The sequence below is a fragment of the Bradyrhizobium sp. LHD-71 genome (assembly GCF_031157255.1).
Classification (GTDB): Bacteria; Pseudomonadota; Alphaproteobacteria; order Rhizobiales; family Xanthobacteraceae; genus P52-10.
This window is the reverse complement of the sequence record NZ_JAVIFX010000010.1, coordinates 1-57671: the sequence shown is the minus strand read 5'-3', so window position 1 is coordinate 57671 and position 57671 is coordinate 1. Positions and strand designations below refer to the sequence as shown.

Annotated in this window: 52 protein-coding genes (1 of these 52 running past the window's edge); 24 read left to right on the top strand and 28 right to left on the bottom strand. The window is 63.1% G+C overall.

The window, feature by feature from the left end; translation table 11 throughout:
• A protein-coding gene (locus RCO31_RS12755) for an ATP-binding protein (RefSeq protein WP_308968757.1) crosses the window boundary here: on the top strand, positions 1-341 show its 3' portion. It extends 1972 nt beyond the left edge of the window; the window shows 341 of its 2313 coding nt (coding positions 1973-2313); its start codon lies off the left edge, out of view; it ends in the stop codon at positions 339-341.
• 42 nt (positions 342-383) lie between these two features.
• Here the strand turns inward: RCO31_RS12755 and RCO31_RS12750 are convergent, their stop codons facing one another.
• From RCO31_RS12750 to RCO31_RS12690, 13 genes are all read right to left on the bottom strand, one after another.
• Positions 384-704: a hypothetical protein gene (locus tag RCO31_RS12750; RefSeq protein ID WP_308968756.1), complete on the bottom strand. Its 321-nt coding sequence runs from the start codon at positions 702-704 to the stop codon at positions 384-386.
• A gap of 160 nt (positions 705-864) precedes the next feature.
• Complete coding sequence (locus RCO31_RS12745; RefSeq protein WP_308968755.1) at positions 865-3825, bottom strand: bifunctional [glutamine synthetase] adenylyltransferase/[glutamine synthetase]-adenylyl-L-tyrosine phosphorylase; 2961 nt, start codon at positions 3823-3825, stop codon at positions 865-867.
• Positions 3822-5240 carry an ATP-binding protein gene (locus RCO31_RS12740; RefSeq protein WP_308968754.1) on the bottom strand — a complete coding sequence of 473 codons (1419 nt, stop codon included), beginning with the start codon at positions 5238-5240 and terminating at the stop codon, positions 3822-3824. The genes RCO31_RS12745 and RCO31_RS12740 overlap by 4 nt, the downstream gene beginning before the upstream one ends.
• On the bottom strand, positions 5224-5904 hold the full coding sequence (locus RCO31_RS12735; RefSeq protein WP_308968753.1) for a response regulator transcription factor: 681 nt from the start codon (positions 5902-5904) through the stop codon (positions 5224-5226). Before RCO31_RS12735 ends, RCO31_RS12740 begins: the two co-directional genes overlap by 17 nt.
• A gap of 301 nt (positions 5905-6205) precedes the next feature.
• The gene (locus tag RCO31_RS12730) at positions 6206-7771 is read right to left on the bottom strand and encodes a Do family serine endopeptidase (RefSeq protein WP_308968752.1); all 1566 of its coding nucleotides are present in this window, start codon (positions 7769-7771) and stop codon (positions 6206-6208) included.
• A gap of 90 nt (positions 7772-7861) precedes the next feature.
• Positions 7862-8410 (bottom strand): cytochrome c-type biogenesis protein CcmH, encoded by a 549-nt coding sequence (locus RCO31_RS12725; RefSeq protein WP_308968751.1) that lies wholly within the window; start codon positions 8408-8410, stop codon positions 7862-7864.
• 2 nt (positions 8411-8412) lie between these two features.
• Complete coding sequence (locus tag RCO31_RS12720) at positions 8413-10395, bottom strand: heme lyase CcmF/NrfE family subunit (RefSeq protein WP_308968750.1); 1983 nt, start codon at positions 10393-10395, stop codon at positions 8413-8415.
• Entirely contained in the window at positions 10392-10877 is a 486-nt protein-coding gene (gene ccmE / locus RCO31_RS12715; RefSeq protein WP_308968749.1) for a cytochrome c maturation protein CcmE, read from the bottom strand. The genes RCO31_RS12720 and ccmE overlap by 4 nt, the downstream gene beginning before the upstream one ends.
• Positions 10878-10883: 6 nt before the next feature.
• Positions 10884-11981, bottom strand: a complete 1098-nt coding sequence (gene ccmI / locus RCO31_RS12710) for a c-type cytochrome biogenesis protein CcmI (protein ID WP_308968748.1) — start codon at positions 11979-11981, stop codon at positions 10884-10886.
• Between the two features lie 126 nt (positions 11982-12107).
• Positions 12108-13520 (bottom strand): hypothetical protein, encoded by a 1413-nt coding sequence (locus RCO31_RS12705; RefSeq protein ID WP_308968747.1) that lies wholly within the window; start codon positions 13518-13520, stop codon positions 12108-12110.
• A 76-nt stretch (positions 13521-13596) separates the two neighbouring features.
• Positions 13597-14082 carry an RT0821/Lpp0805 family surface protein gene (locus RCO31_RS12700; protein ID WP_308968746.1) on the bottom strand — a complete coding sequence of 162 codons (486 nt, stop codon included), beginning with the start codon at positions 14080-14082 and terminating at the stop codon, positions 13597-13599.
• Between the two features lie 98 nt (positions 14083-14180).
• Positions 14181-15581, bottom strand: coding sequence for a sensor histidine kinase (locus RCO31_RS12695; protein WP_308968745.1), 1401 nt, complete (start codon positions 15579-15581; stop codon positions 14181-14183).
• Between the two features lie 137 nt (positions 15582-15718).
• Positions 15719-16390, bottom strand: a complete 672-nt coding sequence (locus tag RCO31_RS12690) for a response regulator transcription factor (protein WP_308968743.1) — start codon at positions 16388-16390, stop codon at positions 15719-15721.
• Positions 16391-16571: 181 nt separating this feature from the next.
• Between RCO31_RS12690 and RCO31_RS12685 the strand changes: the two genes are divergently transcribed.
• Positions 16572-17348 carry a trypsin-like serine protease gene (locus tag RCO31_RS12685; RefSeq protein WP_308968742.1) on the top strand — a complete coding sequence of 259 codons (777 nt, stop codon included), beginning with the start codon at positions 16572-16574 and terminating at the stop codon, positions 17346-17348.
• Positions 17349-17466: 118 nt separating this feature from the next.
• The gene (locus tag RCO31_RS12680; RefSeq protein WP_308968741.1) at positions 17467-17631 is read left to right on the top strand and encodes a hypothetical protein; all 165 of its coding nucleotides are present in this window, start codon (positions 17467-17469) and stop codon (positions 17629-17631) included.
• Between the two features lie 123 nt (positions 17632-17754).
• On the opposite strand, the gene RCO31_RS12675 is transcribed toward RCO31_RS12680, so the two are convergent.
• The 3 genes from RCO31_RS12675 to RCO31_RS12665 form a co-directional block, all read right to left on the bottom strand.
• Positions 17755-17910, bottom strand: coding sequence for a hypothetical protein (locus RCO31_RS12675; RefSeq protein WP_308968740.1), 156 nt, complete (start codon positions 17908-17910; stop codon positions 17755-17757).
• Positions 17911-18192: 282 nt separating this feature from the next.
• Positions 18193-19722 (bottom strand): MDR family MFS transporter, encoded by a 1530-nt coding sequence (locus tag RCO31_RS12670; RefSeq protein WP_308968739.1) that lies wholly within the window; start codon positions 19720-19722, stop codon positions 18193-18195.
• Between the two features lie 97 nt (positions 19723-19819).
• Positions 19820-20299: a YcgN family cysteine cluster protein gene (locus RCO31_RS12665; RefSeq protein WP_308968738.1), complete on the bottom strand. Its 480-nt coding sequence runs from the start codon at positions 20297-20299 to the stop codon at positions 19820-19822.
• Positions 20300-20647: 348 nt separating this feature from the next.
• On the opposite strand from RCO31_RS12665, the gene RCO31_RS12660 reads away from it, so the two are divergent.
• Genes RCO31_RS12660 through RCO31_RS12650 form a run of 3 tightly spaced genes read left to right on the top strand, consistent with a single transcriptional unit; the run spans position 20648 to position 24031 of the window.
• Positions 20648-22888, top strand: a complete 2241-nt coding sequence (locus RCO31_RS12660) for a PBP1A family penicillin-binding protein (RefSeq protein ID WP_308968737.1) — start codon at positions 20648-20650, stop codon at positions 22886-22888.
• A 7-nt stretch (positions 22889-22895) separates the two neighbouring features.
• Positions 22896-23474 (top strand): DUF1214 domain-containing protein, encoded by a 579-nt coding sequence (locus RCO31_RS12655; RefSeq protein ID WP_308968736.1) that lies wholly within the window; start codon positions 22896-22898, stop codon positions 23472-23474.
• Complete coding sequence (locus RCO31_RS12650) at positions 23471-24031, top strand: DUF1254 domain-containing protein (protein WP_308968735.1); 561 nt, start codon at positions 23471-23473, stop codon at positions 24029-24031. The genes RCO31_RS12655 and RCO31_RS12650 overlap by 4 nt, the downstream gene beginning before the upstream one ends.
• A gap of 11 nt (positions 24032-24042) precedes the next feature.
• On the opposite strand, the gene RCO31_RS12645 is transcribed toward RCO31_RS12650, so the two are convergent.
• A complete protein-coding gene (locus RCO31_RS12645) occupies positions 24043-24813 on the bottom strand; it encodes a hypothetical protein (RefSeq protein ID WP_308968734.1) in 771 nt (256 codons plus the stop codon).
• A gap of 360 nt (positions 24814-25173) precedes the next feature.
• Here RCO31_RS12645 and RCO31_RS12640 point away from each other — a divergent pair, with 360 nt between their 5' ends.
• The gene (locus RCO31_RS12640) at positions 25174-26133 is read left to right on the top strand and encodes a DUF2336 domain-containing protein (protein WP_374991472.1); all 960 of its coding nucleotides are present in this window, start codon (positions 25174-25176) and stop codon (positions 26131-26133) included.
• A 10-nt stretch (positions 26134-26143) separates the two neighbouring features.
• Here RCO31_RS12640 and RCO31_RS12635 read toward each other — a convergent pair whose 3' ends face one another.
• From RCO31_RS12635 to RCO31_RS12625, 3 genes are read right to left on the bottom strand one after another with little or no spacing between them, the layout of a single operon-like run.
• Positions 26144-26488 carry a DUF1491 family protein gene (locus tag RCO31_RS12635; RefSeq protein WP_308968732.1) on the bottom strand — a complete coding sequence of 115 codons (345 nt, stop codon included), beginning with the start codon at positions 26486-26488 and terminating at the stop codon, positions 26144-26146.
• A 32-nt stretch (positions 26489-26520) separates the two neighbouring features.
• Positions 26521-27213 (bottom strand): peptidoglycan-binding domain-containing protein, encoded by a 693-nt coding sequence (locus RCO31_RS12630; RefSeq protein WP_308968731.1) that lies wholly within the window; start codon positions 27211-27213, stop codon positions 26521-26523.
• Complete coding sequence (locus RCO31_RS12625; protein ID WP_374991469.1) at positions 27206-29050, bottom strand: PAS domain-containing sensor histidine kinase; 1845 nt, start codon at positions 29048-29050, stop codon at positions 27206-27208. Before RCO31_RS12625 ends, RCO31_RS12630 begins: the two co-directional genes overlap by 8 nt.
• A gap of 83 nt (positions 29051-29133) precedes the next feature.
• On the opposite strand from RCO31_RS12625, the gene RCO31_RS12620 reads away from it, so the two are divergent.
• The 3 genes from RCO31_RS12620 to RCO31_RS12610 all read left to right on the top strand — a co-directional run bounded on the left by RCO31_RS12620 (position 29134) and on the right by RCO31_RS12610 (position 30417).
• Entirely contained in the window at positions 29134-29364 is a 231-nt protein-coding gene (locus RCO31_RS12620) for a hypothetical protein (RefSeq protein ID WP_308968730.1), read from the top strand.
• 90 nt (positions 29365-29454) lie between these two features.
• On the top strand, positions 29455-29862 hold the full coding sequence (locus tag RCO31_RS12615; RefSeq protein ID WP_308968729.1) for a DUF5330 domain-containing protein: 408 nt from the start codon (positions 29455-29457) through the stop codon (positions 29860-29862).
• 123 nt (positions 29863-29985) lie between these two features.
• Positions 29986-30417 (top strand): SufE family protein, encoded by a 432-nt coding sequence (locus RCO31_RS12610; RefSeq protein ID WP_308968728.1) that lies wholly within the window; start codon positions 29986-29988, stop codon positions 30415-30417.
• A 23-nt stretch (positions 30418-30440) separates the two neighbouring features.
• Here RCO31_RS12610 and RCO31_RS12605 read toward each other — a convergent pair whose 3' ends face one another.
• Complete coding sequence (locus RCO31_RS12605) at positions 30441-30854, bottom strand: MucR family transcriptional regulator (protein ID WP_308968727.1); 414 nt, start codon at positions 30852-30854, stop codon at positions 30441-30443.
• A gap of 117 nt (positions 30855-30971) precedes the next feature.
• Entirely contained in the window at positions 30972-31976 is a 1005-nt protein-coding gene (locus tag RCO31_RS12600) for a hypothetical protein (RefSeq protein ID WP_308968726.1), read from the bottom strand.
• A gap of 432 nt (positions 31977-32408) precedes the next feature.
• On the opposite strand from RCO31_RS12600, the gene RCO31_RS12595 reads away from it, so the two are divergent.
• Positions 32409-34058 carry a glycosyltransferase family 39 protein gene (locus tag RCO31_RS12595; protein WP_308968725.1) on the top strand — a complete coding sequence of 550 codons (1650 nt, stop codon included), beginning with the start codon at positions 32409-32411 and terminating at the stop codon, positions 34056-34058.
• Positions 34059-34127: 69 nt separating this feature from the next.
• On the opposite strand, the gene RCO31_RS12590 is transcribed toward RCO31_RS12595, so the two are convergent.
• Positions 34128-35525 (bottom strand): M20/M25/M40 family metallo-hydrolase, encoded by a 1398-nt coding sequence (locus RCO31_RS12590; protein ID WP_308968724.1) that lies wholly within the window; start codon positions 35523-35525, stop codon positions 34128-34130.
• A gap of 115 nt (positions 35526-35640) precedes the next feature.
• Positions 35641-37203, bottom strand: a complete 1563-nt coding sequence (locus tag RCO31_RS12585; RefSeq protein WP_308968723.1) for a helicase HerA-like domain-containing protein — start codon at positions 37201-37203, stop codon at positions 35641-35643.
• A gap of 518 nt (positions 37204-37721) precedes the next feature.
• Between RCO31_RS12585 and RCO31_RS12580 the strand changes: the two genes are divergently transcribed.
• The 8 genes from RCO31_RS12580 to RCO31_RS12545 all read left to right on the top strand — a co-directional run bounded on the left by RCO31_RS12580 (position 37722) and on the right by RCO31_RS12545 (position 45684).
• Positions 37722-38129 carry a DUF4332 domain-containing protein gene (locus tag RCO31_RS12580; protein ID WP_308968722.1) on the top strand — a complete coding sequence of 136 codons (408 nt, stop codon included), beginning with the start codon at positions 37722-37724 and terminating at the stop codon, positions 38127-38129.
• A gap of 192 nt (positions 38130-38321) precedes the next feature.
• Positions 38322-39089 carry a dihydropteroate synthase gene (gene folP, locus RCO31_RS12575; RefSeq protein ID WP_308968916.1) on the top strand — a complete coding sequence of 256 codons (768 nt, stop codon included), beginning with the start codon at positions 38322-38324 and terminating at the stop codon, positions 39087-39089.
• Positions 39086-39454: a dihydroneopterin aldolase gene (folB, locus tag RCO31_RS12570; protein ID WP_308968721.1), complete on the top strand. Its 369-nt coding sequence runs from the start codon at positions 39086-39088 to the stop codon at positions 39452-39454. The genes folP and folB overlap by 4 nt, the downstream gene beginning before the upstream one ends.
• A gap of 130 nt (positions 39455-39584) precedes the next feature.
• On the top strand, positions 39585-40118 hold the full coding sequence (gene folK / locus RCO31_RS12565; protein ID WP_308968720.1) for a 2-amino-4-hydroxy-6-hydroxymethyldihydropteridine diphosphokinase: 534 nt from the start codon (positions 39585-39587) through the stop codon (positions 40116-40118).
• A gap of 268 nt (positions 40119-40386) precedes the next feature.
• Positions 40387-42255, top strand: a complete 1869-nt coding sequence (locus RCO31_RS12560) for a methylmalonyl-CoA mutase subunit beta (RefSeq protein ID WP_308968719.1) — start codon at positions 40387-40389, stop codon at positions 42253-42255.
• Positions 42252-42716, top strand: a complete 465-nt coding sequence (locus tag RCO31_RS12555) for a GFA family protein (RefSeq protein WP_308968718.1) — start codon at positions 42252-42254, stop codon at positions 42714-42716. The genes RCO31_RS12560 and RCO31_RS12555 overlap by 4 nt, the downstream gene beginning before the upstream one ends.
• 27 nt (positions 42717-42743) lie before the next feature.
• On the top strand, positions 42744-44903 hold the full coding sequence (gene scpA, locus RCO31_RS12550) for a methylmalonyl-CoA mutase (protein WP_308968717.1): 2160 nt from the start codon (positions 42744-42746) through the stop codon (positions 44901-44903).
• Between the two features lie 4 nt (positions 44904-44907).
• Positions 44908-45684 (top strand): DUF3298 domain-containing protein, encoded by a 777-nt coding sequence (locus RCO31_RS12545; RefSeq protein WP_308968716.1) that lies wholly within the window; start codon positions 44908-44910, stop codon positions 45682-45684.
• A 134-nt stretch (positions 45685-45818) separates the two neighbouring features.
• Here RCO31_RS12545 and RCO31_RS12540 read toward each other — a convergent pair whose 3' ends face one another.
• From RCO31_RS12540 to RCO31_RS12525, 4 genes are all read right to left on the bottom strand, one after another.
• Entirely contained in the window at positions 45819-48935 is a 3117-nt protein-coding gene (locus RCO31_RS12540) for an efflux RND transporter permease subunit (RefSeq protein ID WP_308968715.1), read from the bottom strand.
• Positions 48932-50062 carry an efflux RND transporter periplasmic adaptor subunit gene (locus tag RCO31_RS12535; protein ID WP_308968714.1) on the bottom strand — a complete coding sequence of 377 codons (1131 nt, stop codon included), beginning with the start codon at positions 50060-50062 and terminating at the stop codon, positions 48932-48934. The genes RCO31_RS12540 and RCO31_RS12535 overlap by 4 nt, the downstream gene beginning before the upstream one ends.
• 63 nt (positions 50063-50125) lie before the next feature.
• Positions 50126-50383: a hypothetical protein gene (locus tag RCO31_RS12530; RefSeq protein WP_308968713.1), complete on the bottom strand. Its 258-nt coding sequence runs from the start codon at positions 50381-50383 to the stop codon at positions 50126-50128.
• Positions 50384-50577: 194 nt separating this feature from the next.
• Complete coding sequence (locus RCO31_RS12525) at positions 50578-51186, bottom strand: response regulator transcription factor (RefSeq protein WP_308968712.1); 609 nt, start codon at positions 51184-51186, stop codon at positions 50578-50580.
• Between the two features lie 234 nt (positions 51187-51420).
• Between RCO31_RS12525 and RCO31_RS12520 the strand changes: the two genes are divergently transcribed.
• The 5 genes from RCO31_RS12520 to RCO31_RS12500 all read left to right on the top strand — a co-directional run bounded on the left by RCO31_RS12520 (position 51421) and on the right by RCO31_RS12500 (position 57576).
• Positions 51421-51786 carry a response regulator gene (locus tag RCO31_RS12520; RefSeq protein WP_308968711.1) on the top strand — a complete coding sequence of 122 codons (366 nt, stop codon included), beginning with the start codon at positions 51421-51423 and terminating at the stop codon, positions 51784-51786.
• Between the two features lie 348 nt (positions 51787-52134).
• Positions 52135-53733, top strand: a complete 1599-nt coding sequence (locus tag RCO31_RS12515) for an ATP-binding protein (RefSeq protein WP_308968710.1) — start codon at positions 52135-52137, stop codon at positions 53731-53733.
• Positions 53734-53848: 115 nt separating this feature from the next.
• Positions 53849-54688 (top strand): alpha/beta hydrolase, encoded by an 840-nt coding sequence (locus tag RCO31_RS12510; RefSeq protein ID WP_308968709.1) that lies wholly within the window; start codon positions 53849-53851, stop codon positions 54686-54688.
• A gap of 46 nt (positions 54689-54734) precedes the next feature.
• Complete coding sequence (locus tag RCO31_RS12505; protein ID WP_374991468.1) at positions 54735-55937, top strand: HlyD family secretion protein; 1203 nt, start codon at positions 54735-54737, stop codon at positions 55935-55937.
• A gap of 31 nt (positions 55938-55968) precedes the next feature.
• Positions 55969-57576, top strand: coding sequence for a DHA2 family efflux MFS transporter permease subunit (locus RCO31_RS12500; protein ID WP_308968706.1), 1608 nt, complete (start codon positions 55969-55971; stop codon positions 57574-57576).
• Positions 57577-57671: the final 95 nt, after the last annotated feature.

Below are 57671 nucleotides of genomic sequence, written 5' to 3'. Positions count from 1 at the left end.
AGATCGCACTCAATCTTCTGTCCAACGCCGTAAAGTTCACGCCCGACGGCGGCACCGTCACGGTGCGGACACGTCGGCTGGAACATTCGGTGATGCTGATGATCGCCGACACCGGTATCGGCATCGCGCCGCAGTCGCTGGTACGGCTCGGCCGCCCCTTCGAGCAGGTCGAAAGCCAGCTTTCAAAGACCTATCACGGCTCCGGCCTTGGCCTTGCCATCGCAAAGTCGCTGACCAAGCTGCATGGCGGGTCGATGCGGCTCAGATCCAAGCTCGGCACCGGCACCGTCGTGATGGTGACGCTTCCCCGCGAAGCCAACATGCTGAAAGCGGCCGCCTAAATCACCCGATCACAAATCAGGACCAGGCGGCACATGCGCTTCCTAAGCGCGACCGGCCGCAGCCATAAACTTGAGATCCCGTCGGTGAGCAGAGGTTGTACCAGCAACGAGGGCCTTCTGCATCAGGTGAAGATCGTGTGGCGCGTCCGGGTGCCAGCCGCACGGGCAGTCGCCGCGATGGTGCGCCGCAGATACCTCGCGATAGACGCCGCCCAGCGACCTCGCCATCATCTCCAGCACCTGCATCGGCGGCAGCCTCGACGACTCCAGCGCACGGCAGAAGCTCGCCATCAGCGAGTCCGCAATCCCGAGCTCGAGTTCGAAGTCGTCGCAGGTGCTTGTGTCATCGTTGGCCTTCGTCATGTCGCCGGCCTCCGCTTGTCGTGCGAACGATGTCTCTTTTGACGCACCCGATGCGCAACCGCAACGCAAGAGATGCGCTCACGCTTAGAATGTCTCGATGTCTGTCGGCGGCCGGCATCATCGCGCGAAGCTGACGCTGCCGCTTTTAGATCGATTCCAGCTACGCGCCCTCAAGGATCTTCAGGAACACGCGCCGGACTTCGGCCTCAGTCTCCTTCAGCCGCGCCTCGAGCGCCGAAAAATCCGGCACGTCGGCCGCGCGCGCCAGCAGTCGGAGGAGATCGGCACCGGCACTGTCGGGCTTGAAGCGCTCGTTCAGGCACAGCCGCAAAATCTGGCTGAGATCCTGATAGAGTCGCATCGCCGGCCGCAGCACATCGGCGTCTTCCTGTTGCAACACGCCAAGTCGCGCCGCGGCGTCCAGAACGTTCATCGTCGAGGTGTCCAGGATCGACGGCTGCTCGGAAGCATGTACGAGTTGCAGGTACTGAGCGGCGAATTCAATATCGATCAAGCCACCCGCCGCGTGCTTGATGTCCCATATGTCGGCGTCGCCCTTCTCCTGCGCGATTGCCTGCCTCATCTCGAGGACGTCATTGGCAATGATGCGCTTCTCACGCGGACGCGTCAGCACGCCCCGGATTACCGTCTCGATCTTCTCGCGGAATGCAGGCGAAGCGGAAACGACACGGGCGCGGGTCAGCGCCATGTGCTCCCACGTCCAGGCCTCGAAATCCTGGTACTGCGCGAACGCGTCGATCCGCGTCGCGACCGGACCTGATCTGCCCGAAGGCCTCAGCCGCATATCGACGTCGTAGAGCACTCCATGATTGGTGCGGGTGGTGAACGCACTGATCAGGCGCTGGGTGAGGCGCGCGAAGTATTGTCCGCCCTGCAACGGCCGCGCGCCGTCGGAGTCCGGGTTGTCGTGGTCGAAGTCGTAGATGAAAATCAGGTCGAGATCGGACGAGGCCGTCATCTCGCGGCTGCCGAGTCGCCCCATGCCGATAACAGCGGTCTCCTGGTCCTTGATCTTGCCGTGCTGCTGGGCGAACTGGTCGGTCACCAGCGCATGGATTGTGCTGACGATACCTTCGGCCACGTCGGCGAAGGCGATGCCAGCGAGTTGCGCCGACACGGTTCCGGAAAGAATGCGTGAGCCGATCAGAAACAGGCTTTCCTGTCCGAACAGCCGCAGCCGGTCCAGAAACTCCTCGTAGGAATCGGCGTCTGCGAGCGCCACCTTGAGTCGCTGTGAGATTTCCTCGCGGCGAGGCATTGCGCCAAAAAAACGCGGATCGACCAGGCCGTCCATCAGCCGCGGCTGCTGCGCCAGCATGTCGCCGAGGCGCGGCGCCGCGCCCATGATCGAGGCGATGAGCGAGACGAGGTCCGGATTCTGATGCAGCAGCGTGAGTAGCGTCGCCCCTCGCTGCACGTCTTGCAGGAAATCGTCGAACTGCACCAGGGCCCCGTCCGGATTCTCGGCGCGAGCAAGATTGCCAAGCAACAGCGGCAGCAAGCTTTGCAGCGCCTCGCGGGTCGGCTCGCTTCGCAGACCGCGATAGTCGCCCTCAAGCCAGCGCTTGAGCGTCTCTGCGACCGCAGCAGGCTGTTTGAAGCCGAGCGACGCAATGTGCTCGAGCACCCGCGGATCGTCGGCGCCGCGGCGGAAGTCCAGCGTGGACGCGGCAGACGCTGCTCGCTCGTCCTCAAACAGCTTGCTGTAGTGCGCCTGCACGCAGCGCAGGTGTGCGAGCAGCACTTCGGCGAATGCGTCGCGGTCGGCAAATCCCAAAAAGCGCGCAAATCGCTCGACGGCTTCCTTCTCTTCAGGAAGCGTATGCGTTTGTTCATCGGCCACCATTTGCAGCCGATGCTCGACCGTGCGAAGGAATTCGTAGGCCTGCGTGAGCTCGTCCCGCGCGTCCGCGGTGATCCAGTTGCCCTCTGCCAGCCGGTCAAGTGCTTCGAGCGTGCGGCGGGTCCGCAGTTCGGGATGCCGTCCACCGGCAATCAACTGCTGGGTCTGCGCGAAGAATTCGATCTCGCGGATGCCACCGCGGCCTTGCTTGAGATTATGGCCCTCGACTGCGATTTCGGCATGGCCCTTATAAGCATGCATCTGCCGCTTCATGTCGTGCACATCGGCCAGTGCCGCGAAATCGAGATATCTTCGCCAGACGAAGGGCGCGATCTCGCCGAGCAGTAGCTCACCTGCCTTCTGGTCGCCGGCGCAAGGATACGCCTTGATCATGGCCGCGCGCTCCCACGTCCGCCCCTCGCGCTCGTAATAGCCGAGCGCCGACGCGGTCGAGACAGCGGCCGGCGTCGACGCCGGATCGGGCCGCAAGCGCAAATCGACACGGAAAACATAACCGTCGGCGGTGCGCTGCTGCATCAACCGACTCATCCCTTGCGCGATGCGCACAAAGAACGGCTGTGGCTCGATGTCAGCTTTGAGCGAATTAGCCTCGATGTCGTAGAAGACGATCAGATCGATATCGCTCGAGTAGTTCAGCTCGCCCGCGCCCATCTTGCCCATCGCAAGCACGATAAGGCCGCTTCCGACCTCCGGCGCTTTCCGGTCGGTCGGCACGATGCGGCTCCTCGCCGCCTCCTGCGCGAGCAGATAGCGCACCGAGCACTGCGTTGCCGTGACGGCTACGTCGGTGAGTGCAGCGGTGACGCGCATGACCGGCCAAACGCCGCCGATATCGCAGAGCGCGATCAGAAGTGCCGCTTCCGCCTTCATCCTGCGCAGAAGCTGCATCGCCGCCGCATCGTCTGCGGCTTTCGCCATGTCGGCGCGGATGCCTTCGATCAACTCGGCAATCCGCCGATCAGGATCGGAGCCCAGCACACGCAGCGTGCGTTCCGCATCGTTGCGGATCAGGTCGAACAGGTACGGAGAGGCCTCGGCGATGCTCTGAAGGATCACCAGCGCTCGCGGCGATTTCCCGCAAGCGTCCTCGATCGCCGCCCGCTGCACGGCCGGCAGGTCCTCCAACCATCCGGCGAACCGCTGCCTTGCCTCCTCAGGTGCAAAGAGCCGCGGGCCGGTAACGAAACGGGCCGCCAACGATTGATCATCCGCGCGGCCGACCGCGGAAAGAGTCATGCGATCTTTTGTTCCGCACCCCGTCGAGGAAGAACAAGTGTTGCGCGCAGCCCGGGGTGATTGTCGCTGAGTCGCAGGCCGCCACCATGCAACGTGGCGACAGCCGACGCCAGACTCAAGCCCAGCCCTGAACCGGGCAGCGTCCGGCTGGCCTCGAGCCGCACGAAACGCTCTACGGCGCGGGCGCGGTCCTCCGCGGGAATCCCGGGTCCGTGGTCGGCCACGCCCAGCAGGACCGTGTCGCCCTCGAGCTCGGACCGGATGACGATGTCCGTCCCCTGCGCCTCACTGGCAGCCCGGTCGGCCGGCGGCTTGCCGTACTTGATGGCATTCTCCACGAGATTGGCGAGCGCCTGGCTGATGAGCTCACGGTTGCCATGCAGCGGCGCCGATATGGCCTCCACCGACAGCGTCAGGCCGTCATCTTCAGCCAGGGGCTCATAGAGCTCGTGGATCCCGTGCGCCACGTCGGCGGCGTCGAAGTCGCTCATATCACCCCGCGCCTGGCCCGATTCGGCCCGCGCGATCATCAGCAGCGCATTGAACGTCCGTATCAGCGCGTCGGACTCGTCTATGGTCCGCTCGAGCGCCGCGCGGTAGTCCGCCTCGTTGCCGGACTTGGCCAGTGCCTCCTCTGCACGATTGCGCATGCGCGTCAGCGGCGTCTTCAGGTCGTGGGCGATGTTGTCGGACACCTCCTGCAATCCGCGCATGAGCGCTTCGATACGCTCCAGCATGGCATTCAGATTTCCCGCAAGCCGATCGAGTTCGTCGCCGCTGCGCCCGATCGGAAGCCGTTCGCTCAAATCACCGGCCATGATGCGCTGGGTGGTGCCGGTCATTGCGTCGATACGCGTCAGCACGCGCCGCGCGACCAGCACGCCGCCGCCAAGTCCCAGCACGATCACAACCAGGAAAGACCATTGCGCCGCAGCGGCGACCACGCCGAACACGCGTCGGCGCTCCTCAAGATCGCGGCCGACAAGCAGGCGAAAGCCGCCGGACAACTGCGTCACCCGCACCAGGGCGCGATGCTCGGCAACGTCCGTCTCTTCGAGTCGACGGTAGCTCGTCTCCGCCCAGCCGGACCGGTCGAGCACGCCGGGTTCGAGCGAGCCGACATTGCCGGCGACGCCCTGGCCGGCCGGGGTCGCGACCAGATAGAGGTTTGAGCCGGGACGCAGCGCGCGGTTCTCCACCGCCGTCACCAGGCCGCGCAGACCGTTGCTTTCAAAGCGCTCGATCAGCTCGTTGGTCTCGGACACCACCGTCTCGCTGATCTGCTCGGTGACGAGACGGCGCGTATTCCAGGCGAAATAGCCGACCAGCGTGAGCGCAAACAGAACGAAAAGCAGCAGATAAACCAGCGTCAGACGAAACGCTGTTGTCCGTATCAGTTTACCGAAGGCCGTCACGGATCATATAACCGGCGCCGCGAATGGTGTGCAGCAAGGGCTTGTCGTGGCCTTTGTCGATCTTCGAGCGCAGGCGCGAGATGTGCACGTCGATGACGTTGGTCTGGGGATCGAAATGATAATCCCAGACGTTCTCGAGCAACATGGTTCGGGTCACGACCTGGCCCGCGTGCTTCATGAGATATTCGAGCAGTCGGAATTCGCGCGGTTGCAGGTCGATCTTTTCTGCACCACGCACGACGCGGCGCGACAGGCGATCCAGTTCGAGATCGCCGACGCGATAGCTGGATTCTTCAGCCGGCCCCGAACCGCGGCGTGACAACACCTCGACGCGAGCGAGCAGTTCGGTGAACGAATACGGCTTCGGCAGATAGTCGTCGCCGCCGGCCCGCAATCCCTTGACACGGTCGTCGACCTGACCGAGCGCGGAGAGGATCAGCGCCGGCGTCCGATTGCCTTTCTCGCGCAACGTGCCGATCACCGACAGGCCGTCGCGCTTCGGCAGCATCCGGTCGACGATCATCACGTCGTAGTCACCGGTTTCGGCAAGCGCCAACCCGATCTCTCCGTCGGCAGCATGATCGGCAACATGGCCTGCCTCGCGAAATGCTTTCACGAGATAGTCCGCCGACTCGCGATCGTCTTCGATGATCAAAAGGCGCATATCGGACGCAGCTTGAATCGATGTTGATTTCATTTTTCGACAACATGGCGGAGGGCGCGGATATGATCAAGCCGCCGATTGGTAGCAGCCTCCGCGCAGGTTGGAACAGATTGGAAAAGGAAAAGGAAACGGGCGGCGAATTGGGGGCTTCGCCGCCCGTCACGCAACTTCCGACAGAGGGGGGCTCTATTCCGCCGGAAGCACAGCGTGGGGACGAGCGATGAGCCCGCCCCCGAGAATGAACCGTCAGCGGGGGGCGACTTATGCCGACGATCCATTCCCAAACTCATATAGGTAGGCCTCAGCCCCGGCCCAATGGGACTGCGACAAACCGCGACTGCTCGCCGGACCGGATCCGGATGAGGACCGTGTTTTTCTTGTCGCCGCGCGCCGCCACAATCGCCTCGCGCACGTCACCGGCGCTGCTTACGGACTTGCCGCCGACCTCAAGGATGACATCGCCTTCCTTGAAACCGCGCTCGGCCGCGGGGCTGCCGCGTTCGACCTCGGTCACGACGACGCCTTCCTTGCCGGCGCCCGCAACGCTGTTCGCAGGCGCAACAGTCATGCCAAGCCGTCCGAGCTCGGCACCGCGCTGCGGGCGGCCGCGGTCGCTTTCAACCGCCGCGCGCGCTTCGCGCTGGTTCGGCAACTCGCCGAGCGTAAGCTCCACCGTCTTCTTCTCCTGCCCCTTCTGCAGGAGGTCGAGCTTGACGTTGGTGCCGGGCGCCATACCGCCGATCGTGCGGGAGAGCTCCCGCGCATCATGAACCGGCTGGCCGTTCACCCCGGTGATGATGTCACCCGAGACGATACCCGCCTTGGTGGCCGGGCTGTTCGCCTGAGGCTCGGCGACCAGAGCGCCTTCGGCCTTCTTCAAGCCAAGGCTGTCGGCGATGTCGGCCGTCACCGGCTGAATCTGAATGCCGATCCAGCCACGGCTGACCGTGCCCTTGTCCTTGAGCTGGGCCACCACCGACTTCACAGTGGACGACGGGATCGAGAACGCAATGCCGACGCTGCCGCCGGACGGCGAGAAGATCGCCGTGTTGACGCCAACGACCTCGCCCTGCGTGTCGAATGCCGGACCGCCGGAGTTACCCTTGTTCACCGGCGCATCGATCTGGATGAAGTCGTCATACGGGCCGTTGCCGATGTCGCGGCCACGCGCCGAGACGATGCCGGCCGTCACCGTTCCGCCAAGGCCGAACGGATTGCCGACCGCCAGCACCCAGTCGCCGATCCGCGGCTGCGTCTCGGACAACTTGGCAAACGGAAAGTCCGTGCGGCCTTCCACCTTGATCAGCGCCAGGTCGGTGCGCGGATCGGTGCCGATCACCTTGGCCGGATAAGTCTTGCCGTCGTCGGTCGCGACTTCGACGCTCTCGGCGCCGTCGACCACGTGATTGTTGGTCACCGCATATCCGTCAGCGGAAATGAAAAAGCCGGACCCCTGCCCGCTGATCGGCCCACGGCCGCGCGGACCGCGCGATCCGGGGAACCCGTCAGGCCCGCCAAAGCGGCGGAAGAAGCGCTCCATCGGCGAGTTCGGCGGGAACGGCGAGTCGTCGCTGTTTTCCGCCACCGGCTTTTCGGCTGCCTTGACTCGCACCGAGATCACCGACGGCTTCACGCGCTCGACGATGTCAGCAAAGCCGACCGGCTGCTGAACATGACGAACGGCTTGATCCACCTGCGCCTGCGCAGGTGTCGAGAAAAGGTCACCGGGCTGGAATGCCGGCATAAGGCCATACGTGGCGGCGCCAAGGCCGCCGACGACGGATGCCATCAGCGCGAATTTGCGCAGGGCAAGCAGCGGGCGGGTCTTGTGTGCCTGGGGGGAAGAGCGGTCAACTTCACCAGTCATCGCAAGCGTCTCCAATTCGAATCTCGTCGGCGCCATTCGCCGTGGCGCTCAACATGGGGGCTTGCGGCTTACCGTGCAGTTTCGGGCAGATTAAACTTTTGTAATGGCGCCGCTCTCGGCGCGCCCGTCTGGTGCGGCACCGGACGATGCCGAAAGGTCCTTGTTCCCGAGGAGTTCCTCGAGCTGTTTCTGCTCTTCGGAACTGAGCGGCGCGGCCTCACCGGTCCGATCGCCTTTCGCGTGCCGGCGGCGGGCCCCAACCAGCAGCAGGATCGCGCCGATACCGAGGACCAGTGGCGGCAGCAGCCACAACACGAGGGTCTGCGCTTCAAACCGAGGTTTCAGCAGAACGAACGCGCCATAACGTGCGACCAGAAAATCGATCACCTGCGCGTCGGTGTCGCCCGCACCGATCCGTTCGCGCACCAACAGACGCAGATCGCGGGCAAGCGGCGCATCGGAGTCGTCGATCGACTGGTTCTGGCAAACCATGCAGCGCAGTTCGCGCGACAGGGCGCGCGCCCTCGCCTCCTGCGCCGGATCGCGCATGACCTCGTCCGGCTGGACCGCAAGCGCATGCGAGCCGCAGACAACGAGCGCAGCGACGAGCAGATGCTGAACAGCGCGTCGAAAGCTCATGCTTACTCCGCCGGCTGTAGTGATCGCGCAGGACGCGCTGGCTTCGGCGCACCAACGCGCAACCTGCGATCGGACAGGGACAGAAGACCACCGAACGCCATCATGACAGCGCCGAACCAGATCAGCACCACCAGCGGCTTGTAATAGAGCCGAACGGAAATCGAGCCGTCTGCACTCTGGTCGCCGAGCGAGATGTAGAGCTGGCTGAGCCCACGTGTCAGCAGCGCCGCTTCAGTGGTGGACGAACCGCGCGCGGAGAATGCCCGCTTTGATGGCGACAACGTCGCGATCGGCTGGCCATCGCGCAGAATCGAAAAACGCGCGACCTGTTCGCGGTAGTTCGGACCCTGGCGCTGGACAACGTTTTCGAGCTTGACCTGGTAGCCGGCGACGGCGACCACGTCGCCGGGCTTGATGGCAGCGATGCGCTCGCTGTTCCACGTGGTCTCGCAGACGATCCCGAGCAACGCCACGCCGAGACCGGCATGAGCGAACGCCGTACCCCAGGTCGAGCGCGGCAGGCCCGCAGCCCGCCGCAGCGAAATCTGCGGCGCAAGCCGCAATGCGCCGGTCTTCTCGATGAGATCGGACATTGCGCCGACGATCACGAACACGGCGAGAGCGATCGCCAAGGGTGCCAGCACCGCACCCGCTCCGGTCCATGCCATCAGGAGCGCCAATGCCAGCAGGGCACAGAGACCCGCAAACATCAGCCGCTGCGCCGCCGCCAACAGGTCGCCGCGCTTCCAGGCCAGCAGCGGACCGAACGGAACCGCGAGCAGCAGCGGCACGAACAACGGGCCGAAAGTGAGATTGAAGAACGGCGCGCCGACCGAAATCTTTTCCGAGGTCAGCGTTTCCAGCACGAGCGGATACAGCGTTCCGACGAAAACGGTGGCGCAGGCGGTGGTCAGCAGCAGGTTGTTGAGCACGAGCGCGCCTTCGCGCGAGATCGGCGCGAATAATCCGCCCTGCGTGAGCGACGGCGCACGCCACGCATAGAGGGCCAGGCTGCCGCCAATGAAAACGCAAAGGATTGCGAGGATGAACACGCCACGTGTCGGGTCGCTGGCAAAGGTGTGCACCGATGTGAGCACGCCGGAGCGCACAAGGAACGTGCCGAGCAGCGATAGTGAGAACGTCAGGATGGCCAGCAAAATGGTCCAGACCTTCAGCGCGTTCCGCTTCTCCATGACCACAGCCGAATGCAGCAGCGCTGTGCCGGCGAGCCAGGGCATCAGCGACGCGTTCTCGACGGGGTCCCAGAACCACCATCCGCCCCAGCCGAGCTCGTAGTAGGCCCAGTACGAGCCCATGGCGATGCCAAGCGTCAGAAAGACCCAGGCGAGCAATGTCCAGGGCCGCACCCAGCGCGCCCACGCCGCGCCGATCCGGCCTTCGATCAGCGCCGCGATCGCGAAGGAAAACGAGACCGAAAATCCGACGTAACCGAGATAGAGCAGCGGCGGATGCACTGCGAGACCAATATCCTGCAGCACCGGATTGAGGTCCCGGCCCTCGATCGGCGGATCGGCGATGCGCAGAAACGGATTCGATGTAAACAGAATGAACAGATAGAACGCACTGGCGATCCATCCCTGCACGGCGAGCACCAGCGAGCGCAGCACGAGCGGCAGGTTCGTGCCGAAGATCGCGACCAGCGCGCTGAACAGCGCCAGGATCAAGACCCACAGCAGCATCGAGCCTTCGTGGTTGCCCCAGACACCCGTGATCTTGTAGATCAGCGGCTTCGCCGAATGCGAATTCTCGTACACGTTGACGACGGAAAAGTCCGAGACGACATAGGCGGTCGTCAGCACGCCGAAGGCGAACAGAACGAAGGCGAATTGGCCGATGGAAGTCGATGCGGCGACGCCCATCAGTCTTGGATCGCCGAGCCGCGCCCCGATCACAGGCACGATCGATTGCACCAGCGCGAGCGCCAGTGCGAGAGCGAGCGCGTAATGTCCTGCTTCGGCAATCATCGGACGGAGGTGGCGGCCTTGGCGCCTGCGGCGTTCTGCTGCTGTGCGCTCTCGTCCTTCCAGTGCCCCTGCTTCTTCAGCGCGTCGGCGACATCCTTCGGCATGTAGGTCTCGTCATGCTTGGCAAGCACGGTATCGGCCTTGAACACGCCTGCCGCGTCCAGCGCGCCTTCCGAGATCACGCCCTGCCCCTCGCGAAACAGGTCAGGCAGGATTCCCGTGAACATAACGGGCAGCGATGCATTGCCGTCGGTGACGACGAACTTCACCTGCAATTGCTTACCCCGTTCGAGCGACCCGGCCTGCACCAGCCCGCCGAGCCTGAAGCGCTGGCCTGGAGGTATGCTTTTCTCCGCCGCCATGCTCGGCGTCGAGAAGAATACGATCGAGTCGCGCAAAGCGTTGAGAACGAGCGCTGCCGCAATAGCCAGCACCGTCAGCGCACTGCCGATGAGAACGAGCCGTCGTTGCTTTCTCGTCATGCCGGCCTAACCTTCAAGTCCCAGATCCTTCAAGGCATCATTCAGGGCGCGCAAACGATCCGGACTGTTTCCGGTCGCCTGCCGCGCGTCGGCGATCGCCTGTTTCGCCTTGTCGGTCTGTCCAAGCACAAGATACGCGCGAACCAGCCGCAGCCACCCCTCGACATCATCGCCATTCTGCTTCAAGCGCGTGGCGAGCCGCTCGACCATACCGCCGATCATTTCCGCGCGCTGTGTCGGCGTCATGTCCTTCGACGCGGCGGCGACGTCGCCGGGAAGCTCGGGTGCGACCCCGCCGAGTTGCGCCAGCGCGCGCACGACCAGCGGCCGCCACGGCGCATTTTCAGGCGCCTTCGTCAACATATCGCGCCAGATCGCGCGCGCCTGCTCGGACCTGCCGTCCTGTTGGGCCGCGACCGCCGTGAAGTGTCGCGCCTTCACCTCATTCGGATCCAGCGCCAGTGCGTGCTCGAATTCCGTGTTGGCCTCAGCAGTGATGACGCCACCGGCGGCCGCTGCGATGGCTTCGCCAAGGTCGGCACGTCGCGCAGCCGTCTCGCCATTGTACTGAAGGGAATTGCGCCATGCCCGGACCGCATCGTCGGCGCGTCCAAGCTTGAGCAGCACCGGCGCCAGCACCTCCCACCCGCGGCCGTCCTTCGGATTTTTCTCCAGATGCGTCTCGACCTGGGCCACCAGCGTTTCGAGCGATGCTGATGCAGGGGGAACCGTCGCACGGGCAGCGAGCGGAACATCCTCAAGCGTGGGCGAGCCCTGCCGCAGGTACAGGGCGCCCGCCAGCAGCGGCAAACCCACGAGCGCCAGCACGGCCACCGTGCGACGGACATAAAGATGAGACGCCGCAGGCACGTCGCTGTCGGCCTTTGCGGACGACAAAAGGCGCCGCGAGATCTCGAGTTCGGCCGCCGCCGCATCCTCGGCAGAAATCAGCCCGGCTGACTGGTCTCGCGCGATCTCGGCGAGCTGATCCTTATAGATTGCCGCCTCATCGCCGCCGCGCAGCCGCGGCGACCGGCCGAGCGGCCACAGCACCGCAAAAACTGCGGCGGCGGTCATCAGCGCAAGAACGAACCACAGCGACATGTCAGATTCCGGCAAAGCTGCCTCAGGTAGCCCTTTCGGCTGCAGCGAACGGCAGGTTTACACCACGGCCGCCCGGCCCATGCAATTGACGATTTTGGGAGATTTCCTGGCCCTAAAGGCTTGGAATCAACCAGTTTTCTGGGTCTTGCGCTCTCCGTTGAGCGCGACTTCCGCGGCCTTCGTCATCAGCGACGCATACTCGTGGCCAAAGATCGACTCGCAAAACCGGATCGCAGTCTCGGTCTGGACCTGGCGAAAGGCGCGGATACGACCGTCGCCTGTGCGCAGCGACTCGACCAGCGCCTCGGTGGCCGTCTCCACGTAATGCTGCACGTCGGAATGCGCCCTCAGCGTCACTTCGTTGATCGCGAGCTCACTCGCGTAGTTGCGGCAGGCCGCAACGAAGTCGACCAGCGCGGAGGTTTCATCGATCTCCGACGGATCGAGCTTCGCACCGGCGATGATGTCCTTGTCCGGACGCTGGCGCAGCAGCCGGCGCACGCGGCCGGGGACGCTTTCGATCTCTGACGTCAGCGCATCCGACACATCTGTACGAATCGCCGAAAGCTGGCGCCCCCATTGAGAATCCGGGCGCGTGTCGAGCTCGGTTCGCAGATCGCGCAGTCCATCATGCAATGTCTTCAGGTGATGTGCGCTTCGACCGAACTGGCCGCGCCTGATATCAATGCGAAGTTCGTCGACAAGGCGGCCGAGCCCTTCCAGGGCCATCGAAACGGCGATGCCGAACGGCGAACTGGCGATGCGGCCCTCTTCGTCTGACCCGACAATGCTGATCGCAAGGCGGATGATCCGCCAGGGAGATATCAGCCGCTGCATCAGCAGCGACAGCGCCATTGGCAGAACATCCGGTCTCTGCAGGGAAGGAAACTGAGTCAGATGTCCCGTCACCGACGCGATCTGGGTCTCGGCGAAGGTGCGAATGATCTTCGGCAGGCGCGCATGGAAGGTGTCGAGCGCTTCGCGATTGGCAAAGATGACGCCGATGACGGGGAGATCCTCCACCGCCGAAGGCGACCCGACACGCGCCAGACCGCGGATGCGGTCGTGGTCCCGGGTTACATGCGATGCTGCCACAGCGATCGCCTCGGCTGCAGCGATCTGAAATTTGCGGATCGCCTGGTCCGTGTCGACGCTGGCCGACAGGCTGTTTTCAAGCGCTGCTGCCGCGTCGACAATGACGGTCTTGCTCAGCCACAGCCACGCCGGCTCCAGCGATGCGCGGCGGACCTGACCAGGACGCGGCCCATCATCGTCGGTCAGAAAGGGATCGAGACAGGCAAATACCTGTCGCGCGACGCTTTCAGCGCGTGAACGGTCGTTGACGTCGTCAACGCGGTTCATCCTGCGCAGCTCGCCGAGAACGAAGCTCGCAACTGCTACGTCGTCGCCGCGCTCCAGCGCCCGCTCGTACTCACGCATCAGAAGCGTTCGTGCGGCCGGTGCGAGCTGCCGCAAATAGTCGCGCAACCGGTCAACCGGTAGCGACCTGGCAGGCTGCGGCTGTGCCTGTTGCTCCATGACGGCCAAGTTCATCCGATGGCGAGAAGATGCCACCGGCCGTCATAACGGGCCCGTCTTAAGATGCCGTTGAGGATTAGCTGACTGCCGTCCAGCTGCCGTCGCCGTTGCGGCAGGCGGTGCCACGGACGACCTCAGGCCGGCCGCCGATATAGACGGTATGGGTGTAGGAGCGACAGCGCGCACCCCGCTCGACGTAGACCGGCCCAGGAACGATGTTGCCGTAGCGGCCGGAGCCCGGGTTGCGCCAGCCGACCGGAGCGCCGACCTGCCCCTGCTCCAGCGCGGACATCTCGGCTTCGTAGGCGTAGCGTCGATCTTCTTCGTCGAGCGACGCGCCGATTCGGTTGCCGATCAGCCCGCCGATCGCGGCACCGGCCACGGCCGCGCCAACGCGCTCGCCCGTGCCGCCGCCGAATGCCGACCCGACCAAAGCGCCCGTCAGCGCGCCGAGCGCCGTCCCGGCGCCCTCGCGCGGCCCGGTTTGCCCATACGGGTCGTTCGCGCATCCGCCGAGCGCCAACGCACCAACCGCAAAAAGCCCAGCCTTGAACTTCAACATCAACGTAGTCCCTCCGGTGCGATTTCAGCCCAGAGAAACCGCGCGCGTCACCAAGGCGGGAGAATTCGGGCGAAGCTTGGGCGGGCCGCCCTCAAATCTTATGCGGCTACCGCCGGCAACAACAACTCCGCCCGCAGACCTCCGATCGGCGCTGTACCCAAACTCAGATTGCCGCGGTACAGCCGCGCCAGATCCGTGACGATCGACAGGCCGAGGCCCGAGCCCGGTTTGGTCTCGTCAAGGCGCTGCCCCCGCTGAGCGACCTTCGCGCGCTCGTCAGGCGTCAAGCCACGTCCGTCATCGTCGACGATGATGCGCACCATCGGCATCGGATCACCAGGTGCGGCGCGTTGAGCCATCACCTCGATCTGCACGTGCGATCGCGCCCACTTGCAGGCGTTATCCACCAGATTGCCGACCATCTCTTCGAGATCCTGCCGCTCGCCGCGGAACTTCAGCGGCTCAGCAATTCTGACCTCGATCTCCACGTCGCGATCGCGGTGGATCTTCTCCATGGTGCGATGCAGGCCGTCGATCACCGGAGTAATGTCGGTGAGCGTCGTGACCGCCGTCAGACGCGCGGCGATGCGGGCACGTTCGAGATGGTGGGCCACCTGATCGCGCATAATATTTGCCTGTTCGAGCACCTTTGCGGCGAACGGCTCGCCGCCGTAGGTCGCCGCCTCGTTGACGATGACCGACAGCGGAGTCTTCACCGCATGCGCCAGGTTACCGACATGCGTGCGCGCACGCTCGACGATTTCGCGATTGGCATCGAGCAGCGCGTTGGTTTCGCGCGCCAGCGGCGCGATCTCGTCCGGAAACTCGCCTTCCAGCCGTTCGGCCTTGCCGGAGCGGATGGCGGACAGGCCCGTGGTGATGCGCTTTAAAGGAGCAAGGCCGAAGCGAACCTGAAACAGCGTCGACAGCAGCAGTCCAAAGGTCAGCGCCACGAAAGTGCCCGAGAGATAGAAATCGAATGTGCGCGTCTCTTCGAAGATTTCGCTCGCATCGCCGGCGACAGTGACGATGAACCGGCCGTCGGAGCCGAAGTCCACGGGCCGCTCGACCACCCGCAGCTGCTGGTCTTCCGGTCCGGCCACATAGCCGATCCGGACGCCGGATGAATTAAGCGGAACGCCCCGGTCCTCGAGCCTGGGCAGCTTCTGGTCCCACAGCGATCGCGACGCCCGCTCGTCGGGCTTCGAACGATCGCCGCGCCTGCCTTCATCCACACGCACCACCTGCCAGTACCAGCCCGACAGCGGCAGCTCGAACAGCGGTTCGCCGAGCGCGGGTTGCGCCTTGTCGTCCTCGGGCGGGGCCACTTCGGCAATCAGGGTCCGCAGGTAGAGGTTCAGCCGCCGGTCGAACGAACGCTCGACCGCCTGCTGATACAGCGACGAGAGCGCGATGCCGGTGACGAACAGGATCACCACGACCAGGACCGTCGCGGAGACGAACAGGCGCGCGGAAAGTGAACTGATGCGTGAGGACATGAGATTGGATTGTATCTCCGGCGTCATGCTCGCGAAAGCGGCATCCAACGCGCCGGGAGACCTCAGCCTCCGGTCGGGCTGATTGCGGCCTTCCAGGCATAACGCTGGAGCATTTGCGGCGTCTTAAGCCACACGTCTTAGCGGGCATCGACCGGCGGCGTCAGAAGGTAGCCGAGCCCACGCACGGTCTGAATGATGTCGACATCGAGCTTCTTGCGGATGCGGCCGACGAAAACCTCAATCGTGTTGGAATCTCGATCAAAGTCCTGATCGTAAAGGTGCTCGACCAGTTCGGTGCGAGAGACCACGCGGCCGGCATGGTGCATCAGGTAGGCGAGCAACCGATATTCATGCGACGTCAGCTTGACCGGATTGCCATCGACACTGACGCGGCCGGTCCGGGTGTCCAGCCGGACCGAACCACAGGTGAGTTCGCTCTTGGCGTGGCCGGCGGCGCGGCGCACCAGCGCGCGAATCCGCGCAAGCACCTCTTCAACATGGAACGGCTTCGCCACATAGTCGTCGGCGCCGGCATCGAACCCCTGCACCTTGTCGCTCCAGCGGTCGCGTGCCGTGAGGATCAGCACCGGCATCGTCCTGCCGGCGCGCCGCCAGGCTTCGAGCACCGATAGCCCGTCCATCTTCGGAAGGCCGATATCGAGGATCACCGCATCGTACGGCTCGCCTTCGCCGAGGTAGTGTCCTTCCTCGCCGTCAAACGCGCGATCCACCACGTACCCCGCATCTGACAATGCTGTTGTCAGTTGCCGGTTCAGATCCGGATCGTCCTCGACCACAAGAAGCCGCAAGCAAACCTCCCTGCTCGACGCGCCCAAACGACGTCAATTGAGCCGGACGCAGGTGAATGGCAGGTGAACGTCCATTGCTCCGTCCTGCACGGACAAACTACCGAGGTTTTGCCATGTTCGCCAGCGACATGGCGTCTCGATCGGTTGACAAGCGGCGCCCGGCGAGGTTTGTCGGCCGCCGATGATCACGCGCATTTTCCGCAATATCGTCCTGACGGCTGGACTTGGCCTTGCGCCGGCAACGACGGCGCACGCAATCGTCGGCGGCGGCGTGCCCAGCGCCGACGGCATTGGGCGCAACGTGGTCACGATCGTCGGCTCGCGCGGCAATTTCTGCTCCGGCACCATGATCGCGCCGAGCATCGTGCTGACGGCAGCCCATTGCGTGCAGAGCGGTGCAACTTACAAGATCGTCGAATACGATGCGCAGCGCACGCCGCAGCTGCGCGACATCGCGCAAATTGCAGCCCACCCGCAGTTTAATCTGCAAACGATGCTGGCGCATCGTGCGACTGCCGATGTCGCGCTATTGCGGCTGGCCAGTCCCCTCGCCGCCGCGCGGCAGCCGCCGCCGATCGGCACACCGCGAGTGCCGATCACGGTTGGCGGGCGCTTCACCGTTGCGGGCATCGGCGTCACACTCCGGGGCGACGGCAAAAGCGGCGGCGTCGTGCGCGCGGCCAGTCTTGCCGCCACCGGCAAACCCGGCAATCTGCAGATCCGGCTGGTCGATCCGCTCGCTGACGGCAAGCGCGAGGGCCTCGGCGCGTGCACTGGCGATTCAGGTGGCCCGGTGTTTGAGGATCAGCAGGGCCGCGCCATCCTGATCGGCGTCATGAGCTGGTCGACGGGACCGAACGGCACGGCTGGCTGCGGCGGCATGACCGGCGTCACACCGCTGTCGCTCTATCGCGATTGGATTTTGCAGACGGCTCGCGGCTGGGGCGCTGCGCTATAGCAGCGAAAGCAGCTTCTTCATTCGACGTTCAGATTACGGGATGGAAAGTCCGCGCCCGCTCGTCGACGCATTATGTTTGCACGGGCGGGAAAACGACACGTCAAGAAGGGGCACGGATATGCGAAATCTCGTCCTCGGCGCGGCCATCGCGCTGCCGCTCTCGTTCGTCATCGTTCCGGCATCGGCGTTTCCCGTCGCAAAGCACGGCGCGGTGATTGGTCAGTCCGTGTCCGGCGACATCATCGAAGTCAAGCGCGGGGGCCGCGGCGGCGGCAGAGGCTAGGGCCGCGGTCACGGTTTCAAGCCGTTCGGCTGGAGCCGCGGTCGCAAGATCGGCTGGCGCGGGATGGGCTGCCCTCCGGGACACTGGAAGAAGGGCTGGTGCTAGTGCCTTCTTCTGACGCGGCTACCAATTCCGGAAGAACAGCAACCAGATCAGCGCGAACGCGATGATCACTGCAATCGTGCTCACGACGAGTACATTGCGCACGGATGGTCCGCGTTCCGCCTGACGCGCTTCCTGCGCGGTTTCGACAATCTGCTCGCCACGCTTCTCGACCATAGAGTCCTCGATCCGTTCAGCCGCGCGAACTCTCACCTTCGCGCGAACTTGCGTTCGTCAGAGCAACGCGGGATGTGCAGCTGAGGTTCCTGGTCCAGCCTAGTGTCGTGGATCAGAAATTCGCGCCATCGTTGCCGCGAGTCCATCGTGCGAATTTCTGATCCATAAACGACACTAGAATCATAAACTTGCTAGTGTCCTGATCGAATCCGAAGTTCGCTCTGAGCTCGCTGCAAAGTACGGCGAACTTCGGATTCGGGACACTAGATAGTTCGAGACCTATCAGCCCGGCTCCGCCTGATCGCGTTCAGGGCCGGCCAGCGGCCGCTCTTCCATCAGCGCCATCGACAACGCTGCGCCTGCCATCATCAACCCGGCCGTGGCGAAGATGTAGCGAAATGCCGACATGGCGTCGGCGCCCGACAGTTCGCGCGCGAGATCGAGATTTTCACGCCCTGCCCCACCTGCGCTGAGCGCGGCCATCAGAATCGCGGTGAACCCTGCGACGGCAAACGACGACATCAGCGCCCTCGCATAATTCATCGCGCCGGTCGCCGTGCCGATCTGGCTGCGCGCCACAGCATTCTGCATCGTCGCCATCGTCGTTGAGAACATCGGACCGACACCGAGCGAGCCGACCGACAGGACGACCAGGAAGAGCCAGAGCGACATCTGGTCCGCAAGCGCAAGCGCGCCGAAGCAGACCGCGGCCAGCGAAGCGCCGGCAATGCTGATCCAGAGATAGCGATGCCGCCGCAGCATGACGCGACCCGCGACCCACGATCCCGGTACGGACAGCGCCACCAGCGGCAGCAATGCGAGCCCTGCTTCGCTTGCCGAGAGCTTGTAGACGACCTCGTAGAACATCGGCAGGTAAACCGTCAGGCCAAGCAGGCACCCGACCGTCAACCCGCCGGCCAGAATGGCGAATGGAACGACGCTGCCGCCCAGCAGACGAAGCGGCAGGAACGGTTCTGCCGTGCGCTCCGCATACCAGACGAACGCGCCCAGCAGCATGAGGGCGCCGACTCCCATTGCGACGATCACCGGTGACGACCACGCGTAGCGCACGCCTCCCCAGGTCAGAATCAGCAGGATGACAATGGCCGAAGTCATCAGCAGCGCCCCGCCGAGCCAATCGACTTTGCGGCGGCGGTGGTTCACCGGCAGGCGGTGCATGTGCGGCAGCAGGGCCGCGAGCGCGAGCGCGGTCAGCGGCAGGTTGATCCAGAATATCGCCGACCAGTGCAGATATTCTGTGATGATACCTCCGAGAAGCGGACCGCTGAGACCCGCCGCAAGCCAGACGCCACTGAAATAGGCCTGATATTCACCGCGCTCCTTAGGGCTGATCGCATCCGCGATGATGGTTTGCACGACGGGAATGATGCCGCCGCCGCCGATGCCTTGCAGAAAACGGGCGAGAATGAGCGTCAGCATGTTGGGCGCGAGCGCGCACAGTACCGACGCAGCCACGAATATGCTGAGCGCAATCACGATCATGATGCGGCGACCGAAAATGTCGCTGAGCGTGCCGAACACGGGGGCAACCGCCGTACCCGAAAGCAGGTAGGCTGTGACGATCCACGAAAGATTACCCATGTCGTTGAACTGCCGACCGATGGTCGGCAGCGCGATCGCGACGATCGTCTGGTCGAGCGCGGCCAGAAACATCGCGACCATCAGGCCTGCGAGCAGCGGACGCAAGTCGGCGGGCGTCAGCGCGGAGCGCTCACCTTCGCGCGCTGCGCCATCGGCTCCGCCGCGGTCCGCGTCGCGGCCTTGTCGCGCAAGATTGTCCATGGGCTTCATTGGGGGTCCGAGGCGAGTGCCGCTTAGCTTAGTCGACCGCCAAGCGGGCAGCAGCGGCGGCGGTGCATGTCAGGCCCCCGCATGCTGTGGCCCATAGCTATTTGGGCGGTCGTCCCCTTGCCTTTTTTGGAAATTGCCCCGGCCATTTGACAATGTAATCTTCCCAATCCGCTTGATCGATATCGCTTTCGCTGCCGACAACCCGCCCACGTACCGAAACACCGGCCTGGTGCACGGTTTCCGGATCGCCGGAGATCAGCGGATGCCACCAGTAAAGGTCCTTGCCCTCCGCGACGAGGCGATAGCCGCAACTCGGCGGCAGCCAGTTCAGAGATCGGACGTTTCCTGGCGTCAGGCGAACGCAATCTGGCACCTTCTGGTGGCGATTTGAGTAATCCTTGCAGGCGCAGCGATTCGCATCGAGCAGGCGGCAGGAGATCGGGGTGAAATAGATCTTGCCGGTGTCCTCATCCTCCAGCTTTTCCAGACAGCAGCGGCCACAGCCGTCGCAGAGGCTCTCCCACTCGGCCGCCGTCATCTCCTCCAAAGCCTTGGTTTTCCAAAACAAATCAGCCATCAGTGTCGCCGTCGAACCTGGCCTGCCGCGTGCGGCGCTCTCCGCCGATGCATCCGCAAACCGTCAATTGCCATCCCTGCTAGATCGGAGAGACGGCGCCCACAAGCAAGCGGGAACTCGTCATTTGTCCTATTGTTAGCCTTTCCCGGCTTAATCCGTTGCACCCCATTGGCCTGTTCGCGCCGCTCGGCTAAAAGTTGCGGAATGCTTTGAGGTTACTTGCGGAATCGCGCCGTCAAAGCGCCACGGGTCGCCGCCATAAGGGATGGCGGTGGAGCAGTGGCGCACCGGACGTCTGCGGCGCGACGCTTCGCAGGATGGATCAGGTTTTTCGTGGGCATATTCGACATGAAGGATCCGAAGACGTGGCTCCGGCATTTCCTGCTGGATCTCGACGCGCGGATCGATTCGACGCTGTTCTCGTCGGCCGCTGGTGCACGGGAGCTCTACGAACGCTTTTCAACCTTCATGGACCGTTTCCACGTCGTCCGCTGGAAGCGTTGGGTCTTTATCGAACCGGCTTCGGAGGCTGCAACGCTCGGTTTACTCGGGCTGATCGCGATGCTTGCGCTCGCAATTCCCGCGTTCCACGAAACTGCCGACGAGGACTGGCTGAAGAAGTCCGAACTGGCGGTGCAATTTCTCGATCGTTACGGCAATCCAATCGGCAGTCGCGGCATCAAGCACAATGACACGATTCCGCTCGAAGAATTTCCCGATCACCTGATCAAAGCGACGCTGTCGACGGAAGACCGGCGCTTCTACGAGCATTTCGGCATCGATGTCGGCGGTACTTTTCGAGCGCTGTTGACCAATGCCCGCGCTGGCGGCGTGGTCCAGGGGGGCTCGTCGATCAGCCAGCAACTGGCGAAAAATCTGTTCCTGTCGAACGAGCGCACCATCGAACGCAAGGTCAAGGAGGCGTTTCTCGCCATCTGGTTGGAATCGCGCCTGACCAAGAATGAAATTCTGAAGCTTTATCTCGATCGCGCTTATCTTGGCGGCGGCACCTTTGGCGTCGACGGCGCTTCGCACTTCTATTTCAACAAATCGGCGCGTGACTTGAACCTCGCCGAGGCGGCGATGCTCGCCGGTCTGTTCAAGGCACCGACGCGCTATGCCCCGCACATCAACCTCCCCGCAGCGCGCGCCCGTGCCAACACCGTGCTCGACAACCTGGTCGAGGCCGGATTCATGACCGAGGGTCAGGTGTTCGGCGCCCGGCGCAACCCGGCCGTCGCCGTCGATCGCCGCGACGAGAATTCGCCGAACTACTATCTCGACTGGGCTTTCGACGAGATGCGCCGGCTTGTCAGCACATTGCCGAGGTCATATGCGGAGCGCGTATTCGTCGTTCGTACGGCGATCGACATGAATGTCCAGCGCACCGCCGAAGCCGTTGTCGAGAATACGCTGCGCCAGTTCGGGCGAGACTATCACGCCACTCAGGCCTCAGTCGTGCTCGCCGATCTCGACGGCGGTGTGCGCGCGATGGTCGGCGGCCGCGACTACGGCACCAGCCAGTTCAACCGCGCCGTTGATGCCATGCGTCAGCCGGGTTCGTCGTTCAAGCCATATGTTTATGCGACCGCGCTGATGAACGGCTTCAAGCCGACTTCGATCGTGGTTGACGGACCAGTCTGCATCGGCAACTGGTGTCCGCAAAACTACGGACGCTCCTATTCGGGCTCTATGACACTGACGACCGCCATCACCCGTTCGATCAACGTCATTCCAGTTAAGCTCTCGATCGCCATGGGAGGCCGCGACGGCCCGCGCGCCGGCCGCGCCAAGATCATCGAGACCGCGCGCAAGATGGGCATCAAGGCCCCGCTGACCGACACGCCATCACTACCGATCGGTGCGGCGGAGCTGAACGTGCTCGAGCATACCGTCGCCTACGCGACCTTCCCCAATCGTGGCCGCGCTGTCGCGCCGCATGCAGCCCTCGAGGTGCGGACGCCTGCTGGCGACCTGGTCTGGCGTTTCGATCGCGACGGAAAGCAGCCGGTGCAGGCCATCCCTGCCGACGTCGCCACCGATATGAACGAGATGATGAGCCACGTCGTCTATGAAGGCACCGCGCGCCGCGCCCAGATCGACGGCGTGCCGGCCGCCGGCAAGACCGGCACGACCAACGGTTTCCGCGACGCCTGGTTCGTGGGCTACACTGGCAATTTCACAGCCGGCGTGTGGTTCGGCAACGATGACTACTCGTCCACCAATCGGATGACGGGTGGCTCGCTGCCGGCAATGACCTGGCGCGCGGTCATGCTCGCCGCGCATCAGGGCGTCGAGGTCAAGGACATTCCAGGCGTCAAGCTCGGCAAGCGCGCCCCTGCGGCGGTTGCCGCAGCGAATGGCTCACCGTCTGGTGCGGACTCTCAGGCCGGACCGCCGCCGGTCCTGACCCGACGCGGCGCCGACATCCTGGTGCGAGTTGAAAAAATGCTCGACGAAGCGGCCAAGGGGGTGGCCGACGTCCCGCCGACCAAGACGACATCACCGCGCGTGCCGCCGCAAGCCGCGGACAGCTTTGCAGCCGCGACACAGGGCAGCGCAACCGCGTCGGCGCCGCGCAAGAACTAGAGACGCCGTGCGGCTGATCTTCATATCATTGATCGCTCTGGTTATCGCGACGGCCGTTGGCCTCGGTATGACCTGGATTACCTCGACGCAGGGCTTGAGCTTCGGCGCGGTACGTATAGGTCCGTGGACCGCCTGGCCCCGAACCGGCACCTCGGACATCGATCCTTACGCACGCGCCGCCGTCGCCCGCAGCGGCGAACTGCCGATCGGCAGCGGCGACGGCGTCGCCTTCATCGCCCGTAGCGACGACAAGGGACGGCCGCTCGATGGTCGTTGCGACGTGGCAATCAGCGGTATCACTCCGGCCGCACGCTTCTGGACCCTGACGCTGTACGACCCGCAGGGGCACCTGGTAAGCAACTCGCTGCAACGCTATGGATTCACAAGCCAGGAGATCGTACGCGGCGCCGACGGCGCATTTGAAATCCACATCGCCCCGCGCTCGCGCGCCGGCAACTGGCTGCCGACCGGCGGGCTCGATCGCTACCTCCTGGTGATGCGGCTGTACGACACGCCGGTCGGCGTCTCCACCCGCACACAGAAGGACGCGCCGATGCCGGCGATCGTCACGACGGGTTGCCCATGATCCGCTGGCTGTTTGCCATTCTGGGCGGCATCGTGCTGGGCGGGATCATCCACCTGGTCAGCGTTCTTGCACTTCCACGCGTCGCGACCAAGGATGCCTATTCGCGCCTTGAGCCGATCACGACCGTCAACGCGGTGACGCAGCTTCCCGTCGCGGAGCCGCGCAATGCCCTGCTCCCTTTCCAGGATCCGGCTATCGCAACGGCCGTATGCCGCTACGACCTGTCGCCGGGACCGATCAAGTTTTCAGTGCCGGTCAGCCAGGCCTACACATCGGTCTCGTTCTACACACGCAACGAGATTGCTTATTACGCGATCAACGACCGCTCCGCGGGCCGCAGGATCATTGAGCTCGATCTCATGACGCCGGATCAGCGGGCTGAATTGCCGGAAGACGACGAAGTTACCGCCGCCGACAGGCTCATCATCGAATCGCCGACGCCGACAGGCCTGATTATAATCAAGGCGTTGGCGGCAGAACCTGATCTGATGGCGCAAGCTCGCGCCTCGCTGATGGCGGCGACCTGCCGCCCCCAGAGCGACCCCGCCCCACGCTGAGAACAACAACGTCAGCCTTTGCTGACCACGACACTGCCTTCGGCAGGTGAGGCAACCGCTGGCGCGCTGCGGCCGGCGAGTTGAGAAATGAGCCGATCCGCATCTGCGGCGATATCGTCAGGTGCATGTATGACGAGGCGCTCCAAGGCCCAGCGATAGGACGCCACCCGCTGGCGCAGGCACTGCTGCACCCATTCGACGATCAGGCGGTTCTCCTTCATGCGCGCGATGGCGTCACTGTACTCAGGCGCCGAAAGCCCGGAAACGAGCGTCAGGCTTGCTTTGCGCTTGCCATCGAGATCGGCGACGACCGCCGCTGTGGTGAAGAACGGATCCAGCCGTGTGAGATCGTCGCGAACATCTTCCATGAGCTGGGCATAGCGCGACGCGTGCGAGCGATGGGGCTCATCGATGAGGCGGCGGCCGTAGGCTGTTCGATCGAACCGGATCTCCTGACGCCACGGCGCCGGCATCGGCGCATAATCGCCGAAGACGCTCTTCCATGCCGGGCGCGAATGCGGCGGCTCGATGAAGGGATAGGCGAGATCGCGCAGTTGGCGCTCATTGTCGGTCAACTGGAATTCAGAAGCGCGCCTGCCGATGCTGTTGACCGCTTCCGCGCCGATCCAGCGATGCATGTCATCATTGAGCGCGGACGCACGTGTCCGCCCGAGGTCGCCGCCGGCGCATCCGCCGAGCACCGCGGCCGATAACCCAATTAGAATGATCGCGAATGGCGGTCGCCGACCGCGAACGCGATCGGCGGACGGGATATCTGGCATTTGGCGGCGCTTCGTTGGTCGGCTTAAGAGCGCGCGCGACGCCTGCGACGCCGTCGCGGCGGCGATCTCTGATCCGAGCCGCCTCCCCCGAAGGCATTGTCGTCGTAACGCTCGATCCGGATAACCGGGAGGATAACCACCGTCGCCATCCCTTCGTGCCGCGACATGTCAATTGCAGCCGGCCGCCGTTGAGAGGCGTCCGCCGGAAACTCCACGACCATCCCCATTGCTCTCTCCTCGCTCCCGTGCGCCCGATGGAGCGTCAGCGATCGCATTAAGAGCGCGGCAAGGTTAACGCGCTCTTAAGGCCATCGCGATAACGTGCAGTCTGTTGTTGCCTTCCTGTTGCGTCACACCGTCATGTCACAGCCGCCGCCATTCCCGAGTTTCGACGGGCTCATGAATCTCGCAAAGCGAGAGGGCGTCGACATCAGGCCGACGCTGCTGCGCGTACTGACGGACCTCTATGTCCAGACGCCAGGTCATTCGGCGGAGGAGCAGCAGCATTATGTGGAGCTCGCATCACGACTGATCGGACAGGTCGACGATGCAACGCGTGCGGTCGTTCGCGCACGCCTTGCGGCCTATCCTGATGCGCCTGCCGAGGTTCGTGCACTGCTCGGACTGGCGGAGCCACCTGCGTCGCTGAACGCGCCCAACCCCGAACCCGTGGCGCAGACCGATCCGCGGCAGGGCCGGACGACTGTGGAGCGTCATGACACGAAGCTGACGATGCAGCCGAGCGACGCTGCATCGATCGACGAGATGTTCACGCGTGCGACACCGGCTGAGCGGATCCAGATCCTTCGCAACCTCGAGAGTTCGCCGCTCAGGCCTGCTGCGCGAATCGAGCCACGCCGCGCCGGGCGCGCTGTCGCCGCGCTTGAGCGTGCAGCGTTTGCCCGCGACCAAACAGCGTTTGCCGCCGAATTGTCCGACATCCTGCTGCTGCCGGCCTCGAGCGGTGAGCGCATCGTCGCGGACGCGAGCGGTGAGCCGCTTGCCTGCGCGGCCAAGGCGTTGGCAATGCCCAGCGACGTGTTCCAACGCGTCTTGCTGTTCCTCAAGCCCGAATGGGGCGCCTCGGTCATCAGCGTGTTTCGCCTTGCTCGACTCTACGATTCGCTCAGCGAGCATGCCGCGCTGATCATGCTGTCCGTATGGCGGGGCGCGATGCTGGCTCACATGAGGGCGAAATACCGGCCGACGCTCCATGATGACGAGCGGCGGCGTGCGCGCGCGGCCCCTTCGGCCGTCCAACCTGCCGGCGCTGCCGGGAGCGCAAAGCCTTTGCCGGGACGACAGACACGGGGCGCGTAAGCAACTGCTTCTATGGCCTTGCCAGATCGAGCAGATGTCGCCCGGCCCGGTCCTCGATCTCGACGATCCAGATGTCGGAATCGAAACGGATTTCCTTGGCAAGCCGATCTTCCACGACCTGCTCGGCCACCGGCGCAGCCGTTACCTGCGAAAAAACCCTGTCGACCGGCCGGTCTTCGTCATAGGCGGTCTGCGGCGCCGGCGTGAAAAGCAGCGCATTCCCGTCGAGCAGAGCGAGCTTCACGAAGATGGCGCCGGCTTCTTCAGCCCCGCGCCGCCGCACGACGCCAAAAATGTTTTCCGTCTGGCAGCGTCGCAAATACGCCGCCACCCAGATGTTGGACTTGATCCTCATGCGGTGAAGTTATGCGAAGCTGGCTTGGGCTGCTACTCGAAGCTGCGCCCGGTCGCCAGACTGAGCTCGCGCACCAGACGCTCCGATATCTGTCCGGTGACCGGTAATTTGCGCTCGCGCTCGAACTTCTGGATTGCCGCTTGCGTATCCGCACCAACCGTTCCGGTTGCCTTGATCTGACCATAGCCATAGTCGGTCAGGGCGCGTTGCACGGCCGCCACCCGCTGTGACGACAAGTTCGCCGGCGGCTCCCCCTTCCCTGGCGCGATTGCAGCCGGGATGGCGCCGGGCGGACGCAAATTGCTCGCAGCGAGCGCGGACTGCATGCTGGTCGAGCGCACAAGATTGCCCAAGGGATCGCTCGGTCTGGCCTCCGCTTCAACCGGACGCGGCCGTGGCAGCGGACTGCCGGCCGTCTGCGGCGCAGCCGACGGCGCCTGTTGCGCCGGAGCGGCCGGCACCACTTCGACCTTTTGTGCGACCGGTGGAGGCGAGAGATTCTCTGCGACCGGAACCATGGTTCCAAACAGCGGCGACGGATGACGGCCGGCCTGCAGGAATACTGCGTTGACAGTGATCGCCAGCACCGTCGCAAGCGCGATTGCACCGGCAAGTGTGTCCTTCGGCGAATGAAGCATGATCTGCATGACAAGGCCGCGCTCCTTCTGCGCGGCCGCCGCCTTCCGGCGCCGTGGCTGATCGTTCATGGCGATGGATTTAGGCACTTCGCTTCACCTTCTGTTCGACCTTGTCCTTCTGGCGGGGCGTGAGCGTGGTGACGATAGACCGCTTGTTGCGTTCCAGATCGAGCGGCAGCATCACGGTGATCGTGGTTCCGACATCGAGCTTGCTTCGCACGCTCATTTCGCCCTCATGCAGCGAAACAAGTGATTTGACAATCGACAGACCGAGGCCGGTGCCTTCGTGACGGCGGCGGTAAGTCTTCTCGGCCTGGAAGAAAGGGTCACCTACCCGCTGCAGATCATCTGCGCTGATACCAACGCCCGTATCGCTCACCGCGAGCACAAGGTTGACGCCTTCGACCGAGGCCGAGACGGTGACGGCACCGCCCCGCTCGGTAAACTTGATCGAGTTCGACAAGAGATTTAGCAGGATCTGACGCAGGGCACGCTGGTCGCCGATCATGTCCGGCAGATCTTCCGGCAGGTCGACGACGAGGTCGATGCCGCTTTCCCGCGCCTTCAGCGCCATCAGGTTGCAGCAGCTGACGATGGCCTCCCGGGGAACGAAGGGCTCGGCTGAAATCTCGAACCCTCCGCTTTCCATCTTCGACATGTCGAGAATGCCGTTGACGACCGACAGCAGATGCTGGCCCGAATCATTGATCAGTTTCGCGTATTCGTGGCGACGCTCGGTATCGAGAGCGAGTTCTTTCTCCCGCACGATCATTTCCGAGAAGCCGATGATGGCGTTCAGCGGCGTGCGGAGTTCATGGCTCATGGTCGCCAGGAACTGACTCTTGGCGGCATGTGCTTTTTCAGCCTCGTTGTGTGCATCCTCGAGCGCCTGCTCCTGTGCCTTGCGCTCTGTGATATCGCGCATGACCGCGACGACCTGAGCGTCAGTTCCACGCGCGGTCTGCTCCAGCGGCCGGCAACGCATTTCTATCCAGATGAACCGGTTGGCCGGCGACGGATTTCGTGCGTCACCGTCGGTCCCGCATTTCACCCGGAACTCGACATCGCGTTCGCTCGCGCCACGCGCAACGTCCGCAAGTGCCGTCAGATAAGCCGGTCGATCCGCCACATGCACACGATCGAACAGGCCGTGTGCCATCAATTCATTCAGCGGGGCGCCGAACAGGCTTTGCGCCGCAGGTGAGATGAACTCTATCGCGCCATTGCGCCGATGACGTGTGATCACATCCCCCATGTTGCGTGCAAGGAGGCGGTACCGCTTTTCTTCGGCGTTGAGCAGGCTGCGGCTGGTGGCCACGAGCATCTCGGCCACGAACGCCAGCGTCGCACAATAGAGCACAACCGATGCCGTCCCGAGCGCCTCGAAAGTCGGGCTCAGGCGTTGCGGAATCTGCGACGGCGGCAGCCAGCCGAACGCATCGAGACCGACCAATAGCGCGGCGCAAACGAGCGAGACGATTGCCGAAAAAGTCACGACCTTGCGCGACGTCGACAGCGCGGCCTCGATCGGAATGGCAACCAGCCAGACAGCGGCGAATGACGACATCCCGCCGGTGTTGATGGCGACCAAGGTCACGAGACCGGCAACGCAGATCGACGACAGCGCATGGGCCCGTTCGTAGCAACCGGTTCGCGACAAATAATAGGCGATCAGGATCGGCGCGATCAGCCAAGCGAAGCACGCGACTTCGACAATGCCCGGCGCGCCGCGCAGCACGACATAGATCGGAAAACTCGCGAGCAGCGCAAAGCTGCCGAACAGTCGCGTCCCGATGAACACGCGATGGCGTGCGGTAGCCATTGCATCGTAGCGCGCAGACGGATGCACCAATGCATCGAGAAAGCGGCGTATGCTCACGAAAAACGTCAAATCGATCCCTGCGTCCGGGCAGTCTGGATCCATGAGAGGATCGGCCGGCACGCCCCCTTTTTCTGTTGCGCGGATCGTCTCAGAGCGAACTTAAGCGAACACTAAGGCGCACGGGCTTGAAGGCGGCAAACCCAGCGAGAGCGGGAATTCCCGGACATTTTAGCGAGCCATTCTCCCCACATGGTGAACGCAGCGTTGCCGAAGGCCGGGCGATTATGGTTTCGAAATTCTCCACACGAATGAATGACGTGCCCGAAAAGCGCTGGATTTTGAACGACAAGCGCGTCAATCGAAAATTTACGTCAAAGAAAATCAGTCAAATTTTGCGCAGTTTGCACGGGCCATGAAAACCCGGACTTCACGGCTGGTCGCTATTGCTCACTACAGATTGCGAAAAATCGCAACAGGGATTGTGTCGAACTGGACGGGAGAACACGATGTTCTTTCTAATGCGCGTGGCATTCTGGCTCGGGCTCGTGCTCGTGCTGCTGCCGACCGAGAAAACGCCCGAATCGGAGAAGCTGCCGCAGATCGGCGCGAGTGAAGCCGTGACCGCTGCGGGAGCTGCGATGTCCGACATGAGCCAGTTCTGCGCCCGTCAACCTGCGGCGTGCGAGATCGGCAGTCAGGCTGCGACCGTAATCGGGCACCGTGCACAGGCTGGCGCACGTAAGGTCTACCAGATGATCACCGAGAAGAAGCCGGATCACACCGGTTCGATCGACCGCAGCGATGAAGAGGTCGGGCAACACGCGCCGGCGGACACGCTCACGGCCGAAGACCTGAAGGCCGACTGGCGAGGTCCTGGCGCCCCGTCGCGCGCGGCCACCGTACGCGGGAGCTAGTGGAACTCCCTGTAACAGCACGGCAAATTCCAGCCGAAAGACCTCGCTTTCGGCCAAGAGCGTTCTCATATATGGCTCACGGGATTCCGCTGTCCCGCGGATCTGGGCGGTATTTGAGACATCATGGCGACGATCGACGACATCAAGGACAACTTCGCGCTGCTCGATGAGTGGGACGACCGCTATCGTTACGTCATCGAGCTTGGGCGAACGCTCACCCCGTTGTCGGAAGAGGACCGTTCCGCCAACAACAAAGTCCAGGGTTGCGCCAGCCAGGTCTGGCTCGCAAAACGCCTTGAGCGCAACGAACGCGGCGAGGCCGTGCTGTCCTTCATTGGTGACAGCGATGCACACATCGTGCGCGGGCTGATCGCGATCTTGCTATCGCTGTACTCGGGACAGACGCCCAAGCGGATCATCGAGACCGATGCGATTGCAGTCTTCGATGAGCTGGGCTTCCGCGAACACTTGTCGCCGCAGCGTTCCAACGGCCTGCGCTCGATGGTCAATCGCGTCCGCAGCGATGCCCGTGACGCGCTGGCCATCGCTTCCTGAAGAATGGCGTCCTGACAGAACGATCAGCGTTTGCCATTGCGCGGCTGGCCGAGGCCCATCTTCTTGGCGAGCTGCGAACGCTTGACCGCATAGTTCGGCGCGACCATCGGATAGTCCGCCGGCAATCCCCATTTGTCGCGGTATTGCTCCGGCGTCATGCCGTATTGCGTGCGCAGATGACGCTTCAGCGATTTGAACTTCTTTCCGTCTTCAAGACAGACGATGTATTCAGCCGTCAGCGATTTTTTCACAGGCACGGCCGGCTTTGCCGGCGCGGTTACCGCAAGCGCCTGACCTTCGGACACGCGCACCAGCGCCGCATGCACCTGGCCGATCAGCGCCGGCAACTCCGACGCGGGCGTCGTATTATTGCCCACGTAGGCCGAGACGATCTCGGCGGTCAGATCGATGAAGCCCTTCGCGGGCGGATTCGTCATGCGGGCAGCTCCTGAATTTACTTGCGTATATCAGGAACCCGATCGGAACCAAAGACTATCCAAGATCAGGCGAGCGACTACAGAGTATAGTCTCGAGTAGACTTGATGCGGCAGCTATTACTTCCGCTGTTCGACGTAAGTTCGCAACGCATCGAGCGATGCGAAGCGGATCGGTCCTTCGCCTGGCAACTGCGCCTCGATCGAACCGTCCGAGTAATACGTGTAGGTCATTTCATCGACCGAACCCGATCGAACGACCGTGACGCCGGGCGGAAGGTCGGTCGAGGACGTGGTCGCTGCCTCTGCAGGCGTATCCTCGTTTTGAGGCTCGGTGGAAGCGCCGGCGCTCCTGTCATCGCTCGTCGTCGCCTCGGCCGGCGAAGCCGACGGCTCCACGCGTTCCGCCAGACTGTTCTGCCGCAAAGGTCGCGACCAGGCATTCTCGAACGACGACATCCTGGGTTCAGCGTCCTGCGCGATGGGCGACGGCGGCGCGCCGCCTTGTTGCGCAAGCGCTTCAAGCCTCTCACGCCGCTTGCTGGTGAACAGCAGGTTGCGCCGGATCGGGCGATCGGGTTCGGGCGGAGGCGGCACTGCGACAGGTTCGATCGGAGGAACCCCTGACATGGGAGGCCTCGGCCTGCTGCGCGCGGGCGGTTCGGCCCACGGCGGCGAACCAGACACACGGACATGATCGGTAACCGCATCACCACCGAGCCGTTCGACCAGAGACTCATCGACTGCTGAAGCGGGCGGCCTGTCGGAAGCGACGAAGCGGCCGAGATGCGCGTCGTGAGCGACCATAAGCTTCCCGAGCTTCACCAATTCGCGCGCGACGAACCACATGCCGATCAGGATGAGGCCGGTGCACAGGATGACAACGCCGGCGATCAGCAGCGCGTTACCGAAGCTGGAGTCGCTGATGGGAATGCCGAAGCCGACAGCAAGCAAGCCCATCACTAATACGCCGACGCCCGCGGCGAGCAGCACCATCATCTGAAAACCCCACGCCGCGACACGGGCGGCAGCGCCATCCGCAGTCCGGTTCAGCCAAGGGAACCGGTCCGATCCCGAAGCCACAATACCGTCATACGGCTCGCTCTGCAAAAGTGCATTTGCCAAGCAATCGACGCCTTTACGCGCTTTGGTTGGCGGATGTCCTCAACATTGGACGCCGCAGCGCCGGCCTTCGCTGCACGACAGTCACGATCCAAGCGGTTCCGGCACTGCTATAAGCAGCCGCCCGTGACGACCATCTCAGATGGCGGCCCTGGCACCGCACCCTGCGCCGCACGATGAATGCCGCCGGTATCGAAGGATGCGAGCATCATTTTTTGCGCACAGAATGTCCCAACGAGATGAACAGGCGGTCATGTTTCGCGTGCAACGTGTTCCAAATAATCTTTACCGTACCGAGAGTTATTGCATTGCACTCATAAAATAAGCCTATAATTAGCTTACACGTGAACGTGATCACGATATAGTCAGCGTCGGGGGAATAGGCCTGCGCTGTGAAATTTCAAAGGTCCTGAGGAACGGTCGGTCTAGCAACAGATGACCAGTATCACTTCGATCGTCGATACGCCGGAACGGCGATCGATAGGGCAAACCTGCGACGATGTTGCTCTGCTGCTGCTGGCCGCGATCGCCATCATCGCATCGCTGACGTTCAAGAATTACGGCCTCGGCTGGGACGACTATACCCATGCAGAGTACGCCGAGCTTCTGCTCAAGCTCTACGGCTCCGGATTCACTGACAAGAGCGCACTCTCCTTCGTCAACCTGTACATGTACGGCGGCGGCTTCGATATGGCTGCCGCGCTGCTGCATAAAATTCTGCCGCTCGAACTGTTCGAGACACGCCGTCTGGTCGGCGCATTCGTTGGCGTCCTCGGGATCGCCTTGACGTGGCGGCTTGGACGTCGCGTCGGTGGGCCGGTCGCGGGTCTTGTCGCGTTGGTCCTGGTGACGGTCTGCCCGGCCTTCTATGGCCACATGTTTATGAATCCGAAGGACATCCCGTTCGCGATCGCCATGGTCGTGCTGATGCTGGGCCTGGTCCGCCTCGTCGAGGAATACCCGTCCCCGTCATCACATACCGTGTTGATTGTCGGCCTCGGCGCCGGGCTTGCCTTGGGTTGCCGCATTCTCGGCGGCTTCGCGCTGATCTATGTGCTGATCGCGTTCATCCCGCTGCTTCTTGAGGAACTGCGGACGCAGGGACTACGTGAGACGGTGCATCGGCTCGTCCGCGTCGTTTACGTGCTGGTCCCCGGACTGTTGTTCGGCTACCTGGTGATGGGGCTGATCTGGCCGTGGTCGATCGTTCGGCTCGACAATCCCCTGCAGGCGATGACCTACTTCTCAGCCTTTTTCGAGAAGCCGTGGAAGGAACTGTACAACGGCCAGATGGTGTCCGTGCCGGATATGCCGTGGTCGTACCTGCCGACGCTGTTCGCACTCAAATTGCCCGAAGCGATGATGGTAACGCTTGCGGCCGGCCTCGGTGTCACTGCAGTTTCGCTCTTTCGCCGCGACGTGCCGGCAAAGCGCAAGATGATCCTCACTATGCTTGCGCTCGCGGCGACCCTGCCGCTGATGGTCGCGATGGTGAAGCGCCCTGCCCTCTACAACGGCATCCGCCACTTCCTGTTCGTCATTCCGCCGATGGCTGTCATGGCCGGGGTCGGCTTTGCCTGGATCAACGACCGTGTAAGGCGCCAGGGCGCGATGGCGGTCCTCGGCGTCAACATCGTGTTCGGCGCGGCCTTGCTGTTGCCGCTGGCAGAAGGGATCCGACTCCATCCCTATCAGTACACCTACTTCAATCATATCGCCGGAACCGTGCGCGCAGCCGAGCATCTTTACATGCTCGACTACTGGGGTCTTGCGCTGAAACAGGCGTCCGAGGAATTGCGCCTGCAACTCGAGGAACGTCAGGAGATCCCGCCTGCGAACCGAAAGTGGAAGGTCGCGGTCTGCGGACCGCAGCAGGCGGCCCGGGTCGCGCTGGGCGAGGAATTCAGCATTGGCTGGGACAGCCAGAGCGCCGATTTCGCGATGACGCTCGGCGAGTTCTATTGCAAGGGCCTCAATGCGCCGGTGCTGGTCGAGATCAAGCGCGACGACGTCGTGTTCGCGCGCGTCTATGACATCCGCGGCTCGAGCATCTCGAGTTTGCTGACCATTCCGGCGCCGCAGTAGCGCTGCTAGAGCATTTTCCGGAAAAGTGGGCACCGGTTTTCCGCAGAAAATGCGATCAAACAAACGAATCTAGGCGCGCGCCTTGGCGAATGCCGCCAGGATGCGCGCCCACGAGCGGATGCCCTTGTGGAAGCTCTTCAGATCGTACTTCTCGTTTGGCGAATGAATGCGATCGTCCTCGAGCCCGAAGCCGACCATGACTGTGTCGAGCCCTAACGTATGCTTGAAGTCCGCCACGATCGGGATAGATGCGCCGCAAGCGATCAGAAGTGCCTCCTTGCCCCATTCCTCGGTCAGCGCACGTTGCGCCGCGCCAAGCGGCTTCATCGTCCAGTCCAGCGCGATCGCCGGCGCATTGGTGTGATCGGCAAATTCGGTCGAACAGTCGGCCGGCAGCCGCGCCTTCACATAGGCGCGGAAGGCATCGCGGATCTTTTGCGGATCCTGGCCTTCGACCAAACGGAACGACACCTTTGCGGTCGCTTCCGCAGGTATCACCGTCTTTGCGCCCTCGCCGGTGTAACCACCGAAAATACCGTTGATGTCGCAGGTCGGTCGTGACGAGACCTGCTCGATCAGCAGCCGGTCCCTTTCGCCGGCGGGGATCGACAGGCCGATCGGCTTGAGAAATGTCTCGGCTGAGAAGTTCAGCTTCTTCCACGCCTCGAGCACGTCGGGCGGCGTATCTTTCACCCCGTCGTAGAAGCCCGGAATGGTGATGCGGCCGTTCTCGTCGTGCAGCCCGCCGAGAATACGTGTCAGCACGCGGATCGGATTCTGCGCGCCGCCGCCGAACAGCCCCGAATGCAGATCGCGGTTCGCGGCCTTGATGCGCACCTCCTCATATACCAGTCCGCGCAGCGAGGTCGTAATCGCCGGCGTGTTCTGGTCCCACATATTAGTGTCGCAGACGAGCGCGAAATCGGCGGCGAGATCGCTCCTGTTGTTCTTCAGAAACGCGCCGAAGTTCTTCGAGCCAACCTCCTCCTCACCCTCGATCAGAATCGTGACCGGAAGCGGCAGATCACCCGTCACCGCCTTCCAGGCCCGACAGGCCTCGACGAAGGTCATGAGCTGGCCTTTGTCGTCCTGTGCGCCTCGCGCGACGATCGCTTTGCGGCCATCGGCCAAGGTCCTAACCGCGGGCTCGAACGGCGGATGCTCCCAGAGATTCAGCGGGTCGACGGGCTGCACATCATAGTGTCCGTAAAACATCACTCGCGGGCCAGAGCCCTCCGACTTGCCGACAATCGCCGGATGTCCGCCGGTCGGACGCACGTCCGTTGCAAAACCGATGGAGGCGATATCCTTCGCCAGATGGTCCGCCGCCGCTTTGCAGTCGCCTGTGAATGCCGGATCGGCAGAAATCGACTTGATACGCAGCAGCGCAAACAGGCGTTCGAGGCTGCTGTCGATATTAGCGTCGATGTGCCCGAGCACAGCGTCGAGCGATTTCTGATCTGGCATTCCCGTCTCCGACGGTTAGAGGTCGGCGACGATTATAGCTTGCTCGGACGGTGTTGCGAACGGGGCGTCTCGCCGGAATGCCAGGTCGCTAAAGCTGCAAATGATCGGGACGAACTCACCGTCGCAGCATTCCTCCCAGCGCGCCGCGGACGATCGCACGTCCAATCGTGCCGCCCATCTGCCCTGCAACTGACTTTCCGAGATTGGCCGCGACACCGCCCGCGACACGATTGGTCATCGATCGCGTCACGTCGCGGGCAATGATCTGCCCGGTCGTCAATCGCGTGCCGCGCTTGCGGTTGGTGCCGAAGATAATGTGAGCGATCGCGCTCAGATGCCCGAACACGCCGGTTGGCGCCTCTGTCGGCTCATCGCCTTCTACCGCCGTTTCGTTCACGCGCTTCTGCAGCATTTCGAACGCGGACTCCTGATCGACCGGCGTATCGTATTTGCCTTTGACGGGGCTCCTGCTCATCAATTCCTTGCGCTCTTCCGCTGTGATCGGGCCAATCCGCGCCGAGGGCGGGCGAACGAGAATACGCTCGACTATCGCCGGCGTACCGTTGCCTTCAAGGAATGAAACCAGCGCCTCGCCCTTGCCAAGCTCGGTGATGACCTTCTGCGTGTCGAGCTTGGGATTGGGTCGGAACGTCTGCGCTGCGGCGGCGATCGACTTCTGGTCGCGCGGCGTGAAGGCTCGCAGCGCGTGCTGCATGCGATTGCCGAGCTGAGCCAGAACTTTGTCCGGCACGTCGATCGGGTTCTGCGTGACGAAATAAACGCCGACGCCCTTGGAGCGTATCAACCGCACCACCTGCTCGATCTTGTCCATCAGCGCGGCCGGCGCATCGTCGAACAAGAGGTGAGCCTCATCGAAGAAGAATACCAGCTTTGGCTTCGGCAGGTCGCCGACCTCGGGAAGTTGCTCGAACAGCTCCGACAGCAGCCACAAAAGGAAGGTGGCGTACAGCTTCGGATTCTGCATCAACCGGTCGGCAACCAGGATGTTGACATAGCCCCTTCCATCCTTGTCGGTGCGCATCAAATCCTGCAGCTCCAGCGCTGGCTCGCCGAAGAAATTGTCGCCGCCCTGGTTTTCCAATACCAGGAGCTGGCGTTGGATCGTCCCGACCGTCTGCGCCGATACGTTACCGTACTGAGTTGTCAGCGCCTTCGCGTTCTCGGCCACATTGGCGAGGATCGCGCGCAGATCCTTCATGTCGAGCAGCAGCAGTCCCTGCTCGTCGGCGACGCGGAAGGCGATATTCAGCACGCCCTCCTGCACCTCGTTCAGATCCATCATCCGCGAGAGCAGCAACGGCCCCATCTCCGAGACTGTCGCGCGCACGGGATGGCCGTTTTCGCCGAAGACATCCCAGAAGATGGTCGAAAACTGGTCTGGCTGAAACTCTACGTCGACGTCCTTCGCGCGCTGGAGGATGAAATCCTTAGCCTCGCCAAGCTCCGAAATGCCGGAAAGGTCTCCCTTGATGTCCGCGGCGAACACCGGGACGCCGGCACGGGCAAATCCTTCGGCCAGAACCTGCAACGAGACCGTCTTTCCGGTGCCGGTCGCACCGGTAACAAGACCATGCCTGTTCGCGAGCGCCAGCGTCAGCCACGCTGACTGTTCCTCCTTGCCTACGAAGATTGCTTCCTTGGTATCAGCGTTCGCCATGACGTGCCTTCTCATCCGAAACCGAAGAACAGGTTCGGAGTTGTTCGCGAGAAAATGAATCTATCTGAATCGCTTGCCAATGCGACATGTTCGATCGGCTCCTTCGACGATTGGCGCCGCACGAACGCACCGTTCGGCAGAACGCCCGCCTGACGACTGCGAGATATCGTCAATTCTGCACCTACATACATTTCCTTGCAGGATTTCGCCACGACTCTGGCATTGTTGCAACACTTGGCAGAGATGAGACGCAAAAAACCGACTCCGACAGTGTTGATGCTTGTCTTTCACGACTAGCGCGACCTAAAGTAAAAATTGAACAAGAGACACACTCAGAGCGGAATGACATGCAGGTGGATCGGCGAAGCGCAACCGTCGAGAGCGGATCCTCGGCGGCAAGGCGATCGGCGTGCCCCGGTTCGCTCCGTTCTATTCTTCTGCTGATGGATTAAGCGGCGCTTCCGGTTTCTGCGTACGCCTTTTTTTGATTCGGCTGCCTGAGTGTCTTTGCGAGTGCCATGAACTACCCGCTGAAATATATTGATGGAATGACCCCGTTTCTGGAGGTCAAGCTGAAATCGAGACACATCCGGACGACGGAGAAGTTGCTCGAAGCGGCACGCACAGTGAAGGGCCGCAAAGATCTCGCTGCCAACACTGGTATCTCCGAACAGCAGTGGCTCGACTGGGCGAACAACGCCGACTGCATGCGCATTAAAGGCATGGGCAGCGAAAAGGCGAAGTTATTGCGGCGCGCGGGCGTCACGACGGTTGGCGAACTCAGCCACCGAAACCCCAGGAAGCTCGCGGAAGCAATGGCGGAGGCCAACAGCAAGCATCGGTTGATGCGCGCGCAGCCCACCGAGAAGTCGGTGCGCATCCTGATCGAGCGCGCGCGAAAGCTGCCGCGCAAGATCACCTATTGATCAAGTCCATCCTGATCAGGGAAAAATTGGGCAGTTTCCCGCCGCTGAGGCCGGTTCCAGGTCCTTGACTTGAGCCGACGGACCGCGCAAAGCGCGTCCATGACCGAGGCGTCAGAGAGCCAGTCCGTTCGCGTAGTCCGGAGCGCAGTGGCCCCCGGATGGCCACCGGCGACGCGCCCATATCCGGCAGTGATGGGCATCCTCAACATCACGCCGGATTCGTTCTCTGACGGTGGGAAATTCCTTGATCCGAGGCACGCGCTCGCCCAGGCGGAACGCATGATTGCCGACGGCGCCGACATTATCGATGTCGGCGCTGAATCCACGCGGCCTTACGGCGGCCAGGCGCCGGTATCGGCGGACGAAGAGATCGGTCGGCTCCGACCAGTACTTAAAAATATCGTCGCATTGGGAACGCCCGTGTCCATCGATACGATGAAGGCTGCGGTCGCCCGGTTCGCCCTGGATACCGGAGCAGCCATCGTCAACGACGTCTGGGGCCTGCTGCGCGACGGCGAGATGGCCCGCGTGGTCGCCGAGTATCGGGCGCCGCTGGTCGCCATGCACAATCGCGATGGCGTCGATCCGGCGATCGATATCATGAGCGACATCGCCGCCTTTTTCACCCGCACACTGGACGTCGCCGAGCAAGCTGGCATCGTGCGGGAGCGGATCGCGCTCGATCCCGGTATCGGCTTCGGCAAGACGGCGGATCAAAGCATGACGGCGTTGGCGCGGCTATCCGAACTGAAGGCGTTCGGTTGCCCGCTGCTGGTCGGCGGCTCCCGCAAGCGCTTCATCAGCGCAGTTGCGGAGTCAGAACCGGATCGGCGTCTCGGAGGTTCGCTTGCGGCACACCTCGTTGCCGTGCGAAACGGTGCCGCGATCATTCGCGCCCATGACGTAGCGGAGACTGTTCAGGCCCTGCGCGTTTACGCTGCAATCGAAGGAAAGCGATGACCGACACAATTTTCATCCACGGCATCGTCATCCATGCCCGGCACGGCGTGCTCGAGCATGAAGCCGAAGTCGGCCAGCGCTTCGTCATCGATCTGGAGCTGTCGACCGACCTGAGCGAACCGTCACACACCGACAAGCTGAAAGATACGATCTCATATTCGGACGTGGTCGCGACGGCGACGAAAGCGTTTGCCGGTCACAACTATTATCTCCTTGAACGGGCAGCGGGCGCGGTGGCCGATGCCGTCCTGGCGGCCTTCCCGGCCGTCAGTGCGCTCAAGGTCACCGTCCACAAGCCGCACGCGCCGATCGCCGCTATTTTTGACGACGTCGGCGTGATCCTGACACGAAGGCGACATGGCTAGTGCTCCGGTTCCGAAGTTCACATCACTTCGCGGCACACGCTACATGCGAACTTCGGAAACAGGAGCATTAGCAACTTTACGTTTCTAGTGCCGCTTTCGATTTGAAATTCCTGGGAGGAGCTTGCGTCAGGTGGTGCAGGAATTTCAGATCGGCAGCACTGGTGCCGGGCCTCGGGTTACAAGCGCGCTGATTGCGCTCGGCGGCAACGTCGGCGACGTCCGGGCGCGCTTTGCCCGGGCAATCCCTGCGATCTGCGACAGAGCCCGAGCCCGCCTGGTTGCGCGCTCATCGGACTATTCGACGCCGCCCTGGGGCGAAGAGCAGCAGCCGTCATTCGTCAACGCGTGCATCGAGATCGAAACGCCGCTCGATCCCCACGCGCTCTTGCAAACCTTGCACGACATCGAGAGGGAGCACGGCCGCGATCGCCGCAACGAGCGTCGCTGGGGACCGCGCACGCTGGACCTCGACCTGCTCGCCTTTGACGACCTGGCGATCGACGAGCACGGACTGACATTGCCCCACCCTCGCCTGTTCGAGCGCGCCTTCGTCCTGGTGCCGCTGTCCGAAATCGCCCCCAACCGAACGATCGGCGGCCGCACCGCCGCCGCAGCGTTGAGAACGGTTGCCGCGGACGGGGTTGAGAAGCTGCCGCCAGCGTGAGCAAAATGGCCGTCTGCCACCCCTTGCGCCATGGCATTTTTCGGTCAAAGAACTAGTGCTCCGTTTCCGACGTTCGCATCACGGCGCGGTACACTCGATATGCGAACTTCGGAAACATAAGGAGCACTAGCAACTTTATGTTTCTAGTGTGGTTTTTGAATTTGAAATTCCTGCGCCGGACTTGCCGCGACGTTGGGACGTTGGCAGGAATTTCAAACTCACCGCGCTAGAGATCGGCGCCTATCGATACTTGGAGTGGTTCGCGTTCATGTCTGCCGATGCCGAGGACCTGCCGCTTGCGTCCGAGTTTCCCGCCGCCACTCGCGAGACGTGGCTGAAACTTGTCGATGGCGTGCTGAAAGGCGCGCCGCGCGAACGGCTCGTGGCCAAGACCGCGGACGGGCTTTCGGTCGAACCGCTTTACCCGCGCACGACTGATGCGACGATCGTTGCCGGCCGCCCGGCAGCAACGCCCTGGCAGATCATGCAGCGCCTCGATCATCCGGATCCGGCGGAGGCCAATAAGCAGGCGCTCACCGACCTCGAGAACGGCGCAACCGGTCTTTCGCTGGTATTCGCCGGCGCGAACGGCTCGGCGGGTTTCGGGCTCGATCCGTCGCCGGCGGCGATCCGGCGAACCCTGGACGGGGTCCATCTCGATGCAGGCATCGGGATCGAGTTTCAGATCGGACCGCAATCGCGCGAGGCGCCTTTTCACGTGCTCGCCTTGCTCAAGGAGCAGGGCATCGCGGCGTCTGCCTGCGACATCCGCTTCGGTTTCGATCCGATCGGTGCGGCCGCCGTGTGGGGAGCGAGCCCCTATTCCTGGGACGACATGGCGCCCACCTTGGCGGATGCCGTCAATGCTGTCGCCGCACAAGGTGTCCAAGGCCGTGCAGTCGTCGCCGACGGCCGCGTGGTCCACGATGCCGGCGGCTCGGAAGCACAAGAGCTTGCATTTGTGCTCGCGGCCGGGATCGCCTACCTGCGCGCACTCGAAGCGTCAGGCATGCCGCTGTCCACGGCGCGCAACATGATTTACGCGCGCATGCGTGCCGACGCCGATCAATTCCTCACCATGGCGAAGTTTCGCAGCCTGCGAAAGCTATGGGCGCGCGTCGAGCAGGCCTGCGGCCTCACGCCGGCGCCGCTGTTCATTGCCGCGGACACCGCATGGCGGATGCTCACGCGGCGCGACACCGACGTCAACATGCTGCGCGCGACCATGGCGACGTTTGCAGCCGGCCTTGCCGGCGCGAACAGCATCACCGTACTGCCGCACACGCTGGCGCTTGGCCTGCCGGACGCATTCGCGCGACGTGTTGCGCGCAACACGCAGTTGATCCTGCTCGAGGAGTCGAACCTCGATAAGGTCACCGATCCGGCCGCTGGCTCCGGCGGCATCGAAGCGCTGACCGCTCAGCTCAGCACACACGCCTGGGAGCTGTTTCAGAACATCGAAAAGGCCGGCGGAATCTGGGCCGCGCTGGCGAGCAACATGCTGCAAGGCCAGATTTCAGACGTGCGTACGCTGCGCGAAAAGAACGTCGCGCGGCGCAAGGATGTCATCACCGGCACGAGCGAATTCGCCAACCTGCTGGAGAAGTCTCCGAGCGTCCTCCCTGCACGCCCCGTCGCTCTCGAAGCCTATGGCGATGCGAAATACACCTTCGATGCGCTGACGCCGTATCGCCTCGCGGAGCCGTTCGAAGCGCTGCGCGACGTATCGGACGAGATCCTGGCGAGAACGGGCAGCCGCCCCAAAGTCTTTCTCGCCAATCTCGGAACGCCTGAAAGTTTCACCACTCGCGCCACTTTTGCGAAAAATTTCTTCGAAGCCGGCGGCATCGAAGCCCCCGACAATGACGGCTTCTGGGAAATTCCGACGCTCGTGCACCATTTCAAGAAGGCGGGAACCTCGCTCGTCTGCCTCTGCTCGTCGGACGCCGTCTATGCAACCAATGCTGCGGATGCGGCGAAGGCGTTGGCGGAGGCAGGGGCGGCCCCTATCTACCTTGCAGGTCGGCCGGGCGAGAAAGAAGCCGACTATCGCGCCGCTGCCGTCAGCGACTTCATCTTCGCGGGAAGCGATGTGCTGGCGACGCTGCGTGCAGCGTACCAGGAGGCGAAGCAATGACCGGGCGCAAGGCCGTACTGACCGGCGGATGCCAATGCGGCGCCATCCGCTTTGCGGTCTACGCCGAGCCTGTCAAAGTCGGCCTGTGCCATTGCCGCATGTGCCAGAAGGCCGTCGCCGGTCCCTTCATATCCCTCGCCGAGGTCCGCCACGAAGACTTTGCCTGGACCCGCGGCCAGCCGGCGAGCTTCCGGTCCTCGACCATCGCCGAACGCAACTTCTGCGCCGCTTGCGGAACACCGCTCAGCTATCGCCAGATCGGCGGACCCTACATGGAGCTGACAACCGGAAGTTTCGACCGGCCGGACCTTGTGACGCCGACCTATGCGACCGGAACGGAATCACGGTTGCCATGGGTAGGGTCTATCGACGACCTGCCGGGACGAACGACAGGCGAACTTGCAGGCGCGCAGACGCTGGCGCGCATTGTCAGCCACCAGCACCCGGACCATGATACATAGATCAAGACGATCAGGGCCTCGAGATCGATGAGTCGCATTCCAGATTTCACGCAGTTGCCGTTCGCCGACGCTGCGACACCCGTTGTTGAGGCAGGCGCACAGCCCTGGCTCACGCCGGAAGGCATCGCCGTGAAGACGGCCTATTCGGAAGCCGATCTTGCCGGCATCGATTTCCTGAACACGTATCCGGGCGTTGCGCCGTTCCTCCGCGGCCCCTACCCCACCATGTACGTCAATCAGCCGTGGACCGTGCGCCAGTATGCCGGCTTCTCCACGGCGGAAGACTCCAATGCCTTCTATCGCCGCAACCTTGCGGCGGGACAGAAGGGTCTGTCGGTGGCCTTCGATCTCGCCACCCACCGGGGTTACGACAGCGACCACGCCCGCGTCGCCGGCGACGTCGGCATGGCGGGTGTCGCCATCGACTCGATCTACGACATGCGCACGCTGTTCGCAGGCATCCCGCTCGATCAGATGAGCGTTTCGATGACCATGAATGGCGCAGTGCTGCCGGTGCTGGCCCTGTATGTCGTCGCCGCCGAGGAACAGGGCGTCCCGCCGGCGAAGCTCGCCGGCACGATCCAGAACGACATCCTCAAAGAGTTCATGGTGCGGAATACCTACATCTATCCGCCCACGCCCTCGATGCGGATCATCTCCGACATCTTCGGCTACACCTCCTTGAACATGCCGAAGTTCAATTCCATCTCGATCTCCGGCTATCACATGCAGGAGGCGGGTGCGACCCAGGATCTGGAGCTCGCCTACACGCTCGCCGACGGCGTCGAATATGTGCGGGCCGGCGTGGCCGCCGGTCTCGACATCGACCGGTTCGCACCGCGGCTGTCGTTCTTCTGGGCGATCGGCATGAACTTCTTCATGGAGGTAGCCAAGATGCGGGCGGCACGCCTGCTCTGGGCGAAGCTGATGAAGGACTTCAATCCGAAGGACGCCCGCTCGCTATCGCTGCGGACCCACTGCCAGACCTCGGGCTGGTCGCTCACCGCCCAGGACGTGTTCAACAACGTGATGCGCACGACCATCGAAGCGATGGCGGCGACGCAAGGCCACACGCAGTCGCTGCACACCAACGCGCTCGACGAGGCTTTGGCGTTGCCGACCGATTTCTCCGCGCGCATTGCCCGCAACACCCAGCTTTTCCTGCAGCAGGAGAGCGGCACTACGCGCATTATCGATCCGTGGGGCGGCTCGTATTTCGTCGAGCGGCTGACGCAGGATCTGGCAAAGAAGGCATGGGCCCACATCCAGGAGGTGGAGGCGCTCGGCGGCATGGCAAAAGCGATCGAGGCCGGCGTGCCGAAACTGCGGATCGAGGAAGCCGCGGCCAAGACGCAGGCGCGGATCGATGCCGGCCGCCAATCGGTGATCGGCGTCAACAAGTACAAGCCGGAAAGCGAAGCCCCGATCGACGTGCTCAAGGTCGACAATACCACCGTGCGCCGCCTGCAGATCGACAAGCTGACGCGGCTGCGGAAGGAGCGCGATCCCAAGGCGCTCAAGGAGGCGCTAGACAAGCTCACGCGCAGCGCCAGCGATGGCAGCGGCAACCTGCTGGCGCTCGCCATCGACGCGGCGCGCGCCAAGGCGACCGTCGGTGAGATCTCCGACGCCATGGAAAAGGTCTTCGGACGTCACCGCGCCGAGATCAAGTCGATCACCGGCGTCTACAAGCGCGAGGTTTCCACCATGTCCGACAAGGTCGAGAAGCTCAGCGCCCTGATCGAAGCCTTCGAGGACGCCGAAGGGCGTCGACCGCGCATCCTCGTCGCCAAGATCGGCCAGGACGGACACGATCGCGGTCAGAAAGTGATCGCGTCGGCCTTCGCCGATATCGGTTTCGACGTCGACATCGGCCCGTTGTTCGCGACCGCCGACGAAGCGGCACGGCAGGCCGTCGAGAACGATGTCCACATCCTCGGCGTCTCCTCGCTTGCCGCTGCGCATCTGACCGCGGTGCCCGAACTGAAAGCGGCGCTGAAGAAGCACGGCCGCGACGACATCATGATCATCATCGGCGGCGTGGTGCCGCCGCAGGATTACGATGCGCTTTACAAAGCCGGCGCCGAAGCGATTTTTCCGCCGGGCACTGTGATCGCCGACGCTGCCGAAGAACTCGTCCGCAAGCTCAGCCTCCGCCTCGGCCACTCCAGCGAGGCGGCGGAGTAGCGTCGTGCCGCGCTGGATTGCCACCGGCATCGTCGCTGCAATTCTCGCCACCTCGACCCTGCCCGCGCAAGCCGCCCCGAAGGCTGCGATCGCAACCAGGACCAAGGCCGTCGAGATCACCGTCACCCTGGACGATGCGATCAAGGCGAAGCCCGAACTGGCCGTCAACATCCTTGGCGAAAGCAAGCGGTGGGTGGACCGTGAGCGGCGCGAGGCGGACCGCGAATGGCAGAATTCCCCCGAGCTGTTCCGCGGCGGCCGGCGCTGGACGTTCGAGCGCGACTACGCGGTGACGTCGGTCGTTGCAGGTCGGTACATCAGCATCCTTCGTACCGACTATACCAATACGGGCGGCGCGCATCCGAACACCACGCTCGAAACGGTGCTTTGGGACGACCAGGCCAAGAAACGCATCAGCATCCGCCCCTTCTTCAACGATCTCGCCGACAACAGTCGCGCTCTGGTCGAAATCCAGAATGCCGTCATCTCCTCGCTGATCGTCGAAAAGAAGGACCGCGGCACGTACGAGGTGAACGACAACGACTGGTTCAAGAACGTGCAGCCGAGCCTGTTCAAGATCGGCGCGGTCGTGCTCGAGCCGTCGACCGAACCGGGCAAGAGCTCGGGCCTGACCTTCCACTACTCGCCCTATGCGGTCGGCGCCTACGCCGAGGGTGCGTATACAGCCTTCGTACCCTGGCGCATCCTGCAGCCCTACCTGACGCCGGAAGGCCAGGCCATCTTCGGCGGCGACAAGCCGAAGGATCCGACAGTGAACTGAGCCGGACGGCCTCCGCGCGCTGGTAAGCGGCGCCAAAGCATTTTCCGGAAAAGTGGGCATCGGTTTTCCGCAGAAAATGCGACCAAACAAACGAGTTTAGAGCGCTTTCCGATGCAAACTAATCAGAAAGCGCTCTAAACGGCCGATCTTTCGCGCTTGTCGACCTCCTCATCCGGCGTCTCGGAGGCGCGGAGCCAGCCCGCGACGCGGTCGAGATAGATGTAGACCACCGGCGTCGTGAACAGCGTCATGGCCTGGCTCACGATCAGACCTCCGACCATCGCCCATCCGAGGGGCTGGCGCAGCTCCGAGCCGGTGCCGCTGCCGAGCATCAACGGCACCGCGCCGAGCAGCGCCGCCATCGTCGTCATCATGATCGGACGAAACCGAAGCAGTGCGGCGCGCCTGATCGCCTCTTCGGAGGTCAGGTCCTTCTCCCGCTCGCCACTGATGGCGAGGTCGACCATCATGATCCCGTTCTTCTTGACGATTCCGATCAGGAGAATAACGCCGATCAACGCAATCAGGCTGAAGTCGTAACCACCGAGCATCAACGATCCGACGGCGCCGAGCGCTGCCGACGGAAGCGTCGAGAGAATTGTCAGCGGGTGAATATAGCTCTCGTACAGCATGCCGAGGATCAGGTACACCACCACCAATGCGGACGCGATCAGGAGCGGCACGGTGCCGAGCGACTGCTGGAAGGCCTGGGCCGTGCCCTGATAGGTGAAAGACAGCGCGCCCGGTGCGCCGAGCTCCCGCTGCGCCTGATCGATCGCACGGGTTGCTTCGCCGAGCGAAACGCCCTGCGCGAGGTTGAAACTGATCGTGACAGCCGGGAACTGGCCCTCATGGCTGATTGACAGCGGCTGCACCGGCGTCGTCGTCCAGTGCACGAACGATGACAGCGGCACATTCGAATTGGTCGACGGCGACTTTACATAGATGGTGTTCAAGGTTTCGATGCCTTGCTGCGCCGGCGGAACCTCGAGGATCACGCGGTAGGTGTTCGTCTGGGTAAAATATTGCGTGACCTGCCGTTGGCCGAACGCATCGTAGAGCGTGTCGTCGATCACCTGTGGCTGGATGCCGAGTCGCGAGGCCTGGTCGCGATCTATCGTAAGCGTCAGCGTCGTACCCTGGTTCTGCTGGTCAGTCGCGACGTCGCGCAATTCGGGAAGCGTCTTGAGCTTGCCGAGGATTCGCGCCGCCCAGGCGTTGAGCTCACCGACGTCCGCGTCCTGCAGCGTCAGCTGATATTGCGTACGCGACAAGCGGCCGCCGACACGTATATCCTGGGCGGCCTGCAGATAAAGGCGCGCGCCCTCGATCCTGTCGAGCTGTGGACGGAGCCGGGCGATGATCTGGTCGGCACTCGCGGACCGCTCGTCGCGCGGCTTGAGCGTAATGAAGAAGCGGCCGAGGTTGATCGGACCGTTGCCGCCGACGCTCATGGCGACGCTCGCCACATCCGGATCGCTCAGCACAACCTTGCCAAGCTGCTGCTGGTGACGCGCCATGTCCGTGAACGAGATATCCTGCGCCGCCTCCGATTGGCCGGTGATCAAACCCGTGTCCTGCTGCGGAAAGAAGCCTTTCGGAATCATGGTGAACAGGTAGGCGGACAACGCAGTCGTTGCCAGGAAGATGCCGAGCGTCGCCAGCCGGTGACGGAGCGCCAAGTCGAGGCCGGCCTCGTAGGCGCTCAGCATTCTCTCGAAAAGATGCTCGCTCGCCCGAAACAGCCGGCCATGACGCTGCTCCCACTCCGGTTTGAGAAAGCGCGACGCCATCATCGGCGTCAGGGTGAGCGACACCAGCGCGGATACAAGGATCGTCAGCGCCAGCACGACCGAGAACTCGCGAAACAGCCGGCCGATGAGACCCCCCATCAAGAGTAGCGGTATCAGCACCGCAACGAGCGACAGGCTGATCGAGAAGATCGTGAAGGCGATTTCGCCGGCGCCCATCAGCGCGGCCTGGAACGGCGCGACGCCCTCCTCGATATGCCGCGTGATATTCTCGAGCATGACGATGACATCGTCGACGACGAAACCGACGGAGATCGTCAACGCCATAAGCGACAGGTTGTCGAGGCTGTAGCCGAGCAGCCACATGAGCCCGCAGGCACCAAGCAGCGCCAACGGCACAGTCACGCCCGGGATAATGGTCGCCCACAGGTTCCGCAGGAAAGCGAAGATCACGAGGACGACGAGAACGATCGTGATGCCGAGGGTGAACTGCACGTCGGCGACAGACGCACGGATGGTCTGGGTGCGGTCGCTGACGATGTCGACCTTGATGGCCGGAGGCAGCGCCAGTTTGAGCCGCGGCAGCGCCGCCTTGATACGGTCCACCGTGTCGATCACGTTGGCGCCAGGCTGCTTGAAGACAACCAGAAAGATGCCGCGCGTGCCATTGGCCCAGGCGGCTTGCTTGTCGTCCTCAGGACCTGCCACCGCCGTGCCAATGTCGCGGATACGGATCGGCCCACCATTGCGGTAGGCGACGATGACATCGTTCCAGTCCTTCGCTGCCAGCAGCTGGTCGTTGGCGTAGATCGTGTAGCTGCGCTGAGCAACGTCGACGGTCCCCTTGGGGCTGTTGACGGTGGCCGCCGAAATCTGCGCCCTGACATCCTCAAGCGAGAGGCCCTTGGTGGCGAGCTTCGCCGGATCGACCTGGATACGTATCGCCGGCTTCTGCTGGCCACCGATCGTCACCAGACCAACTCCGGGGACCTGGCTGATCTGTTGTGCGATCTTGGTTTCGACCTGGTCGTCCAGCTCGGTCAGCGGCAACGTCGCAGAGGTCGCCGACAGCAACAGGATCGGCGAGTCGGCCGGATTCACTTTGCGGTAGTTCGGCGGACTCGGCAGATTTTTCGGCAGCTGTCCGGCCGCGGCGTTGATGGCCGCCTGCACGTCGTTGGCGGCAGCATCGATGTTGCGGTCGAGATTGAACTGGATCGTGATCGAGGTCGTTCCGAGCGAGCTCGTCGACGTCATCTCGCTGATGCCAGCGATCTGCGTGAACTGGGTTTCAAGCGGCTGAGCCACCGACGAGGCCATGGTATCCGGGCTCGCGCCCGGCAACGATGCCGACACCTGAATGGTCGGGAAATCGATCTGTGGCAACGGCGCCACCGGCAACGCCGGATAAGCGACAATGCCGACGAACAGAATCCCGGCCATCAGCAGCGACGTCGCGATCGGACGGCGGATGAACGCGGAAGAAATGCCCTCGCTCATTGGCGCACGCCGGGGTCGGGCCTCGGCGTCACCAATGCGCCGTCCTGCAGCCCGTACTGACCGGCGGTTACGATCCGGTCGCCGGGTGCAATGCCGCCGACAACCACGGCATTGCGGCTGTCGGCCTCGCCGATCTGGATCGGCCGCGCCTCGGCACGCTGGTTCTTGTCGACCACGTACGTCCAGAGCCCTTGCTGGCCGCGCTCGATTGCCGACTGCGGCAGCACGACGACATTGTCGAGCGTTCCGACCAGCACCTGCACCGACAGTGACTGCCCGGGCCATAGGGCATCGTCTTCGTTGGCGAACGTCGCCTTGAGTTGAATGACGCCGGTGGTCGTGTCGACCTGATTATTGACAACGGTCAGTGTCCCCTCGGCCAGCTTGCGTGTGCCGTCGGTCGTAAAGGCTGCGACCGGCACGCAGCCGTGCGCCATCGCCTTGTTGATGCGGTCGATCTCGCGCTCGGGAAGCGTGAAGACCACCGAGATCGGCCGTACTTGCGCAATCGTGGCGAGGCCGCTCTGGTTCGAGGCGTTGACGATGTTGCCCTGGTCGACCAGTCGGAAGCCCACGCGTCCGGTGATCGGCGCCTTGATCGTCGTGTAGCTCAACTGCGTCTGCGCATTGTCGATCGCCGCCTGATCGGCCTGCGCCAGCGCAGTATCCTGCGCGACCGCGGCGACCTGCGTATCGAGCTGCTGGCGCGACGCAAACTCCTGCTTCGCAAGCGTGGAATATCGCTGCAGATCAAGCTTGGCGTTCGTCAGCGTCGCCTCGTCCTGCGCCTTCTTGGCAACCGCCTGGTCGAGCGTTGCTTGATAGGGCCGTGCATCGATCTGCGCCAGCAGATCGCCCTGCTGCACGGTCTGGCCTTCGCGGAAGGCGATCTTGACGATCTCGCCGTCAACGCGGCTGCGAACCGTCACGGTGTTGAATGGCTGCACGGTGCCGAGCCCCTTGAGCAGCACCGGAAAGTTCGATCGCATCGCGGTCAGCAGCGACACCGGGACCGGCTGCTCGGTCGAGGCGACGGGCGTTGCGCGCGATGCGCGTGCATGGACGAGGTATCCGGCTGCGCCGATCAACGCGAGCGCGGCCAGCAGCAGCTTCGCTTTTATCGTCATCGGCAATCCCCCTCGCCGGCAAACCGCCGGCCAGTGGCCGGCGATCTCGCACGGTCGAATGCGTCAGTTGCCCTGATTTTCGTAGTACTCGCTTCGCAACGACGAGCGGATGTTTGCGTCGGGATCGCGTCCGATCTCCTGTCCGTCGATATAGACGCCGTACGGATCCGGCGCCGCGAACTCGGCGCGTGCATTCATGACGCGATGCGCGCTCATGGCGTGATGCTCATAGCGGTTATGCCTCATCGGTTCGCCGGGCTTCGCCAGCGCCGGGCCGATCAAAGCACCGGCGATTGCTGCTGCAAGAATGATGGCTCTCATTGATGTTCTCCTTCGTTGCATCAAGGCCGACGAAGCTATCGGCGCAGCGCGGAGGAACAATCACACTGGGGTTTGGTCGCCCTAAACGAGAGTTTAGAAGATTAAACGTTCGCAACACCGGCCCGGCGTCGTCTCGACCCGAGCAGGCACGGAAACAAAGAAACGAATCGTCTGCAGCACGACGTGAGGAGCGTTCAGCCCTGCTTCAAATGCAGTGCTTCGGCCATGCGTACCAGATCGGCCAGGCTTCGCGCGCCCATCTTGCGCATTGCCGCCCCGCGATGAATCTTCACGGTAATTTCACTGAGATTGAGTTCGCCGGCAATCTGCTTGTTCATCCGGCCGGCCGTGACCAGGCCCATCACCTGCCGCTCCCTCGGCGAGAGCGTTTCGAAGCGCGCGCGAAGATCCGTATGGTCCTTGTCCGCTGCGCGCCGGACCCGGTCCTTCTCGATCGCCGCCATCACCGCATCGAGCATCTCCTGATCGCGAAACGGCTTGGCGAGAAAATCAACCGCGCCTGCCTTCATCGCCCGCACGCTCATCGGGATGTCGCCATGACCGGTCATCATCACGACGGGAATGTGAGTCCCGCCCTCGGCCAATTGCTGCTGAAAGTCGAGGCCGGACTGGCCAGGCAGACGGACGTCGAGGACCAGACAGCACGCCCCGTCGCCCCTGGCGGCCGTCAGGAATTCGCTGGTCGTACCATAGAGTTTGGTCGCAAGTCCGACCGAACGGAACAGGCTATCAAGCGATAGCCGGATCGACTCGTCATCATCGACAATATGCACAGTATCCATGGGCGGGAACACAGCAAACGCCAGGCCGAAAATCAACCTTTGGTATGGCTGGATCAGACCAGTCGACCACGAAGCAAAACCCTTGTGCAACTGAAGCGCGCACAGAAATCAAATAAATTCATCGCGATCCGATCAGCCCGGCGATAGCATCCCGCGTACGATTTTGAGGAAGGCTGCGCAGGCTGGCAGAAGAGACGACGGGACGCCCCGTGCGGCGTCCGGGAAGGAAGCAGATTGACCACGGCCCGCATTGCCATCGTGGACGACGACGACTCGCTTCGCACAGCGGTGGCCGGATTGCTGCGCTCGCATGGCTACAGCGTGTGCGGACATGAATCGGCGGAAAGCTTTCTGGCAAGCAGCGACATCGGCCAGGTCGACTGCATCGTCTCCGACATTCACATGCCCGGAATGAGCGGCATCGAGCTGAAGAAACGGCTCGACACGATCAACGACGACACGCCGGTTGTGATGATTACGGGCCGGACGCACCCCTCGCTTGACGCCCAGGTTTCGGCAGCGGGCGCATACGGTCCGCTCATGAAACCGTTCGCTGCCGTCGCCTTGCTGGACTGCATCGAAAGCGCGCTCGGAAGCTAGTGTCGTGGATCAGAAATTCGCACCATCGTTGCCGCGAGTCCATCGTGCGAATTTCTGATCCATAAACGACACTAGAATCGTAACTTGCTAGTGTCCTGATCGAATCCGAAGTTCGCTCTGAGCTCGCTGCAAAGTATGGCGAACTTCGGATTCGGGACACTAGTGTCGTGGATCAGAAATTCGCACCATCGTTGCCGCGTGTCCATCGTGCGAATTTCTGATCCATAAACGACACTAGAATCGTAACTTGCTAGTGTCCTGATCGAATCCGAAGTTCGCTCTGAGCTCGCTGCAAAAGTATAGCGAACTTCGAATTCGGGACACTAGACCGGCGGCGGATCATTCGACATGGCGAACAGCGTAACCGGCGGCCCTGAGGCATACGAAAGTCAGAGGTCAAAGGCGTGGCCGGTTCGCGCGGCATGGATGGCGGCGGCGGCGTTGCTGGCACTGGCGATCTTCATCGTCGACGCGTTCTCGCCGTTCGGAATCGCCATTGCCGTCCTTTACGTCGTCGTCGTGCTGCTTGCGAACCAGTTTGCCAATCGGCGCGGACTGTTGCTGATTGCCGCCGGCTGCATGGGGCTGGCGGTCGCCGGCTTTCTGGTCGACCATGGCAACGAGCGCGTCAGCGAAGCGACGTTTCGTTGCCTGATCAGTCTCGCGGCAATCGTGATCACCACGGCCCTGCTGGTCCGCGGACAGAAGATCCGCGAGGCCCTCGAGGAGAGCGAGGCCCGCTACCGCATGTTCTTGAACGTGTCAGCGGTCTCGTTCTGGTGCCTTGACGTGAGCCGGGTGAACGAGATGTTGCGCGAAGTGCGGGCGCAGGGCGTGAACGATCTCAGGGACTATGTCGAAAGAAATCCGGAATTCGTCAGCAAGGCAATGGAGGCGACCACCATTGTCGATGTGAACGAGAAGGGACTGGAGATGTTCGGCGCGCGCAAGCGCGATGATCTCGTCGGGCGCTCGGTGCGGGATGGCTGGCCCGGCAAGAATGACATCTATTTCCGATGCCTGGAGACCAGCTTCCGGCGCGAGCCTGGCTTCCAGGCCGAGATCCGTGTCCCCACCCTCGACGGGCGCGAGTTCGATGCGCTGTTCTGCATGGCCGCTCCACCGGAGATCCGGGCGCGGGGGATGGCGCTGGTCGCGCATATCGATATCTCCGAACAGGTCGAGGCCCGCACCACGGTTGCCCGCATGCAGGCCGACCTCGCCCACGCGGCGCGCCTGTCGATGCTGGGCGAGTTCACCGCATCGATCGCGCACGAGATAAACCAGCCTCTCGCCGCCATCGCAACGAACGGCGAAGCCGGGCAGCGCTGGCTCGCGCGAGCCGAGCCGGACGTCGGCGAAGCGCAAACGCTGATGGGGCGGATCGTCGGCGATGCACGCCGCGCGGCTGACATCATCAAGCGCATCCGCAACATGGCGAGCAAGCAGACGCTGGCGCGGACCAGTCAGGCGATCAATCCGGTGATCGACGAGAGCGTGATGTTCGTTCGCCACGAACTGCACGCACACGATGTGGTGATACGCCTCGATCTCGCGCCGGATCTTCCTGACATCCTGATGGACCGGGTCCAGATTCAGCAGGTGCTCTCTAACCTGATCGTGAACGCGGTGCAGGCCATGCTCGAGCACGGCGTCGCGCGGCCGCGCATCACCATCACCTCGCGAATGGCCGCCGACCAGCACATTTCCGTGAGCGTCGCCGACAACGGCCCCGGAATCATGCCTGACGATATGGAACGGCTGTTCGACAGCTTCTTCACGACGAAGTCAGGGGGCATGGGGCTCGGCCTGCCGATCAGCCGATCGATCATCGAAGCCCATAGCGGCAGCATCACTGTGAACGGTCAGTCGGCCGGCGGCGGGGCATGTTTCACGGTCCTGCTGCCGCAAGCCGCCACGCCAGCGATCGCGCTCGGTCGCCACTGACTTAACACCGCTACGCTGTTCATACCAACGGATGGGCTCAATCTCCGCACGTACAATCGCGCGTGCGATCGGCGCGTCGCATTATTTGCCATGACCTGAACCCATGGAGACGCACATGCCCAGTTCCCTGCGTAAGTTCGTCAGAGAATGCACGATTGCTGCCGTTCTTGGTCTTTCGGCCGCCGGCGCCGCGCAAGCGGCCGATGGTTCCGCGCCAGCCCCAATGCAGGCTCACAACGTGGTGCTCGTTCACGGCGCGTGGGCGGACGGTTCAAGTTGGAGTGATGTCATCGCGCGCCTGCAGGCGGCCGGCCTGAAAGTAACCGCGGTCCAAAACCCGCTGACCTCGCTGGGCGACTCCGTCGCCGAGACGCGCCGTGTGCTGGCGCAGCAGGACGGTCCAACCGTTCTCGTCGGCCATTCGTGGGGTGGCACGGTCGTCAGCGAAGCCGGGACCGACCCGAAAGTCTCCGCGCTTGTGTATGTCGCGGCACGCGCCCCCGACGCCGGCGAAGATTTTGTTGGACTGTCCGGGACCTTTCCGACGATGCCGGCACGCGCGGGCGTGCGTGAATACGGCGGCTTCACCACGCTCTCCGAAGACGCCTTCCTGAAATACTTTGCCAATGGCGTTCCTCAGCGACGAGCGAAGACGTTGTTCGCCGAACAGGAGCCCACTTCAACTGCGTTGTTTGGCGAGCGCACCACCACTGCAGCGTGGCACAGCAAGCCGAGTTGGTATGCCGTTTCCAAGCAGGATCAGACGATATCACCTGATCTCGAGCGTTATCTCGCAAAGCGGATGCAGGCGACGACCGTCGAGCTGGATGCCGGCCATCTCGCCATGGTCTCTCATTCAAAGGCGATTGCTGACCTGATCCTGGCGGCTGCGGGGCAGCGCAAACAGCCCGAAACAGGCATCAGCCGCGCGAGCAAGAGACGACCTCAGGCCTGATCCGCACTTCGCCGAGAGCATTCGTCCAGAATTCATGAGCAATTCAATGACGCTCCAAGTCGAGACACTCCAGGCGGCCCCTCCGCCCCTCCCCGCCAGCCTGAAGGAGACACGAGTCCCGCCGCGGCCAGACGACGCTGGCGGCACCTCATCCGAGGCGACGCCCAGAACCTCGTCAACGGCTGTTCGTCGCGCGCGAAAGCTGCTGATGGGCGTCGCTGCCGCCGCAATTGTCGCGGGAGCGATCTCGTTCGGGTGGCACTACTGGACGGTCGGCCGGTTCGAAATCTCGACCGATGACGCTTACGTTCAGGCCGACAACACGACAATTGCGCCGAAAGTCTCCGGCTACATCTCCGATGTGTCCGTCGCCGACAACGAGACCGTGAAGAAGGGCAAGGTCGTCGCCCGGATCGACGACCGCGACTATAGCGTCGCCCTGCAGCAGGCGAAAGCCAACGTCGCCCAGGCTCGGGCGGCGATCGCCGGAAAACAGGCCGCCCTGGATATGCAGCAGTCCGCAATCGACGCGGCGCGCGCCGCACTCGCCGTCGATCAGGCCAGCCTGACATTCGCTGGACAGGAAAACCGGCGCTACTCCGATCTGGCCGCGACCGGCTCCGGCAGCGCGCAGAACGCCCAACAGGCTGCATCGCGTCTTGCCATCGCCACCGCCAGCGTGCAGCGCGATCAGGCCACGGTGGTATCGTCGCTCAAGCAGGTCGACGCCCTGAAGGCAGACCTCGCGCAGGCACATGCCACCCTGGACGCAACCCTCGCTGCCCAGCGCCAGGCGGAGCTCAATCTCAGTTACACGACCATCAGCGCTCCGGTTGATGGCGTCGTGGGAAACCGCACGCTGCGCGTCGGCCAGTATGTCCAGGCCGGCACCCAGCTCATGTCCATCGTTCCCATCGGCAGCACCTACATCGTCGCCAACTACAAGGAGACCCAGCTCACCCACGTGCTGCCGGGGCAGTCGGTTGACATCGAGGTCGACACCTATCCCGGAGCCGTCATTCATGGCCACGTCGACAGCATCGCACCCGCCAGCGGACAGCAATTTGCTTTGCTGCCGCCGGACAACGCCACCGGCAACTTCACGAAGGTCGTGCAGCGCATCCCCGTGAAGATCGCCCTTGATCCGCATGAGCCGCTCAGCACGCAGCTGCGGCCAGGCATGTCCGTCACGCCGACGATCGATACCAAGGCAGCGAGCACGCGCGTCGCTGAACGCGGCATCAATTGATCAGGCCTGAGCTCCCGCGGCGGAGGCAAAGATGTCCGATATGTCCATCAGCAGCCCGGGCCCGAGGCTTGGTGCAGATCCGACCGCGAGCACGCAGCGCGCCTCGCCGGCAGTCTGGATCGCAGTCCTGGCGGCGACCATCGGCGCCTTCATGGCGGTGCTCAACATCCAGATCACCAATGCGTCCCTGCTCGACATCGAGGGCGGTATCGGCACCGGCGTGGACAACGGTTCGTGGATTTCCACGTCGTATCTGATCGGCGAGATCGTCGTGATTCCGATGACCGACTATCTCAGCCGCGTATTCTCGTTCCGCCGATACATCATCGCCAGCGCCATCATGTTCGCACTGTTCTCGGTCGCATGTGCATTCGCGCACAGCCTCGGAGCGATGATCGCAATGCGCGGGCTTCAGGGCCTCGCAGGCGGCGTGCTGATTCCGATGGCATTCACGCTCGTTCTGACGAAGCTTCCGAAGGCACAGCAACCGACCGGTCTCGCCTTGTTCGCGCTATCGGCCACCGTGGCACCTGCGATCGGTCCGACCATCGGCGGTTACTTGACCGAGACCTATGGCTGGCAATCCATCTTCTTCGTCAATGTCGTTCCCACCATCGTCATGGTGGTGGCGCTCTATCTCACGCTCGAGCCGGAACCGATGCAGCTGCGGCTCTTCAAGCAGGGCGACTGGCTCGGAATGTTGACCATGGCGGTCGGATTGTCCTCCCTGCAGGCTGTTCTGGAGGAAGGCAACAAGGACGACTGGTTCTCCTCGCCCTTCATCGTCCGCCTGGCGCTCATAGCAGCAGTCAGTCTTGTCTGCTTCGTCTGGATCGAACTGCGCGTGCAGAACCCGCTCGTCAAGCTGCGGCTGCTGACCCAGCGCAACTTCGGCCTGGGCACCCTGGCCTTTGCGTTCGCCGGCTTCGCCCTTTACGGATCGGTGTACCTGCTGCCGGCCTATCTCGGCGAAGTGCAGGGTTACAACGCAGAGCAGATCGGCATGGTGCTGGCCTGGACCGGCTTGCCGCAGCTGCTGCTCATCCCGCTGGTTCCCATGCTGATGGCGCGCTTCGGGGTCCGATATGTGGCGTTGACGGGCCTGCTGATTTTCGCCGCAAGCTCCTTCATGAACATCCACATGTCGCCGGACTATGCTGGCGATCAGTTCTTCATTCCAAACATCGTTCGTGCCCTCGGGCAGGCCTTGATGCTGACGCCGCTGTCTTCGCTGGCGCTAGGAGGCATTGTCGCCGCGGACGCGGCGGCGGCGTCGGGCATATCGAATATGATGCGAAATCTCGGCGGCGCGATCGGCACGGCGATCCTCGCGACAGTCGTTACGAAGCGCGAGCAATTTCACTCCAACATCATCGGACAGTCGGTGACGCCGGGCAGCGAACTGGTCCGTGAGCGGCTTGCCCAGCTCACCGATTACTTCATGGCGCATGGTGCTTCGGATCACGCTGCCGCAGCTCACCAGGCGATCGTCGCGCTCGGAAATCTGGTCAGGCGCCAGGCCCTCACCATGGGTTTCAGTGACGCATTCGCGGTGGTGGGCGTTGTGCTCCTCCTCGCGGCGGCCGCCGTGGCCCTGACACGAGGCGTCGACGGCGCGGCGGGCCACCCCAGCCACTGATGAACAGCCGCTAGTGTCGTGGATCAGAAATTCGCACCATCGTTGCCGCGAGTCCGTCGTGCGAATTTCTGATCCATAAACGACACTAGAATCAT

Bases quoted from the DNA above. Each gene is read 5' to 3' on its own strand.
- RCO31_RS12745 (WP_308968755.1), bottom strand. From the start codon at position 3,825: ATGACTCTTTCCGCGGTCGGCCGCGCGGATGATCAATCGTTGGCGGCC.
- RCO31_RS12605 (WP_308968727.1), bottom strand. From the start codon at position 30,854: ATGACGAATCCGCCCGCGAAGGGCTTCATCGATCTGACCGCCGAGATC.
- ccmI (WP_308968748.1), bottom strand. From the start codon at position 11,981: ATGTCGCTGTGGTTCGTTCTTGCGCTGATGACCGCCGCCGCAGTTTTT.
- RCO31_RS12645 (WP_308968734.1), bottom strand. From the start codon at position 24,813: ATGCCAGATATCCCGTCCGCCGATCGCGTTCGCGGTCGGCGACCGCCA.
- scpA (WP_308968717.1), top strand. From the start codon at position 42,744: ATGAGTCGCATTCCAGATTTCACGCAGTTGCCGTTCGCCGACGCTGCG.
- RCO31_RS12500 (WP_308968706.1), top strand. From the start codon at position 55,969: ATGTCCGATATGTCCATCAGCAGCCCGGGCCCGAGGCTTGGTGCAGAT.
- RCO31_RS12535 (WP_308968714.1), bottom strand. From the start codon at position 50,062: ATGACGATAAAAGCGAAGCTGCTGCTGGCCGCGCTCGCGTTGATCGGC.
- RCO31_RS12525 (WP_308968712.1), bottom strand. From the start codon at position 51,186: ATGGATACTGTGCATATTGTCGATGATGACGAGTCGATCCGGCTATCG.
- RCO31_RS12560 (WP_308968719.1), top strand. From the start codon at position 40,387: ATGTCTGCCGATGCCGAGGACCTGCCGCTTGCGTCCGAGTTTCCCGCC.
- RCO31_RS12585 (WP_308968723.1), bottom strand. From the start codon at position 37,203: ATGGCGAACGCTGATACCAAGGAAGCAATCTTCGTAGGCAAGGAGGAA.
- RCO31_RS12730 (WP_308968752.1), bottom strand. From the start codon at position 7,771: ATGACTGGTGAAGTTGACCGCTCTTCCCCCCAGGCACACAAGACCCGC.
- RCO31_RS12530 (WP_308968713.1), bottom strand. From the start codon at position 50,383: ATGAGAGCCATCATTCTTGCAGCAGCAATCGCCGGTGCTTTGATCGGC.
- RCO31_RS12625 (WP_374991469.1), bottom strand. From the start codon at position 29,050: ATGGATCCAGACTGCCCGGACGCAGGGATCGATTTGACGTTTTTCGTG.
- RCO31_RS12610 (WP_308968728.1), top strand. From the start codon at position 29,986: ATGGCGACGATCGACGACATCAAGGACAACTTCGCGCTGCTCGATGAG.
- RCO31_RS12700 (WP_308968746.1), bottom strand. From the start codon at position 14,082: ATGTTGAAGTTCAAGGCTGGGCTTTTTGCGGTTGGTGCGTTGGCGCTC.
- RCO31_RS12705 (WP_308968747.1), bottom strand. From the start codon at position 13,520: ATGGAGCAACAGGCACAGCCGCAGCCTGCCAGGTCGCTACCGGTTGAC.
- folP (WP_308968916.1), top strand. From the start codon at position 38,322: ATGGGCATCCTCAACATCACGCCGGATTCGTTCTCTGACGGTGGGAAA.
- RCO31_RS12590 (WP_308968724.1), bottom strand. From the start codon at position 35,525: ATGCCAGATCAGAAATCGCTCGACGCTGTGCTCGGGCACATCGACGCT.
- RCO31_RS12725 (WP_308968751.1), bottom strand. From the start codon at position 8,410: ATGAGCTTTCGACGCGCTGTTCAGCATCTGCTCGTCGCTGCGCTCGTT.
- ccmE (WP_308968749.1), bottom strand. From the start codon at position 10,877: ATGACGAGAAAGCAACGACGGCTCGTTCTCATCGGCAGTGCGCTGACG.
- folB (WP_308968721.1), top strand. From the start codon at position 39,086: ATGACCGACACAATTTTCATCCACGGCATCGTCATCCATGCCCGGCAC.
- RCO31_RS12555 (WP_308968718.1), top strand. From the start codon at position 42,252: ATGACCGGGCGCAAGGCCGTACTGACCGGCGGATGCCAATGCGGCGCC.
- RCO31_RS12670 (WP_308968739.1), bottom strand. From the start codon at position 19,722: ATGAAGCCCATGGACAATCTTGCGCGACAAGGCCGCGACGCGGACCGC.
- RCO31_RS12510 (WP_308968709.1), top strand. From the start codon at position 53,849: ATGCCCAGTTCCCTGCGTAAGTTCGTCAGAGAATGCACGATTGCTGCC.
- RCO31_RS12695 (WP_308968745.1), bottom strand. From the start codon at position 15,581: ATGTCCTCACGCATCAGTTCACTTTCCGCGCGCCTGTTCGTCTCCGCG.
- RCO31_RS12750 (WP_308968756.1), bottom strand. From the start codon at position 704: ATGACGAAGGCCAACGATGACACAAGCACCTGCGACGACTTCGAACTC.
- RCO31_RS12675 (WP_308968740.1), bottom strand. From the start codon at position 17,910: ATGGTCGAGAAGCGTGGCGAGCAGATTGTCGAAACCGCGCAGGAAGCG.
- RCO31_RS12540 (WP_308968715.1), bottom strand. From the start codon at position 48,935: ATGAGCGAGGGCATTTCTTCCGCGTTCATCCGCCGTCCGATCGCGACG.
- RCO31_RS12515 (WP_308968710.1), top strand. From the start codon at position 52,135: ATGGCGAACAGCGTAACCGGCGGCCCTGAGGCATACGAAAGTCAGAGG.
- RCO31_RS12595 (WP_308968725.1), top strand. From the start codon at position 32,409: ATGACCAGTATCACTTCGATCGTCGATACGCCGGAACGGCGATCGATA.
- RCO31_RS12720 (WP_308968750.1), bottom strand. From the start codon at position 10,395: ATGATTGCCGAAGCAGGACATTACGCGCTCGCTCTCGCACTGGCGCTC.
- RCO31_RS12615 (WP_308968729.1), top strand. From the start codon at position 29,455: ATGTTCTTTCTAATGCGCGTGGCATTCTGGCTCGGGCTCGTGCTCGTG.
- RCO31_RS12735 (WP_308968753.1), bottom strand. From the start codon at position 5,904: ATGCGCCTTTTGATCATCGAAGACGATCGCGAGTCGGCGGACTATCTC.
- RCO31_RS12635 (WP_308968732.1), bottom strand. From the start codon at position 26,488: ATGAGGATCAAGTCCAACATCTGGGTGGCGGCGTATTTGCGACGCTGC.
- RCO31_RS12650 (WP_308968735.1), top strand. From the start codon at position 23,471: ATGATCCGCTGGCTGTTTGCCATTCTGGGCGGCATCGTGCTGGGCGGG.
- RCO31_RS12665 (WP_308968738.1), bottom strand. From the start codon at position 20,299: ATGGCTGATTTGTTTTGGAAAACCAAGGCTTTGGAGGAGATGACGGCG.
- RCO31_RS12685 (WP_308968742.1), top strand. From the start codon at position 16,572: ATGATCACGCGCATTTTCCGCAATATCGTCCTGACGGCTGGACTTGGC.
- RCO31_RS12580 (WP_308968722.1), top strand. From the start codon at position 37,722: ATGAACTACCCGCTGAAATATATTGATGGAATGACCCCGTTTCTGGAG.
- RCO31_RS12505 (WP_374991468.1), top strand. From the start codon at position 54,735: ATGACGCTCCAAGTCGAGACACTCCAGGCGGCCCCTCCGCCCCTCCCC.
- RCO31_RS12680 (WP_308968741.1), top strand. From the start codon at position 17,467: ATGCGAAATCTCGTCCTCGGCGCGGCCATCGCGCTGCCGCTCTCGTTC.
- RCO31_RS12640 (WP_374991472.1), top strand. From the start codon at position 25,174: ATGTCACAGCCGCCGCCATTCCCGAGTTTCGACGGGCTCATGAATCTC.
- RCO31_RS12660 (WP_308968737.1), top strand. From the start codon at position 20,648: ATGAAGGATCCGAAGACGTGGCTCCGGCATTTCCTGCTGGATCTCGAC.